This is a genomic window from Bacillus sp. SB49 (assembly GCF_000469135.2).
Taxonomy (GTDB): Bacteria; Bacillota; Bacilli; order Bacillales; family Halobacillaceae; genus Halobacillus.
On the sequence record NZ_CP048117.1, the window covers coordinates 540,343 to 598,013 of the forward strand.

51 protein-coding genes and 1 riboswitch (1 of these 52 running past the window's edge) are annotated in these 57,671 nt (G+C 47.4%); of the genes, 44 read left to right on the forward strand and 7 right to left on the reverse strand.

Going from position 1 to position 57,671, the window contains the following annotated elements; all coding sequences use genetic code 11:
- Positions 1 to 17 precede the first annotated feature (17 nt).
- The 3 genes from M662_RS02820 to M662_RS02830 all read left to right on the forward strand — a co-directional run bounded on the left by M662_RS02820 (position 18) and on the right by M662_RS02830 (position 3,402).
- On the forward strand, positions 18 to 1,064 hold the full coding sequence (locus M662_RS02820; protein WP_026578776.1) for an ArsR/SmtB family transcription factor: 1,047 nt from the start codon (positions 18 to 20) through the stop codon (positions 1,062 to 1,064).
- Positions 1,061 to 2,296: an MFS transporter gene (locus M662_RS02825; RefSeq protein ID WP_026578775.1), complete on the forward strand. Its 1,236-nt coding sequence runs from the start codon at positions 1,061 to 1,063 to the stop codon at positions 2,294 to 2,296. Before M662_RS02820 ends, M662_RS02825 begins: the two co-directional genes overlap by 4 nt.
- Positions 2,297 to 2,451: 155 nt before the next feature.
- Complete coding sequence (locus M662_RS02830) at positions 2,452 to 3,402, forward strand: ribose-phosphate diphosphokinase (protein ID WP_008636400.1); 951 nt, start codon at positions 2,452 to 2,454, stop codon at positions 3,400 to 3,402.
- 40 nt (positions 3,403 to 3,442) lie between these two features.
- Here the strand turns inward: M662_RS02830 and M662_RS02835 are convergent, their stop codons facing one another.
- Positions 3,443 to 4,216, reverse strand: a complete 774-nt coding sequence (locus tag M662_RS02835) for an alpha/beta hydrolase (RefSeq protein WP_008636401.1) — start codon at positions 4,214 to 4,216, stop codon at positions 3,443 to 3,445.
- Positions 4,217 to 4,438: 222 nt separating this feature from the next.
- Here M662_RS02835 and M662_RS02840 point away from each other — a divergent pair, with 222 nt between their 5' ends.
- The 17 genes from M662_RS02840 (at position 4,439) to M662_RS02920 (ending at position 25,923) form a co-directional block, all read left to right on the forward strand.
- Positions 4,439 to 4,795, forward strand: a complete 357-nt coding sequence (locus M662_RS02840) for a hypothetical protein (RefSeq protein WP_008636402.1) — start codon at positions 4,439 to 4,441, stop codon at positions 4,793 to 4,795.
- Positions 4,796 to 5,000: 205 nt separating this feature from the next.
- A complete protein-coding gene (locus M662_RS02845) occupies positions 5,001 to 6,542 on the forward strand; it encodes a response regulator transcription factor (protein WP_008636403.1) in 1,542 nt (513 codons plus the stop codon).
- A gap of 9 nt (positions 6,543 to 6,551) precedes the next feature.
- Positions 6,552 to 8,357: a cache domain-containing sensor histidine kinase gene (locus M662_RS02850; protein WP_008636404.1), complete on the forward strand. Its 1,806-nt coding sequence runs from the start codon at positions 6,552 to 6,554 to the stop codon at positions 8,355 to 8,357.
- 123 nt (positions 8,358 to 8,480) lie between these two features.
- Positions 8,481 to 9,776, forward strand: a complete 1,296-nt coding sequence (locus M662_RS02855) for an ABC transporter substrate-binding protein (RefSeq protein ID WP_008636405.1) — start codon at positions 8,481 to 8,483, stop codon at positions 9,774 to 9,776.
- A 125-nt stretch (positions 9,777 to 9,901) separates the two neighbouring features.
- The gene (locus tag M662_RS02860; protein ID WP_008636406.1) at positions 9,902 to 10,834 is read left to right on the forward strand and encodes a carbohydrate ABC transporter permease; all 933 of its coding nucleotides are present in this window, start codon (positions 9,902 to 9,904) and stop codon (positions 10,832 to 10,834) included.
- The gene (locus M662_RS02865; protein WP_008636407.1) at positions 10,831 to 11,658 is read left to right on the forward strand and encodes a carbohydrate ABC transporter permease; all 828 of its coding nucleotides are present in this window, start codon (positions 10,831 to 10,833) and stop codon (positions 11,656 to 11,658) included. The genes M662_RS02860 and M662_RS02865 overlap by 4 nt, the downstream gene beginning before the upstream one ends.
- 30 nt (positions 11,659 to 11,688) lie before the next feature.
- Positions 11,689 to 14,790, forward strand: a complete 3,102-nt coding sequence (locus M662_RS02870; protein WP_026578774.1) for a beta-galactosidase, LacZ type — start codon at positions 11,689 to 11,691, stop codon at positions 14,788 to 14,790.
- Positions 14,791 to 14,864: 74 nt separating this feature from the next.
- Complete coding sequence (locus tag M662_RS02875) at positions 14,865 to 16,604, forward strand: glycoside hydrolase family 35 protein (RefSeq protein ID WP_008636409.1); 1,740 nt, start codon at positions 14,865 to 14,867, stop codon at positions 16,602 to 16,604.
- A 130-nt stretch (positions 16,605 to 16,734) separates the two neighbouring features.
- Positions 16,735 to 17,109 carry a nuclear transport factor 2 family protein gene (locus tag M662_RS02880; RefSeq protein ID WP_008636410.1) on the forward strand — a complete coding sequence of 125 codons (375 nt, stop codon included), beginning with the start codon at positions 16,735 to 16,737 and terminating at the stop codon, positions 17,107 to 17,109.
- A gap of 184 nt (positions 17,110 to 17,293) precedes the next feature.
- The gene (locus M662_RS02885; RefSeq protein ID WP_026578773.1) at positions 17,294 to 18,028 is read left to right on the forward strand and encodes a tryptophan-rich sensory protein; all 735 of its coding nucleotides are present in this window, start codon (positions 17,294 to 17,296) and stop codon (positions 18,026 to 18,028) included.
- A gap of 193 nt (positions 18,029 to 18,221) precedes the next feature.
- The gene (locus M662_RS02890; protein WP_026578772.1) at positions 18,222 to 19,340 is read left to right on the forward strand and encodes a D-alanyl-D-alanine carboxypeptidase family protein; all 1,119 of its coding nucleotides are present in this window, start codon (positions 18,222 to 18,224) and stop codon (positions 19,338 to 19,340) included.
- 153 nt (positions 19,341 to 19,493) lie between these two features.
- Complete coding sequence (locus M662_RS02895; RefSeq protein WP_026578771.1) at positions 19,494 to 20,819, forward strand: hypothetical protein; 1,326 nt, start codon at positions 19,494 to 19,496, stop codon at positions 20,817 to 20,819.
- Between the two features lie 180 nt (positions 20,820 to 20,999).
- Positions 21,000 to 21,749, forward strand: a complete 750-nt coding sequence (locus M662_RS02900) for an IclR family transcriptional regulator (RefSeq protein ID WP_008636414.1) — start codon at positions 21,000 to 21,002, stop codon at positions 21,747 to 21,749.
- A gap of 12 nt (positions 21,750 to 21,761) precedes the next feature.
- Entirely contained in the window at positions 21,762 to 22,715 is a 954-nt protein-coding gene (locus tag M662_RS02905) for a sugar kinase (RefSeq protein ID WP_008636415.1), read from the forward strand.
- A 14-nt stretch (positions 22,716 to 22,729) separates the two neighbouring features.
- Positions 22,730 to 23,374, forward strand: a complete 645-nt coding sequence (locus M662_RS02910; protein WP_026578770.1) for a bifunctional 4-hydroxy-2-oxoglutarate aldolase/2-dehydro-3-deoxy-phosphogluconate aldolase — start codon at positions 22,730 to 22,732, stop codon at positions 23,372 to 23,374.
- On the forward strand, positions 23,371 to 24,519 hold the full coding sequence (gene dgoD / locus M662_RS02915) for a galactonate dehydratase (RefSeq protein WP_026578769.1): 1,149 nt from the start codon (positions 23,371 to 23,373) through the stop codon (positions 24,517 to 24,519). The genes M662_RS02910 and dgoD overlap by 4 nt, the downstream gene beginning before the upstream one ends.
- 42 nt (positions 24,520 to 24,561) lie before the next feature.
- Positions 24,562 to 25,923 carry a GntP family permease gene (locus M662_RS02920; RefSeq protein ID WP_008636418.1) on the forward strand — a complete coding sequence of 454 codons (1,362 nt, stop codon included), beginning with the start codon at positions 24,562 to 24,564 and terminating at the stop codon, positions 25,921 to 25,923.
- Between the two features lie 37 nt (positions 25,924 to 25,960).
- On the opposite strand, the gene M662_RS02925 is transcribed toward M662_RS02920, so the two are convergent.
- A complete protein-coding gene (locus M662_RS02925) occupies positions 25,961 to 26,467 on the reverse strand; it encodes a hypothetical protein (RefSeq protein WP_008636419.1) in 507 nt (168 codons plus the stop codon).
- Between the two features lie 457 nt (positions 26,468 to 26,924).
- Between M662_RS02925 and M662_RS02930 the strand changes: the two genes are divergently transcribed.
- The 4 genes from M662_RS02930 (at position 26,925) to M662_RS02945 (ending at position 30,859) form a co-directional block, all read left to right on the forward strand.
- Positions 26,925 to 28,388, forward strand: a complete 1,464-nt coding sequence (locus tag M662_RS02930; RefSeq protein WP_026578768.1) for a CDP-glycerol glycerophosphotransferase family protein — start codon at positions 26,925 to 26,927, stop codon at positions 28,386 to 28,388.
- Positions 28,381 to 29,781, forward strand: a complete 1,401-nt coding sequence (locus M662_RS02935; RefSeq protein WP_026578767.1) for a glycosyltransferase family protein — start codon at positions 28,381 to 28,383, stop codon at positions 29,779 to 29,781. Before M662_RS02930 ends, M662_RS02935 begins: the two co-directional genes overlap by 8 nt.
- A gap of 102 nt (positions 29,782 to 29,883) precedes the next feature.
- The gene (locus M662_RS02940) at positions 29,884 to 30,474 is read left to right on the forward strand and encodes a class I SAM-dependent methyltransferase (RefSeq protein WP_026578766.1); all 591 of its coding nucleotides are present in this window, start codon (positions 29,884 to 29,886) and stop codon (positions 30,472 to 30,474) included.
- Positions 30,475 to 30,574: 100 nt separating this feature from the next.
- The gene (locus M662_RS02945) at positions 30,575 to 30,859 is read left to right on the forward strand and encodes a hypothetical protein (RefSeq protein WP_152522243.1); all 285 of its coding nucleotides are present in this window, start codon (positions 30,575 to 30,577) and stop codon (positions 30,857 to 30,859) included.
- 46 nt (positions 30,860 to 30,905) lie between these two features.
- Here M662_RS02945 and M662_RS02950 read toward each other — a convergent pair whose 3' ends face one another.
- The 3 genes from M662_RS02950 to M662_RS02960 all read right to left on the reverse strand — a co-directional run bounded on the left by M662_RS02950 (position 30,906) and on the right by M662_RS02960 (position 33,336).
- The gene (locus M662_RS02950; RefSeq protein ID WP_026578764.1) at positions 30,906 to 31,373 is read right to left on the reverse strand and encodes a GNAT family N-acetyltransferase; all 468 of its coding nucleotides are present in this window, start codon (positions 31,371 to 31,373) and stop codon (positions 30,906 to 30,908) included.
- An 86-nt stretch (positions 31,374 to 31,459) separates the two neighbouring features.
- Positions 31,460 to 32,752, reverse strand: a complete 1,293-nt coding sequence (locus tag M662_RS02955; RefSeq protein WP_008636428.1) for a nucleobase:cation symporter-2 family protein — start codon at positions 32,750 to 32,752, stop codon at positions 31,460 to 31,462.
- Positions 32,749 to 33,336: a xanthine phosphoribosyltransferase gene (locus M662_RS02960; protein ID WP_026578763.1), complete on the reverse strand. Its 588-nt coding sequence runs from the start codon at positions 33,334 to 33,336 to the stop codon at positions 32,749 to 32,751. Before M662_RS02960 ends, M662_RS02955 begins: the two co-directional genes overlap by 4 nt.
- A 120-nt stretch (positions 33,337 to 33,456) precedes the next feature.
- A riboswitch (purine riboswitch) is annotated at positions 33,457 to 33,558 on the reverse strand.
- Positions 33,559 to 33,839: 281 nt separating this feature from the next.
- Between M662_RS02960 and M662_RS02965 the strand changes: the two genes are divergently transcribed.
- The 3 genes from M662_RS02965 (at position 33,840) to M662_RS02975 (ending at position 36,978) form a co-directional block, all read left to right on the forward strand.
- The gene (locus M662_RS02965) at positions 33,840 to 35,246 is read left to right on the forward strand and encodes a glycosyltransferase family protein (RefSeq protein ID WP_152522242.1); all 1,407 of its coding nucleotides are present in this window, start codon (positions 33,840 to 33,842) and stop codon (positions 35,244 to 35,246) included.
- A gap of 125 nt (positions 35,247 to 35,371) precedes the next feature.
- Positions 35,372 to 35,824: a DUF6376 family protein gene (locus M662_RS02970; protein ID WP_008636432.1), complete on the forward strand. Its 453-nt coding sequence runs from the start codon at positions 35,372 to 35,374 to the stop codon at positions 35,822 to 35,824.
- A gap of 422 nt (positions 35,825 to 36,246) precedes the next feature.
- On the forward strand, positions 36,247 to 36,978 hold the full coding sequence (locus M662_RS02975) for a ZIP family metal transporter (RefSeq protein WP_026578761.1): 732 nt from the start codon (positions 36,247 to 36,249) through the stop codon (positions 36,976 to 36,978).
- A gap of 1 nt (position 36,979) precedes the next feature.
- Here the strand turns inward: M662_RS02975 and M662_RS02980 are convergent, their stop codons facing one another.
- Positions 36,980 to 37,660, reverse strand: coding sequence for an alpha/beta fold hydrolase (locus M662_RS02980; protein WP_008636437.1), 681 nt, complete (start codon positions 37,658 to 37,660; stop codon positions 36,980 to 36,982).
- A gap of 119 nt (positions 37,661 to 37,779) precedes the next feature.
- Between M662_RS02980 and M662_RS02985 the strand changes: the two genes are divergently transcribed.
- The 5 genes from M662_RS02985 to M662_RS03005 all read left to right on the forward strand — a co-directional run bounded on the left by M662_RS02985 (position 37,780) and on the right by M662_RS03005 (position 42,759).
- Complete coding sequence (locus M662_RS02985; RefSeq protein ID WP_008636440.1) at positions 37,780 to 38,151, forward strand: VOC family protein; 372 nt, start codon at positions 37,780 to 37,782, stop codon at positions 38,149 to 38,151.
- A gap of 137 nt (positions 38,152 to 38,288) precedes the next feature.
- The gene (locus M662_RS02990; RefSeq protein ID WP_051348993.1) at positions 38,289 to 40,310 is read left to right on the forward strand and encodes a penicillin-binding transpeptidase domain-containing protein; all 2,022 of its coding nucleotides are present in this window, start codon (positions 38,289 to 38,291) and stop codon (positions 40,308 to 40,310) included.
- Between the two features lie 75 nt (positions 40,311 to 40,385).
- A complete protein-coding gene (locus tag M662_RS02995; RefSeq protein WP_026578759.1) occupies positions 40,386 to 40,898 on the forward strand; it encodes a GrpB family protein in 513 nt (170 codons plus the stop codon).
- Positions 40,899 to 41,128: 230 nt separating this feature from the next.
- Positions 41,129 to 41,554: a helical membrane plugin domain-containing protein gene (locus tag M662_RS03000; protein ID WP_008640429.1), complete on the forward strand. Its 426-nt coding sequence runs from the start codon at positions 41,129 to 41,131 to the stop codon at positions 41,552 to 41,554.
- Positions 41,555 to 41,577: 23 nt separating this feature from the next.
- Positions 41,578 to 42,759 carry an NAD(P)/FAD-dependent oxidoreductase gene (locus M662_RS03005; protein WP_008640430.1) on the forward strand — a complete coding sequence of 394 codons (1,182 nt, stop codon included), beginning with the start codon at positions 41,578 to 41,580 and terminating at the stop codon, positions 42,757 to 42,759.
- Positions 42,760 to 43,124: 365 nt separating this feature from the next.
- On the opposite strand, the gene M662_RS03010 is transcribed toward M662_RS03005, so the two are convergent.
- On the reverse strand, positions 43,125 to 44,519 hold the full coding sequence (locus M662_RS03010; protein ID WP_026578758.1) for an L-cystine transporter: 1,395 nt from the start codon (positions 44,517 to 44,519) through the stop codon (positions 43,125 to 43,127).
- A 236-nt stretch (positions 44,520 to 44,755) separates the two neighbouring features.
- Here M662_RS03010 and M662_RS03015 point away from each other — a divergent pair, with 236 nt between their 5' ends.
- From M662_RS03015 to M662_RS03070, 12 genes are all read left to right on the forward strand, one after another.
- Positions 44,756 to 45,739, forward strand: a complete 984-nt coding sequence (locus M662_RS03015; RefSeq protein WP_026578757.1) for a ring-cleaving dioxygenase — start codon at positions 44,756 to 44,758, stop codon at positions 45,737 to 45,739.
- An 87-nt stretch (positions 45,740 to 45,826) separates the two neighbouring features.
- Positions 45,827 to 47,065 (forward strand): surface carbohydrate biosynthesis protein, encoded by a 1,239-nt coding sequence (locus M662_RS03020; protein WP_026578756.1) that lies wholly within the window; start codon positions 45,827 to 45,829, stop codon positions 47,063 to 47,065.
- A 179-nt stretch (positions 47,066 to 47,244) separates the two neighbouring features.
- A complete protein-coding gene (locus tag M662_RS03025; RefSeq protein WP_008633596.1) occupies positions 47,245 to 48,249 on the forward strand; it encodes a UDP-N-acetylglucosamine 4,6-dehydratase family protein in 1,005 nt (334 codons plus the stop codon).
- Positions 48,250 to 48,271: 22 nt separating this feature from the next.
- Entirely contained in the window at positions 48,272 to 49,747 is a 1,476-nt protein-coding gene (locus M662_RS03030) for a hypothetical protein (RefSeq protein WP_026578755.1), read from the forward strand.
- A gap of 72 nt (positions 49,748 to 49,819) precedes the next feature.
- Entirely contained in the window at positions 49,820 to 50,764 is a 945-nt protein-coding gene (locus tag M662_RS03035) for a dTDP-glucose 4,6-dehydratase (protein ID WP_008633594.1), read from the forward strand.
- A gap of 59 nt (positions 50,765 to 50,823) precedes the next feature.
- On the forward strand, positions 50,824 to 51,981 hold the full coding sequence (gene pseC / locus M662_RS03040; RefSeq protein WP_152522248.1) for a UDP-4-amino-4,6-dideoxy-N-acetyl-beta-L-altrosamine transaminase: 1,158 nt from the start codon (positions 50,824 to 50,826) through the stop codon (positions 51,979 to 51,981).
- On the forward strand, positions 51,978 to 53,024 hold the full coding sequence (gene pseG / locus M662_RS03045; RefSeq protein WP_051348992.1) for a UDP-2,4-diacetamido-2,4,6-trideoxy-beta-L-altropyranose hydrolase: 1,047 nt from the start codon (positions 51,978 to 51,980) through the stop codon (positions 53,022 to 53,024). Before pseC ends, pseG begins: the two co-directional genes overlap by 4 nt.
- Entirely contained in the window at positions 53,017 to 53,535 is a 519-nt protein-coding gene (gene pseH, locus M662_RS03050; RefSeq protein ID WP_008633591.1) for a UDP-4-amino-4,6-dideoxy-N-acetyl-beta-L-altrosamine N-acetyltransferase, read from the forward strand. The genes pseG and pseH overlap by 8 nt, the downstream gene beginning before the upstream one ends.
- On the forward strand, positions 53,526 to 54,575 hold the full coding sequence (gene pseI / locus M662_RS03055) for a pseudaminic acid synthase (RefSeq protein WP_026578753.1): 1,050 nt from the start codon (positions 53,526 to 53,528) through the stop codon (positions 54,573 to 54,575). Before pseH ends, pseI begins: the two co-directional genes overlap by 10 nt.
- A 13-nt stretch (positions 54,576 to 54,588) precedes the next feature.
- Complete coding sequence (locus tag M662_RS03060) at positions 54,589 to 55,329, forward strand: cytidylyltransferase domain-containing protein (RefSeq protein ID WP_026578752.1); 741 nt, start codon at positions 54,589 to 54,591, stop codon at positions 55,327 to 55,329.
- A 316-nt stretch (positions 55,330 to 55,645) separates the two neighbouring features.
- Positions 55,646 to 56,611 carry an AAA family ATPase gene (locus M662_RS03065; RefSeq protein ID WP_008633584.1) on the forward strand — a complete coding sequence of 322 codons (966 nt, stop codon included), beginning with the start codon at positions 55,646 to 55,648 and terminating at the stop codon, positions 56,609 to 56,611.
- Positions 56,608 to 57,671, forward strand: partial view of a DUF58 domain-containing protein gene (locus M662_RS03070; RefSeq protein ID WP_026578751.1) — the 5' portion only. Its footprint extends 202 nt past the window's final position; 1,064 of the gene's 1,266 nt are visible here — the first part of the coding sequence; it begins with the start codon at positions 56,608 to 56,610; its stop codon lies off the right edge, out of view. The genes M662_RS03065 and M662_RS03070 overlap by 4 nt, the downstream gene beginning before the upstream one ends.

Consider the following 57,671-nt stretch of genomic DNA (forward strand, 5'->3'; position numbering starts at 1 on the left):
TAGATAGGAGGGATAATATGGAATTATTTTCTGCAGGGACGAAGCTGAACAGAGAGACGTATGAGGTGGAGGTGAAGTCTTCTTTATTATGGGAAGCGGCTCTTGGCATTGCAGCCATTACCAACGATTCCTTATTGGACACGCTGGAATGGAAGGAGAAAGATCGGGAATTGATTCTTGCCTCTTTCTCAAGCGATATGATCGACCACCTATCCTATGTGAAAGAACATAATACATGGAAGACGCTTTTGCAGCTGCTTCATCAAGGGAACTTTACACAGATGAGTGAATTTCAGTCCTTTATCGAAGGGCTGTCGAATGAGGAATTGAAATCCTATGCTGTTCCTTATCTTGGGAGGAAGTATGAAGCCAGAAAACAAGAGCTTTTGGAAGGTTCTGAGGAAGCGCTGCATGTGCTCCAGAAAGAATTAAAGAATCATCCTTTCCTGCCCGGCTACTTGGCATTTATTATGCATGTTTCCGGCACACAGTTGAAGGAGCACTTGGGGAAGGTGATGGAAGGCTGGTTTGAGACCGTGATACGTCCGGATAAGGAAAAGCTTTCTTCCATTTTAACGAGAGATCATATTTCTAAACAGAAGAGGCAGAAGCAGATGAATGCGGAACAGCTTGTGGAGTGGGCAACAGATGGAGTGAAGTATCTCCCGGAGCCGGGAGTCCATAAAGTTATCCTTATCCCTCACTATGTTTATCGTCCGTGGAATGTGGAGGCCGACTTGGAAGGCGTGAAGGTGTTTTACTATGCAGCAGCGAATGGAAGCATCTATCCGGAAGCGGATGTTCCGAACAAACAGCTGGTGCAAAGATACAAAGCGCTGGGGGATGAAACACGTTTGAGGGTATTGAAGCGGCTGATGGAGGAACCGCATTCGCTCCAATCGTTGACGACAGAGCTGGGGATGGGAAAGACGACCATTCACCATCATTTGAAACTGTTGAAATCTGCGCGACTTGTTAAGCAGGAAGGGAATGTTTATGAGGGAAATCCGGAAGTAATTGAATCTATGGGAACAGATATGAAAGCTTATTTGGGATGTAAATGAGGAGGGGAGCCGTTCCGGACGTTGTCGAAGATAAGAGACGATACACCTTTCGTCATCCGGCTTTCCGGTTCATTGGAGGGAATCTTGTATCTTTCTTCGGAGATCAAATCTACTTGATTGCTCTGCCACTGATTGTCTTATCCATCACAGGTTCTCCTTTAAGTATGGGAATCGTTGCGGCATTGGAAAGGCTGCCTGTTCTCCTTCAGCCGTTGGCTGGTGTGTGGACGGACCGTTTCAACCGGAAGTTCCTTCTTTTGGGAAGTGACCTGTCCCGATTTTCAGCTATTGGACTTTTAGGGATTCTATACATAACGGGTCAGCTGGAAATCTGGCATCTGTATGCAGCAGCACTGTTTGTGGGCGTGTGTACCCAACTCTATCAAACATCTCAGTTTGCTATTCTTCCTGAATTAGTAAAAGAGGAAGAGCTGCCGGCTATGAATGCTGTCAACAGTGGAACTTTTCAGGCTGCTGTGTTTCTGTCCCCGGGGCTTGGAGGGATTCTTCTGAGTATTTGGAACCCCGGAGTTGGATTGATCCTGAATAGTTTCTCGTTTCTGATCGGGGCTTTGGTCGTTTGGAGCCTTCCTATACAACCGCCGGCATGGAGTGGAAAGAACAAAGACGGAATGATATCCGGGTTGAAAGAAGGGTTTCGTTATGTTTGGTCTGTCAAAGCGATTCTTCACACGAACCTTGCTATGCTGTTTTCTGTTTTCGGAACGACCATGTTTCTTACCATGTACATTGTGCATTTGAATTCCACCATTAACATGGCCACCGTCCCCATTGGTTTTCTTCTTTCTGTTGGGGGCATTACAGCTGTGGCAGGATCCTTCGCGTCCAGCTGGCTCAGTAAACGAATGACATACCGGACGCTTCTCTTCTGCACAGGCGTTCTCGGTGGGGCGTCTATTGTAGGTTTCGCGGCAGGGGGGTCTTTCTGGTGGCTGGCTGTGATGAATGCCGTCGGTACAGGAACAGCTTCCATCAGCAGTCCATGTATCCTTACTATCCGTCAGCAGGGGAGTCCGGCGCATCTGCTCGGGAGAGTGCAGGCGACAAGCCGCTTCATGACGTGGTCCCTCATGCCGGTTTCCGCTTTATTTGCAGGATGGCTGGCGGAAGTGTACGGGACAACTGTTCCTATTCTGACAGGAGGATTACTTGTCCTGTCGGCCTCCTTTTTTTATCTTCATCCTGCCTTGGATAAGAGAAGGAGGATCTGAGGGAATAAATGGAACAGGAGTCTGATTTAAGCATAGGGGATTTTGATGCTATAATAAGAAGGTGTACTTTCCATTTATAGGGGCGGAAAACGCTGCTGTATTTTTTTCATAAACCTTAATCCGGTTTTCACTTTTTTTGTACGGGAGAGATCTATATGAGTTCAGAATCAAAGATGAAGCTGTTCAGCATGAATTCCAATGAGCCGTTGGCGGAGGAAATAGCGGACATTCTGGAAGTACCTTTAGGAAAGAGTTCCGTCATCCGTTTCAGTGATGGAGAAATTACGATCAACATTGAAGAAAGCGTCCGCGGGGATGATGTGTATATCGTCCAACCGACGTCCCAGCCTGTCAACGAGAACTTGATGGAGCTGCTTATTATGATTGATGCGATGAAACGTGCTTCGGCGAAGACGATCAACGTGGTCATTCCTTACTTCGGTTATGCACGTCAAGACCGAAAGGCACGTCCTCGTGAGCCGATCACTGCGAAATTGATTGCAAACCTTCTGGAAACAGCGGGCATATCACGTGTGATCACTCTCGACCTGCATGCGCCTCAAATCCAAGGCTTCTTCAATACGCCGGTGGATCAGCTGCTTGGTATTCCGATTCTTGCACAGTATTACAAAGAAAATTATAAGAATCTGCAGGATACAGTCATCGTTGCACCGGATACGAGTGGTTTAAGCCGCGCAAGAAGAATGGCCAACATTCTGGATCTGCCGATTGCTTTCGTAGATAAGCGCAGGCAGGGGCCGGGAGAACCAGGTCAGGTTAATGTCATCGGTGACATAGAAGGCAAACACGTAATTATCGTGGATGATATGATTGATACCGCCGATACAGTTACAATTGCTGCGGAAGCGCTCCTCAAGCATGATGTGAAAGATATCTATGCCTGTGGAACTCATGCCGTACTTTCGGATCCATCTGTGAAGAAAATCGATCAATCGCCGATCAAAGAGCTGCTTGTAACCAATTCTATTTTCCTTCCGGAGGAAAAGCGGATCTCTAAAATCAAGTCGCTGTCTGTGGCACCATTGCTTGCAGATGCACTCCTTCGTGTCCAACACGAGCACTCCGTCAGTGTTCTGTTCGATTAATAGAAGACAAAAAAGCTGCCATTGCCTGGCAGCTTTTTTGTTAGAGATCGACTTTTGGTAAGGCGTAGTGCAGGTGGTTCTGAATGAAAGCATGGGTGTGCTCAATGATCGTTTCCTGATCATTATCCATCGATGCGACATGGTAAGAGTCCTCAAGCACCACTTTGGACTTCTGCTTCGAACCAACACGTTGAAGGATGAAGTCGGTGTTTGCCGGTGGAACGACATGATCGATCCTGGATTGGAAACAGCTGATCGGACAGGATACGGCGGGAAGCCGTTTCTGGACCACTTCCATGTATTGAAGCAGCTGTCGATATGCAAATCGCGGGGTTCTGGTATAGGTGATTTCTTCCACGTCGTTTTTCTTGATGTCCGGACGTCCTTCTTCGATCCACATCGGACAATCATTCCTGTTATAAGTAGAGAAAGAGGGGATGGACATAGCTGGATTAATCAACAGGATACCGTCTATTGCCTTATGCCGGCTGGCAAGGTCGAGCGTCAACGTGCCGCCCATCGATTGACCGACAACATAAACCCGGCCGCACTGGGCGCTTAACTCGCTGTAGGCTTCTTCCAAGCATAAGAACCAGTCGGAGAAAGAACAGTGCTTCAGATCTTCCCCATGTGTTCCATGGCCTGCAAGCCTTGGTGCTTTAACGGTGTAGCCTTTGGATGCAAACGCCGTCCCAAGGTCCTTCATGCTTTGTGGTGTACCTAAAAAACCATGACACAAAAGGATCCCGACGCCGTTACTGCCTTCGTACGTAAACGATTCTGCTCCATTGATTACCGGATATGATTCGTACATCCTTCCACTCCTTTGTCCTCTTGAGGATCGAATTTGCTATTATTGGTATTAAACTACAATAATTCCTATCAGTCAACTAGGTATTAAAAATAATTTAATTCTTCGGTTGTCTTCTGGGAATTTCAGCTTTACATACGTAGCGCATATTGTATAATTTTAAATAGTAATCGTTACTCTTTAATTATGTTATGTATATTCAGCAAAAGAATCGAGGGAAAAGGCGTGAGTCATTATCTGCGCAACATACTAAAAAAGAATGTCCTGCTTCAGATGAATCCTGACAAAAGAGAATTATATACCTATGTCATTCAAATGGAGGATGAACTTGCAGAAACAGTGTCGACCCCGGACGATTTCATTCGATTGATAAGCAGCGATCAACCACACCGGAAGGCCGCCCGAAGGTTTGGTATGACGTTGTTTGAACTTCTTCAAACCATGAAAGATCTGGAGAGAGACATCCATCAGCATACGCTTGAGATGGAAGCAGCTGTCAGATGGATAGACTATACAGAAAAGATGGGAAGGGAAGACGGTTTCCGCTGCTTCCTTGTCTATATTCCTTCTCCCCGCTTATGAAAAGGACCAGGATGCTGGTCCTTTTTTTTTTTTTTCTGTCAGAGACCTCGCATGGATTGCTGTTTACGGTTTAAAAAAATGACATTAGAATATAGGTATAAAGAATTTTCTGCAAAAACCCTGGTTTCCTGGTGAAGATGGGTTCAGCTGACAGAGAAAGGCAAACAGGATCAAGCCTTGGGAATGAAAGCGGGGAGGGGTTCGTATGGAAGATTTATATCGAGTGGTCATTGTAGATGATGAAATGCTGATCAGGCAGGGGATCATCAATTATATCGACTGGGAGAGTCAGGGATTCCGTATTGTGGGAGAAGCATCAAACGGGAAAGAGGCGCTGCAGCTTGTCGATGAGCTTCATCCACATCTGCTTATTACGGATATCGTTATGCCGGGCATGAACGGAATTGAATTAGTGAAGGCCGTCAAGGAACGGCATCCGTCCGTTGAAATTATCGTACTGAGCAGTTTTGAGAACTTCGACTATGTGCGTTCCGCCTTTCAATTCGGTATTGCCGATTATATATTAAAGCCGAAATTGAACGGGGAAGAGCTGATTCGGACGTTAAATCGGATTTCGCCGAATACAGCAGACAACCCGGTTGAATATGAAAAAGATATCTCCTTGGAAGATCTTTTGCGTAAGAAATTGGAGGGACAGGAGTGGACGGCGGAAGAAGAAGAGAAGTTACAGGCATTCCCGCAGGGAGCCTACACGCTCCTTGGATTGACCGAGACCCGACGGAATGGCGGCAATTCGTCACTTATATCTCTGCATCAAAAATTATCCGAAGAGGGAGCGATTAAAGGAATTGAGTGGATCGCTGACGTTGAAAGCGATTTCAATGTGGCTCTGCTCATTTATGACTCCCTTCATACAGCTGCTGTCCAAGAAAGGCTGGTACGTTTCTCCGATGAATATGAAGGAGTCGGAGACCGCGCTCCGTGGGTCGTCAGTGCACCGTTTTTCTCTCTTAAGGAAGTCGGTGAAGTCTATCGCGACCAGGTTATTCGCTTGAAAGAATACGCCTTTTATATGCCGGAAGCTCCTATTCTTATGGAAGGGCTGCTGCCGGACTTGGAGCGGAAGGAGCGCCCATTCGATTTAAGTGGTTTCATTGATCGCTTCAAGCAGCGGAAATTCGATACGGCCATACAAAATTTAAGAAGGCACCTCGATGCCTTGACGAGTGATTATACTCTCGATATCTTTGAGTTTAAATCTTGGATGGAGAACGTCATTTTTAACAGCATTGTTCTCCTCGGCAATATGAAATATCCGGTGGATGACCTGGAAACGTTAAAGTATGAATACTTTGCAGTCATCAACGAGGCTGGGAATGTAAATGATGCGGTCGCACCTTTTTATGATTTTTTGGAGAAGGTTCAAGTGGTCGTTCAAGAGGATACCCAGAGGGAATGCCCGACCGATGTCCAGCGTCTGCTGCAATATATAGAAGAACACTATGCGGAACCGCTGTCCTTGACGACGCTTGCCAACTATTTTCACTTTAACGCATCTTATTTATCTACGTATTTCAGTACGCACCTTCATATCGGTTTCAGCGATTATTTGAACAAGGTGAGGATTGAGAAAGCGAAACGGCTGCTGGAATCGACGAATACGCCTGTAAGCGAAGTGAGTGAGCAGGTCGGTTATTCTGATCCAAGCTACTTTGGTAAAGTATTCAAGCGGCTGGTCGGTTCCTCTCCGGGAAAGTATCGTAAAAAAGCTATGGCAGCGAATTGAGGAAACCAGATGAAAAGACTGCGAGAATTTATTCGGAACAATCGGTTGTTCATGAAGATGTTTTTGGTCATGGTGATCAGTATTGTCGCTGTTTCGGTCTTAATTGCCTTCAGTACGATTCGAATGTCCAATAATTTATTCATGGAAACCTTCAGTATTACCAATACGAAAGTGTTGAATCAGATCAAGCAGGAATTCGAATCTTTCAGTAATGCAGTCGCATCTACTACCATGAATGTCCAGGATAACGGGACGATCAAGCGACTGCTGACGAGAGAGGATATGAATTCGGTAGAAGAATCGAAGTCGTACTACGGGATTACAGAACAGCTGGACCGTATTTATACAGATAGTCTGAATCAGGCTAATATGATCGTACTTGGCAACAATGGCCGTCTGTTCAATATGAAATATAACCATTGGCCTGTCACTGCAGATGCTCTGATCAACCATCCAATTACAGAAAATCTGCAGAAGAACCCGGACGAAATTCTGTACCAATTCATTCCTGCCAGTGAAATTTCAAATGGCAGAGATATGGTCGTTGCTTCTAAAGCCTTGACGGAAAGGTCGACTGGCAATATCTATGGATATGTATATATTCCCATCCGGGAAAGGGACGTTCACGCCTTTTATGAAGGGTTTACGAGTGAAGGGAATAGTGTGCTTGTCATGAACGGCCAGGGGGAGATCGTTTCCAGTAATAGGTCTGAATGGATCGGACGCCGTACCCCGCACCTTCTTTCCGTTGCAGAAGCTTCCGATGTAAACCGTAAGGAATATAGAGATGCGGAGGCGTTCGATAAGGACTATTTAATGATGTCAGAATCTCTGCCGGCTTTGGACATGTATGTCATTAATTTGATCGATCAGGAGGTCGTCGTCAATAACTTGATTGATACGAAGGAACTGGTGATGATCAGCGTAGGAATCGTCATCTTGGCCGTAGGAATCGTATTCATTATATCGAGGAGGATGACCAATTCCTTGAGCAGGCTGGTCGGACAGATTTCCAATATGTCAAAATACGATTTCCGAAAGCCGGTAGACGAAGAGGGTGGATACGAAGCCAGAAAGCTCGGCGAGGCTTTCAATTATATGTTGAACGAGCTTCAGGATCATGTGGATATTCTGCTGAAAACGCAGCGGCAGGCGAGAAAAGCGGAACTTGAGGCCCTTCAACACCAGATCAATCCCCATTTCTTATACAATACGTTGACTTCTGTTAAATTCATGGTGAAAGAAGGGAAGAAAGAAGAAGCATTCGATACGATCGATGCGCTTATTCCTTTGCTGCAGAATGCACTCGGAAACGTGGATGAAACCATTACCGTAGAGCAGGAAGCTGCGAACATCGAGCACTATATCCTTATTAATCGGATGCGTTATGGAAACAAAATTAAGGTGAATACGCTTATTTCCCCTGACTGTCTTCATTATCATTTACCTAAGCTGGTGATCCAGCCTTTCCTGGAAAATGCTTTCTTTCATGCATTTACGGACAAAAAGGAAGGCTTCATTCAAATTCTCATTGCCCAGCGGGAGGACAAACTGGTCTGTGAAGTTGTGGATACAGGAGACGGCATGCGGATGGAAACGTTCCGAAATCAGAAGGAGAAACGAAAGTTGTTCAGCGGTATAGGGATTCGGAACGTACATGATCGAATCCAGATGTTGTTCGGAGAACATTACGGAGTAGAAATAGCCAGTGAGTGGAAAAAGGGCACGAAAGTGAAAATAGTTCTACCATTACTCGAAGGAAATCCTAAAGATATGACCATACCTATAAATAATACCAAAATAGGTCCATCGTAATCATAGAAACTCCAAAGATAGTTAAATAATTTTCTAAAGATCGTTCTAACGGTCTTTTTTTTTATCCGTTATGATAAATATAGGCGTAATGATAACGCTTACAAATAAAAGGGGGTTTTCGTTGTGAAAGGTTTTCTTTTTAAGAAAAGTTGGGTGTTCGCTTTAGCTCTGATCGCTATTTTCACACTTGCTGCTTGTTCTTCGGATGAATCGAGCGGTAGTGATGGAGGTGGGGAAGATTCCAATAAAGTCACAGCATGGGCGTGGGATCCGAAGTTCAATATAGCAGCATTGGAAATTGCTAAAGATGCCTACGAAGGCGATGCAGAAATCGAAATTATTGAAAATGCTCAAGATGATATCGTACAGAAATTGAATACAGGACTCAGTTCCGGAACAATGAAAGGTATGCCGAACATCGTTCTGATTGAAGACCAGCGTGCTCAAAGTTTCTTGAAATCTTATCCTGATGCTTTTTATCCAATTGATGATTATATGAATCCAGATGATTTCGCATCCTATAAGATCGCTCCGACGAGCTTGGATGGAAAGCAGTACGGACTTCCTTTTGATACAGGCGTTATGGGGCTTTACTTCCGTACGGACTACTTGGAAGAAGCCGGTTATACGAAAGAAGATCTGACAGACATCACGTGGGATGAATTCATTGCCATCGGTAAAGACGTGAAAGAGAAAACAGGAAAAGACATGGTTTCCATGGATCCTAATGATCTTGGAATCGTCCGTGCCATGATCCAGTCTGCTGGTAAATGGTATGTCGAGGAAGATGGAGAAACATTGAACATTGAAGGTAACGAAGCACTGAAGAAAGCGTTCGAAACTTACAAGTCCATGATGGAAGCGGATATTGTGAAAGCGAATTCAGACTGGAGTCAATATGTCGCTGCCTTTAACAGTGGAGACATTGCGACAGTTCCGACTGGTAACTGGATCGGTGCAAGCATCATGGCGGAAGAATCCCAGTCCGGTAAATGGGCGGTCGCTCCAATTCCAAAACTTGATGTAGAGGGTGCCGTCAACGCATCGAACCTTGGAGGAAGCTCCTTCTATGTGTTGAACATCGATGGGAAAGAGAAAGCAGCTGAATTCCTGGGTGAAACTTTCGGAAGCAATACTGATTTCTATCAGGATCTAATTACGGAAGTAGGAGCTGTCGCTACGTACTCTCCAGCAGCAGAGGGAGAAGCTTATCAGCAGGAAAGCGAATTCTTCGGCGGACAGAAATTGGTCTCTGACTTGTCTGAATGGACAAACGAGATCCCGGCTGTCGATTACGGAACGCACACGTACGCCATTGAAGATATCCTTGTAGCGGAAATGCAGAACTACTTGAACGGAAAAGAATTGGATGCTGTGCTCGCAGATGCTCAAGCTCAGGCAGAAGCGCAGTTGAAATAATTCCGTTAGAAATCAGTCAGGACTGATTCACTAAAAAAGGGGTTCTTGGGAAGTGTTCATGCTTTCGAAGAATCCCTTTCTTTACAAAAAAGTGTGGATCAGGCGGAAAGAGGAGGAAGTACAAAATGAGCAATTCCATGGAAAGTACCAGTTCTACTTATGTGGAGAAAAGTAAGAAGAACGGAACGAAACGGTGGTTTAAAAAGAATTATGTCGGTTGGTTGTTCATCATCATTGCCATTCTTGGAATCGCAGTGTTCTATTTCTATCCAATGTTACGAGCTTTGCTGCTGTCCTTCCAATCCGGTATGGGAGCCAATCTTGAATATGTAGGGCTGGATAACTATATTCGCCTCTTCAGTGATCCCACCTTCATAGCAGCTCTGACAAACACGTTCATTTATCTTCTTGTGCAAGTGCCTGTCATGATCATTCTGGCTCTGGTCTTTTCGGTCATCCTGAATGATTCGACGTTGAAATTCAAAGGATTTTTCCGGACGGCAATTTTCCTTCCGTGTGTCACTTCATTGGTCGCCTATGCAGTTATCTTTAAATACTTATTCGGTGTCGATGGTTTAATCAACACGTTCCTGTTGGATCTTTCTCTCATTTCGGAACCGTTGAACTGGCTGGCGGATCCACTGCTTGCCAAGATCACGATCATTCTTGCCATCACATGGCGCTGGACGGGTTACAATATGATTTTCTATCTATCGGCCTTGCAGAACGTAGATAAGTCCATGTATGAGGCGGCAAAAATAGACGGTGCGTCAAGCATTCAACGTTTCTTCTATATTACTGTCCCTATGTTAAAGCCGATCATCTTGTTCACTTCCATCATGTCTACGATCGGAACACTTCAGATCTTTGATGAAATCATGAACATCACAGGTGGTGGACCGGGTAACGCAACCCTATCTATCTCCATGTACATCTATAATCTATCATTCAAGTACAGCCCTGATTTTGGTTATGCAGCGACTGTATCTTACGTAATCGTTATCCTTGTGGTTATCTTCTCGCTAATTCAATTTAAAGTGGCAGGTGAAGAAAAATGAAGAAAGCAAAACGAATCGGTGTCTATGTGTTTTTGAGTGTCGCGGCGTTGTTCTCTATCTTCCCGTTTTTGTGGATGATTGTGAGCATGACCAACAAGTCGGTGGACGTTACTCAAGGGCGCTTGCTGCCGGGTACCCATCTATTTGAAAACATCCGTGTGTTGTTCGAGTCAGTGGATGTCGTCACGGCGCTCGTAAACTCTACGATCATTGCCGTCATCACGACATTTTTGACTTTGTTGATCGGTTCCCTTGCTGGTTATGGGTTTGAAATTTACCGCTCACCGGGCAAGGACCGCATATTTAATGTTCTTCTTCTTTCTATGATGATTCCGTTTGCAGCCATCATGATTCCGCTTTACCGTTTGTTCGGAGGCGTATCTTCCACCATCCCGTTTCTTGGAATCGATACCCTCGCGGCTGCCATCCTGCCGACCGTCATTACGGCATTCTTTATCTTCTTCTTCCGTCAGAATACGAAGATGTTCGCGAAGGAATTAGTGGAAGCCGGGCGTATGGACGGGTTGAGTGAGCTGGGTATCTTCTTCCGTATCTACCTGCCTACAATGAAAACGACGTATGCAGCTGCAGCGATCATTGCATTTATGAACAGCTGGAACAACTATCTATGGCCGTTGGTCATTTTGCAGTCGCCTGAAAACCAGACGATCCCGTTGTTAATTTCCAATCTTGGTGCAGGATATTCTCCGGATTACGGAGTAATCATGACTGCCATTGTTATCGCGACACTGCCGACAGCGCTTGTATTCTTCATTATGCAGAAGCATTTCGTAGCTGGAATGATGGGTTCTGTCAAAGGTTAAGAGAAACAGCTGATATAAGGAGGTTCATCCATGGAATTAAAGCCGCATGATTATGAAAATATCAAGGTGTTGGAACGGAATCGTAGAAGAGAGCGGGCACACTTCTTTCCTTATAAAAAGGAACAGGCAGCATGGACGTTTGAGAGGGAGTGTTCGCCTTCCTTCCAATCTCTCAACGGAAATTGGAAGTTCCATTATGCTGAAAATCCGCTTGATGCCCCGGAACGTTTCTATGAAACGAATTATGATGTCATGGATTGGGAGGAGCTTCCGGTCCCCTCGTCCTGGCAGATGCACGGCTATGGGAAACCGGCTTATACGAACGTTGTCTATCCATTCCCTGTCGATCCACCCTATGTACCGGATGAGAATCCGACAGGGTCCTATGTACGGGAATTCTATGTTCCTGAGGAGTGGCTGGAGGAGAAAGTATTCGTCAAATTCGAAGGAGTAGACAGTGCTTTCCATTTATGGGTGAACGGAAAAGAGGCAGGATACAGCCAGGGAAGCCGTATCCCCTCTGAGTTCGACCTTACTCCGTTTCTTAAAGCAGGTACGAACAGAATCGCCGTTCGGGTATATCAATGGTCGGACGGTTCGTATATAGAAGATCAGGATATGTGGTGGTTGAGCGGCATCTTTCGGGATGTCTATTTGCTTGTCGTTCCAAAAGTACATATCGACGATATCTTCGTGAAGACGGTATGGAAACAATCGTCCGATGTCGCAGAGTTGGTCGTGGAAACCAAGGTGGAGAACGGAACAGGAAAAGACATATCCGGTTATTCGCTTGACTATCAATTCTTTGATAAAGAGAAGCAGCCTGTATTCTCCGAAATCCATGATCCGTTGGAAGACCTGGCACCTGTCCGTGAATTCTCTGTAATGAAGCCACGGCTTTGGTCTTCAGAAGATCCTTACTTATATACGTTACTCCTTACCTTGAAAGACGGGGAAGGAAAGACCGTAGAGATTATCCCTTTGAAAGTCGGGTTCCGTTCCATTGAGCTTGTAGATGGACAATTCCTTGTCAACGGCGCTGCTGTGAAACTGAAAGGCGTCAACCGCCATGATCACCATCCGGAACTAGGCCGTGCCGTTCCTTTCGAGTGGATGAAACAAGATGTTCTTTTGATGAAGCAGCATAACATCAACGCCGTCCGTACGGCCCACTATCCTAACGATCCAAGATTCTATGACTTGTGTGATCAATACGGCTTGTACGTCATTGATGAAGCGGATTTGGAATGCCATGGTTTCGAAGTCATCGGGGACTGGAATGCACTGAGTGATGACCCTGAATGGAAAGATGCTTATGTAGACCGAATGAAGCGGATGGTTGCCCGGGATAAGAACCGCCCGTCCATCATCATGTGGTCGCTTGGGAATGAGTCCGGTTTCGGAAGCAACCATCAGGAGATGGCCCGCTGGGTGAAAGAATATGATGACACGCGTCTGGTTCATTATGAAGGGGAGAGTCGCGCCCTTGCTTCCTCGGAACGCTTCTATGATCCGAAAATAGATCCGGAAGCTTCCGATGTATTTACAACGATGTACACGTCTGTAGAAGAAATGGAGGCATTAGGGAAGCGTAAGGATTTGAAGAAGCCGCACATATTGTGTGAATATGCCCATGCCATGGGGAACGGACCTGGAGGATTGCAGGAGTACTGGGATACCTTTTATCGATACGACCGTCTGCAGGGAGGATTCGTATGGGAATGGCTGGACCACGGAATCTTACAGACGAACGAAGACGGTGAGGAGTATTATGCCTACGGAGGGGACTTCGGTGAACGTCCTCACGATTCCAATTTCGTTATCGACGGTTTGGTCATGCCGGACCGCACCCCGTCTCCGGCGCTTGCAGAATACAAAAAGGTGATAGAACCTGTACGTATGGAAGCGGCAGACCTTGCAAAAGGGACAATCGACGTAACCAACCGCTATGATTTCCTTTCTCTTGACCACCTGCACGCTTCCTGGAAAGTGATGGAAGGAGAACGCTGTCTGGATAGTGGAGTGGTTTCATTAGAAGGGATCATGCCGGGCGAATCGAAAACGGTGGACATTCCTTTTCTATCTCTGAAGGATAAAGCGTTCGAAGAGGAAGTATGGCTGACAGTAGAATGCAGGCTCGCTCACGAAACAGACTGGGCGGAGACTGGGCACGAGATTGCCTGGGCGCAGTTTGAGCTTCCGGCACAGCGATTGGCGGTTAATAATCAAGCAGAGACCCATTCGCCGATTACACGGGTAGAGGACGAGCGACACCTTCGCTTGGACGGAGATTCTTTCACCGCCATATGGTCGAAGAAGGACGGCATGCTGACGGAATGGACGTATCAAGGGATATCCATGCTCGAGAAAGGCCCTGCTCTTCATCTGTGGAGGGCGCCTATTGACAATGACCTATGGGGACAGGATCAATGGAAGGAAACCCCTTCGATAAAAGAGTGGAGAGACGCCGGGCTTTCGGATATGCGTCATCGCCTGCGATCGCTTCATTATCAAGCACATGCTGATAACTGGATGGAGGTTACGGTAGAAACACGTGTGGCTCCACCGTCCCTGAACTGGGGCTTGGACGTGACCTATCGTTACCTTGTACAGGAAGATGGCATTATCGACCTTCAGGTGGAAGGGGAACCTTACGGAAAACCCCCGGAAACTTTCCCGAGGATTGGTTTGAAAATGGAACTCCCAGCCGGACTGGATCACGTAAAATGGTTCGGACGTGGACCGGGTGAAGCTTATATCGACAGCAGGCAGGCGGCCCGTATCGGAGTATGGTCCAAGCACGTAGAGGAGCTTCGTACTCCTTATGTCTTCCCTCAGGAGAACGGGAATCGTCATGAAGTCCGCTGGATGAAGCTTCATCGTTTAGATGGGATAGGTTTGCAGGTGAAGAGTGCTTCTTTGTTCGACTTCAACGCCCACTATTACACTGTCGAAAACTTGGAAGCTGCCAAACATACGTATGACCTGAAAAAAGAAGACTTCCTGACGCTTTTGATAGACCATCGCCAGCATGGGTTGGGGTCTGCAAGCTGTGGACCGGATGTATTGGAGAAGTATCAGCTGAAGAGCGGGCCATTCCAGTTCAGGGTGTCCATGGTGCCCACCATCTGATAGCGGTCCGCCTCGCTTGTATTCAGGAAGAAGTGTGACATTTAAGATCGTCCAAATGAAGAAGGAGGAGCGCCATGCTTACAGCTGAAAACGGTCAATTTCTTTTAAATGATAAGCCCTTTCAAATCCTTTCCGGTGCCATTCACTATTTCCGTACCGTCCCGGAGCACTGGGAAGACAGACTGGAAAAATTGAAGGCTCTCGGATTGAATACGGTAGAAACGTATGTCCCTTGGAACCTGCATGAACCGCGCAGAGGGGAGTTCGAATTCTCGGGCTTAGCCGATATCGAAGGTTTCATACAGACAGCGGCCGATCTGGGACTCTATGTGATCGTCCGTCCAGCCCCGTATATTTGTGCCGAATGGGAGATGGGAGGGCTTCCCTCCTGGCTGCTGAAGGACAAGGATGTTGTCATGAGAAGCAGTGATCCCGTTTATCTGTCGTACGTAGAAAGTTATTACAAAGAGCTACTTCCTAAGTTCGTCCCGCACCTATACCAGAACGGCGGTCCGATCATCGCGATGCAGATTGAGAATGAGTACGGCGCCTACGGCAATGATCAGAAATATTTGACGTTCCTTAAGAAACAATACGAGCAGCATGGTCTGGATACCTTCCTCTTCACATCAGACGGTCCAGACTTTATCGAACAGGGATCACTCCCGGACGTGACGACAACGTTGAACTTCGGTTCCAAGGTGGAGCAGGCGTTTGAACGTCTGGATGCATTCAAGACGGGTTCACCGAAGATGGTTGCAGAATTTTGGATCGGCTGGTTCGATTATTGGACAGGGGAGCATCACACCCGTGACGCAGGAGATGCTGCGGCTGTCTTCAGAGAATTGATGGAACGAAAAGCATCGGTCAACTTCTACATGTTCCATGGCGGCACGAACTTCGGGTTCATGAACGGAGCCAACCACTATGATGTCTACTACCCTACGATTACAAGCTATGATTATGACAGCTTGTTGACAGAGAGTGGAGCGATCACAGAGAAATACAATGCAGTGAAATCCATCCTTGCCGACTACCAAACCGTCCCGGCCGACTATGAGTCTGTGCTTTCATCCGAAGCTTACGGCAGGGTGGAAGTGGAGGAGGGCGTAAGTCTGTTCGATACCCTTGCCGAAATCGGGAAGCGGACGGCACACATAAAGCCGCTCTCTATGGAGGAAATTGACCAGGCTTATGGCTACACCCTTTATAAGACGACCGTCAACCGCTCCGGAGAGCTGAGTATGGGGATCGAAGCCGTTCATGACCGTGCTTTTATTTACGTTAATGGTACGTATCAGAAAACCATTTATATCAATGACGAACAGAAGAAAACGACACTCGTTTTCCCGGAAAAGATCAATACGCTGGAAATCCTCGTCGAGAATATGGGAAGAGCCAACTACGGTGAGCATCTGGAGGATCGTAAAGGCTTGACGAAGAATATTTGGCTCGGGGAGCAGTATTTCTTTGAATGGGAGATGTACGCCGTTGAATTGGATATCCTTCCTGAAAGCTACGCAAAGCAGGAGGACTCCCGTTATCCGAAATTCTTCCGCGGTACGTTCGATGCGCCGGGGAGACACGACACTTACATCGACAGTGAAGGGTTCACGAAGGGGAATCTCTTCGTAAACGGGTTCAATCTGGGGAGATATTGGAACACAGCCGGTCCTCAAAAGCGGATCTACGTCCCAGGCCCGCTGTTGAAGGAGCAAGGAAATGAACTGGTCATACTGGAATTAGAGCACTCTTCTGTTTCAGAAGTGCAGTTGGTGGATCAGCCTGAACTTGCCGCCGTTGTGAAATCATAAATGGAAAAGTCACCGCCTTACAGCGGTGACTTTTTTTGAGGAAGCACGATGCTGGATTTTTCTCATATAGCGGTGTAAAGTACCTACTAGTGGAAAAAAGACAGCGAGATTTGCAGGAGGAATAATAAGCATGAATTTAGATAAATATTTCGATCTTTTTGATCGTTCCCGAACAAGTGAAGAGGCGATGGAAGAGTTAAATGGTTTGTTCACGGATGACATGGTCTTCGTATTAAATGGCAGCAGGAAGCAGGGGCTGGATCAATGGAAGCTGTTCATGAAGCAGGTATTCACCAATAATACAGACATTAAGCATATGTATGAAGGTTGGGAAAAAGTCGAAGGAACCGATGCATATGAAACGCGGTGGGCCGTGTGCGGAAAGCTTGCAAATGGAAAGGTGTACACGCAGACAGGGAAGGACATTGCCCGTCTGGACGAAGCGGGCCGGATCAGCTATTTGGAAAACGTCCCGGATCAACAGGATTTGTTCCAAGGTTATTAAAGATAAAAAAAGCGCAGCTTATTCGTTAAGCTGCGCTTTTTTTATGGAGGAAGGATGGAGAGAGTACAATCAGGATCAAAATCATCTACAGCGGCCAAAGGACCGATATTTCATGATTATGTTTTAACCCGGCGAGGAGAGGAATACTATGTAACAGAAAAGGAAAAGGAAAGGGAGTGTCTTCATGGGTAAATTCATCTTGAATCTCCTGGCGTTTATCCTTGTCGTCGTCGTTAACGGACTTGCGAACGCGCTGCCGCTGAATGGACAAACGACTGGTGAAATTTCCAACCGCCTCGATGTTCTATTTACACCGGCAGGGTATGTCTTCAGTATTTGGGGACTAATTTATCTTCTGCTTGGAATCTGGGTGCTGCGTCAGTTCCCGGCAAGCCGCAGAGATCTGCCGCTTTATCAAAATACGAGTGGACTTTTCGTCCTGAGCAGCCTGCTCAATAGTTTATGGATCTTCCTTTGGCATTATAATTACTTCGGTTTGACCGTGATCGTCATGCTGCTGCTATTGCTTACCCTGATCCGGCTGTATACGACAGTGAAAGCAAGCGGGGCATCGTTTTTCGATCTTCTGCCATTCTCCATCTATTTAGGGTGGATCAGTGTAGCGACGATCGCTAACATCAGCTATTATCTAACAGATATTGGATGGGACGGCTTTGGTCTTTCTGATACCGTCTGGACGATTATTCTGCTGGTTGTCGCCACGGTATTAGCCGTATTTTTCCTTGTAAGCGAAGAGGATTGGGTATATCCGCTCGTCTTCGTCTGGGCGTTCATAGGCATTGGTGTGCGCAACCAGGGTTCCGATGAGACGGTTGTCGTCTATACCGCTTACCTTTTGGCTGCGTTGATTTTCATCCTGACGATTGTATTCGGATTTAAACAAAAGAGAACATCATAAGTTTCGACACCTTGAAGAAATTCCGCTCTATAAGAGTTGGAATTTCTTTTTTTTGGATTGAAAATTACAATGGAATTAATTTTATGTTACAAAGAGTCGGAACATGTCGAAACACCAGGGATTTGCTATTATAATAGGTTCTAGTTTTTGTAATCGGAAGTACGAATTTTTGAAAAATAAGGGGTCAGGGAATGTGAGAATATTTATAGCCATAATCGCTGCATTCATTATCGCACCATTTATCTTAACCTCTCCTGCTGCCGCAGAAGCCGGGGATACTCCACAGATCGATAGTGAGTCAGGCATTGTCATGGAAGCGAATACAGGACGGATATTGTATGAAAAAAATGCAGAAGAGCGTTTGTACCCAGCCAGCTTGACGAAAATTGCGACCGCTATCTACGCTATCGAGCATGGGGATTTGGATGATACGGTAACAGTGAGTAAGCAGGCAAGTGAAACAGGCGGATCCAGTGTCTTCCTCAAAGAAGGCGATCAGATGAGGCTCGGTCAGCTCATTCAAGGATTGCTGCTTAATTCAGGAAACGATGCAGGGGTAGCGATTGCGGAGCACCTCAGCGGAAGCTCGGGGCAGTTTGCTAAAGATTTGAACGTATACCTGAAAGAGGAAGTGGGGGTGGAGAATACAACCTTCTTCAATCCACACGGCTTGTTTGATCCACGGCATATGACGACAGCGGAGGATTTGGCACGGATAACCGCTTATGCGATGAAGAATGATACCTTTAAAGAAATGTTCGGAAAGAAGCAGATAGACTGGGACAGTGAGTCTTGGGATACGACGTTATACACGCACCATAAGCTGATGCGGGAAATGCCGTATGACGGTGTGACTGGAGGCAAGACGGGGTATGTCGGACAGGCTGGCTTCACATTGGCAACGAGTGCCGAACGGGACGGTACCAGTCTTGTTGCCATCACGATGAAGAATAGTACGCAGCTCGGCGCTTACCATGATACGGAGAAACTGCTGGATTATGGGTTTGATAACTTTGAGACGACAACGGTATCTCCGGACGATGTCTATGACTTCATGGGTGAGCCTTATGCCGTCGAAGAGCCGTTGACATACACCCATTCCACTAATCATCCAATAGATCAGAACGTAATCCTGCCTGGTGTCTTGATTATTTCCAACCAAATGGGTGACGTCCTGACATCCGGTATGCTTCGGCAGGTAGACAGGAAGCATACCACAGCAGGCGCTCTATCCGCTGCTGTGAAAGTGGATGACATATGGGACTATACGGGTCATCCGCTCGATCAGGATCTTACCGCATTTAAATATTGATCTAACAAGCCTTTCCTTAGACAGGAGAGGCTTTTTTTATTTGCTTTTCCCTCTATTGTTCAGACAAATTATGATTTTTTTCTAAAAAAGTGATCCAATTCTTTTCCTCTTCCGATAGCTGAGTAGAAACTATTTAATAAAGGAGAGTGTCAGATGAAACACTTGAAGAAAATCACGATCATGATGTTGGCGTTGGTCCTCCTCGTACCCTCCCTCGCCATGGCATCAAACAGTCCTACGGTGAAAACACCGGCAGCAGATTTACGATCGACACTGGATCAGCTTTTATCGGAGCACTTCGTCCTTGCGACTACTTATATGATGAAGTCGTATGACGATGCACCTGATGCGGAACAGGTATGGGAGAAGCTTGATCAAAACGCAGCGGATATGACACCTGCCATTGCCTCCGTCTATGGAGAGGAAGCGGCAGCGCAATTCGAAGAAATTTTCCGCGGCCACAATGATTATTCAGACGCGTTTGTGGAAGCAGCTAAGAATGATGATGCGGATGCACGTGAAATGGCGGAAGCGGAAGTAGATGAGTTCGTAAATGAATTCGGCAGTTTCCTGGCAGCCGCTACGGACGGAAATCTTCCGGAAGATGCAGCGAAGGAAGCATTGAAAGCGCATGAGCAGGATGTAGTCAATGTCTTCGATCACTATGTAAATGGAGACTACCAAGAAGCATATACGGCGTTCCGCGAAGGTTTTCAACGGATGTTCACGGTCAGTGAAGCGCTATCTACTGCGATTGTGACTCAAATGCCGGATCAATTCGAAGGTAGCAAGGCCGATACGAAGGCAGCAGATCTTCGTTCTAATCTGAATGCACTGGCAGCCGAGCACTTTGCATTAGCCGTCCTGGAAATGCAGAAGGGCTATGACCAGGCGGAGGATTATGATTTCGTGACATGGGCAGAAAATGAACATACGAAAGACTTCACAGCAGCCATTGCCTCAATTTACGGAGAAGATGGTGCGGCACAGTTTGAGCAGGTATGGCAGCAGGATCACATCAATGCACAAGCAGATGTCGTATCTGCCGCGCTGGAAGGGGACGAGGAAGCGAAGCAGATGGCTGAAGACAGTCTGCAGTTGTTTGCTAAAGACTTCGGTGCATTCCTGGATGCGGCGACAGAAGGAAATCTTCCAGCAGATGCAGCAACAGAAGCTGTTTGGTCTCATGAAGAAGACGTCCTGCAAACATTCGAAAGCTATGCTGGAGAGGATTATGAAGCAGCATACGATTCGTTCCGCGAAGGGTATGCATTCATGTTCGGTATCGGGGAAACATTAGGCGATGCGATCGTGATGCAGATGCCGGAACAATTCGGTACAGAAATGCCTGATGCAATGCCTGACACAGGTTTGGGCGGTATGAGTGATCAAGGCCAGTACATTTGGATGTGGATCGCATTCGGAGTGCTTGCTGCAGCAGGAGCAGGCTTCGTCTATCGTAAGAAGGCAACAGAATAAATGGGAAAACTGCCAGTATATTACTGGCAGTTTTTTTATTTGGTATAAACGAAGAGATGAAACTTTCATTTGAAAAAATTCTGTCAATCTATTGATGAAAGCGGTTCATTGTGATAGTGTTGTGTATGAAATTTACATATGAGAAGCCGATTTACATATGTGAATGGGAAGGTGAGGAAAATGACGGTCAAATCAGCAGATCGTGTCATTTCTATATTGGATCACTTGAAGGATTATCCCAACGGTCTTTCCCTTAAAGAAATCGCCGCCCAGTTGGCTCTGCCGCAAAGCAGTACATTCCAACTGCTGCAGACGATGCAGAAACGGCATTTCCTTACGGTGGCTGAAGGGAAAGTATATAAACTCGGTCCGAAGCTCGTACAGATTGGAACGAGAGCTTTAGAGACACTCGATGTCTATGCCGATGCACGTCCTTATCTCCGTGAATTGATGGAGAAGGTCGAGGAGACGGTATTCATGGCAATGATGATTGAAGAAGAACTTGTCTATGTGGCGAAATTCGATAATTATCGGTCTATACGGACGACTGCACAGATCGGGATGCGGAAACCGTTGTACTGTACGGGTCTTGGAAAAGCCTTCTTAGCTTTTATGCCGGAACCTGTCAGTGACCATCTTCTTTCGAACATGAAATTGGAACCGATTACAAGTAAGACCCTTACAGATCCTCAAGCATTGAAAGAGCAGTTCGCGGGCTTTCGTGAACAGGGTTTCGCGATTGATGATGAAGAGAATGAAGTGGGATTGTATTGCTTGGCAGCTCCTATCTATAATGCTGCCGGCGAAATGGTTGCGGCAATCAGCACAGCCGGTCCCAAAACAAGGGTCCTCGGGCGTTACGAATTCGTTTCTGAATCTTTATTGACAGTTTCGAAAGCGATTTCAGAAAGGAATGGATACGTTTTATAAGGAGGGTACGAAATGGATGTAGTCACACTGGGAGAGACGATGGTTACTTTCACGTCCAAATCTTCAGGACTGATGCGTTACGCTTCAGACTTTGCAATGAAAGTGGCTGGTGCAGAATCGAACGTTGCCATCGCCCTTGCACGATTAGGACATGATGTTGGATTTATCAGCAAAGTAGGAGACGATGAATTCGGTGAGAAGGTTCGCAGCTTCATCCGAGGAGAAGGAGTGGACGTCAACAAAGTTACTTCGTACGGAGGAGCTCCTACAGGTATCATGTTCAAAGAGAAGCTGACACCGAACGAGATGCGGGTCCAGTATTACCGTAAAGGATCTGCAGCGAGTGCGATGACTCCGGACGATCTGGACGAATCCTATATCGCCGGCGCCCGGTTCCTGCATATTACAGGTATTACACCAGCGCTCAGTTCAAGTTGTCTTGAAAGCGTTTTAACTGCTGTTCATTATGCCAAGCGTAACGGCGTAACAGTGGTTTTCGATCCGAATCTGCGGAAGAAGTTGTGGGGAGAAGAAGAAGCACGATCGGCTCTGTTGGAAATTGCCTCCATGGCGGACATTGTGCTGCCCGGTATCGATGAAGCAGAATTCCTTTTTGGACCATCTTCTACGGAGCAGCTGGCTGATAGATTTCATGAACTTGGAGCTTCTGTCGTCATCATGAAGCTCGGCAAAAGGGGAGCTTACGTGAAAGACCATTCATTCACAGGCTATGTCGATGGTTATCCCATCGATGATGTGGTCGATCCGGTCGGTGCGGGCGATGCATTCGCAGCCGGCTGTCTCTCAGGCCTGCTGGACGGTTTGCCGGTAGAAGAGGCTTGCAGACGCGGAAATGCTGCAGGGGCCATGGTCACGTTAGTCGAGGGTGACGTAGAAGGTCTGCCAACGAAGGAACGTGTCGAAGCGTTTCAAAATCAGGATGTCAAAGAGGATGTAGAGCGATAAGGAGGAATGGACAAATGGGAACAGTCTTTCAACGAATGTTAGAGCATAAGCTTGTAGCGATTCTTCGTGGGAAACAAGAAGAAGATATAGTGAACATCGCCCAGTCGCTGCATGACGGTGGGGTGCACATGATGGAAATCACGGTGGATACTCCACGATTCGACGAGCATATCCGTCAAGTCAAGGAAGCTTTCGGTGAGCGCATGATTGTCGGAGCCGGAACGGTACTGGATCCGGAAACAGCACGGACAGCCATTCTTGCCGGAGCGCAGTTCATCTTCTCGCCGACGGTCGACAAAGAAACGATCACGATGGCGAAACGGTACGGCGTTGTAAGTATTCCGGGAGCAATGACTCCGACTGAGATTTTGACAGCCTATGAGCAGGGTGCAGACATGATTAAAGTCTTTCCGGCAGGAGCGATGGGACCTGGGTATATCAAAGATGTACACGGACCGCTGCCACACATCCCGTTAATGCCTACAGGTGGAGTCGACCTGTCCAACGTCCGCGAATACTTTGATAAAGGAGCAGTAGCCGCAGGGCTTGGCAGCTCGCTTGTCCCTTCCAATAAGACGATGGATGAAACGGCACTCAGGGAATTGACAGAAACGGCAAGACAATTCAGTGAAGCGATAAAGGATGTGGAGAGAGTATGAAAATCATAGATTTCAAACTGTATCAGCTGCCACCACGTTGGTTGTTCTTGAAAATAGAAACTGATATAGGCGTCTGCGGATGGGGAGAGCCTGTTGTGGAAGGACGTACGCATACCGTTGCTGCCTGTGTTACAGAATTGATGGACTATCTGATTGGTAAAGATCCGCGTCACATTGAAGACCACTTCCAGGTATTGTACCGAGGCGGTTTCTATCGTGGAGGACCAATCCTGATGAGTGCCATTTCCGGTATCGAACAAGCGCTGTGGGACATCAAAGGGAAGTATTACCACATGCCTGTCCATGAAATGCTCGGCGGATCTGTCCGTGACAATATCCAAGTTTACTCTTGGATCGGAGGCGACCGGCCCAGCGATGTAGGAGCTGCTGCCAAGGAAAAAGCGGAGGCAGGCTTCACCGCAATTAAGATGAATGGTACAGAAGAAATGAATTACATAGACAGCTATACCAAAGTCGATGCAGCAGTAGCAAGGGTAGCGGGAATTCGTGAAGCTGTCGGACAGGATTTTGGAATTGGAATCGATTTCCACGGGCGCGTCCATAAAGCGATGGCGAAAATACTCGTCAAAGAGCTGGAGCAGTATCGTCCGATGTTCATTGAAGAGCCGGTTCTGACAGAAAATGCAGAGTCCTTTAGAGAGATTGCACAGCACACGACGACTCCGATTGCAACAGGCGAACGGAACTACACCCGCTGGGGATTCAAGCAATTATTGAGGGATGGAGTAGTGGACATCATTCAGCCGGACTTGTCACACGCTGGTGGGATTCTGGAAACGAAAAAAATCGCCGCTATGGCAGAAGCCTTTGATGTAGCAGTCGCGCCGCACGCGCCACTCGGACCGATCAATCTCGCAGCGTCCCTGCAGGTCGACGCCTGTACGCCTAACTGCATCATCCAGGAACAGAGTCTAGGTATTCACTATAACAAGGGAAGCGATCTGCTTGATTACCTTGTGGATCCGACCGTCTTTGAATATGAGAATGGTTCGGTGAAAATCCCGAAAGGACCAGGGCTTGGAATCGATATCAACGAAGAGAAAGTCAAGGAAATGTCGGAACAGGCGGAGCTTTGGAAGAATCCGATCTGGCGGCATGCGGACGGTACCGTCGCTGAATGGTAAAGAAAATTCACTCGTATTTACAACTATGAAGGAGAGATAATTATGTCTACAACAGGATTGATCCTGCTTGCAGTATTCGGAGTCGCTCTGCTGTTATTCCTCGTCATGAAGACGAAGCTGCAGGCGTTCATCGCGTTGATTCTTGTGAGTTACATTGTCGGACTCTTGTCCGGAATGAATCCGATGGAAGTTTTGGAAGCGGTTCAGGCAGGGATGGGAGGTACCGTCGCTGAGGTCGCGGTCATCATCGGTATCGGAGCTATGTTCGGAGAAATTCTTAAAGCATCCGGCGGAGCGGAACGTCTTGCTCTGACCTTGATGAACAAATTCGGTGAAAAACGCGTCAACTGGGCGCTGGTGCTTACCGGTTTCATTATTTCCATTCCCGTTTTTCTAGATGTAGCCTTTGTCATTCTCGTTCCTATTTTATATAGTCTTGCACAGAAAACAGGGAAATCATTGCTGCACTTCGGTATTCCGTTGCTTGCAGGTCTTGCCGTTACACACAGCTTCATCCCGCCTACTCCGGGACCGATCGCTGTAGCATCCTTGATCGGTGCCAACATCGGCTGGGTTATCCTCTTCGGATTCATTGCCGGAATTCCGGCAGCGATCCTTGCAGGGCCGGTATTCGGAACGTACATCGGTAAGAAAATCCATGTCAAAGTGCCTGCAGAAATGCTGAAGAACATGGCAGAAGAAGCAAAAGGAAAAGAATACGATAAGGAGCTTCCAAGCTTCGGTATGATCGCTTTTCTTATCCTGCTTCCACTATTCTTGATTCTACTTAATACGTTCGGCAGTGCCGCTTTACCAGAAGGAAGCACGTGGGTAACGGTCTTCTCCTTCATCGGTGATCCCGGTGTTGCTTTAACAATGACCGCTTTAGTTACGTTCTATCTACTTGGAACACGCCGTGGTTATACGAAAGAGGAAATCCAGAAGATTGCCACGAAGTCTCTGGAACCTGCAGGTGTCATTATCTTGATCACCGGTGCCGGTGGAGTCTTCGGTGAGGTACTTGTACAAACAGGAATCGGCGATGTCCTTGCCGATACGATGAGTAACATGAATATGCCGATCATCGTCTTCGCCTTCCTTGTAGCTGCTGCTGTCCGTATCGCTCAAGGTTCGGCAACGGTAGCGATGGTTACTGCAGCAAGCTTGATTTCTCCTGTCATCAACACGATGGGAATCGAAGGTCCGATGCTTGCGCTGCTGGTTATTACCATTGCGTCTGGTGCTACTATTGCTTCTCACGTCAACGATTCAGGATTCTGGATGGTTAACCGATTCTTCGGATTGTCTGAGAAGGATACGTTGAAGTCGTGGACGGTGATGGAAACGATCATCGCGCTTGTCGGTTTCGGTGTTTCGCTCATCCTCAGCTTGTTTGTAGCATAAGGAAGAAAAACCAGCCCTTTGCAAAGGGCTGGTTTTGTTATTTCAGCGAGTGACGCTGGATATTCGGAGCTTCTTCCTCGAATTCGTTTTGGAACGGAAGGTTTTCTTCGTTCTTATGGAATTCGGGAGGCGCTTGTGTGCCGGTTGATTTATAACGAATGTGGAATTCCTCCTGGAACTCCGGGACATCTTTCGGTTTGGCAGTAGGAAGCCTCATGCCTGTAATCCACATTTCGAATTTGTAAATACCACGATCGAGGATGACACACAACTCTTCGAGAGACTGGGTCAGTTCATTCAAACAGTCCAACCCGTTTCTTAAAATAATTCCCCGTTCTTTCGCCTTTTCGATCGAATGCTCCAGGCGGTAAGGTTCGCCTTGGTATGCAAATTCGATAAAACAGCTGTTGCGGTCCCAGTTAAAGTGATAGTCGTCAATCTTCAGACGTTTCATGACTTTCTCAAGTTTTTTCTCACATATATTTTGTTCCTTGTGCGGCATCCATTTGAATAGAACGTTCTTAAATACTGGATTTTTGAACATACTAGTCACCTTCCTTTTAGTATAAGCCTGAACCTGTGAAGCGTGAACTGTACTATTATGTATAGTTCTACAAAAGGTGGAGAACCCCTCCCTGATATCCCTTTTAATTGCAAAAAATCCCAGAATACATCAGACATCCATCGAGGCTTACTACCATTTTAATCCCTTTGACGGCAGAAAGGGAATGGGCGCAGGGAACTATTAGGTGCATGGGATTACTCTTTTTCTATTGCAGGGGCTGAGCTATTTTGTCTATTGAAAAGGCTTCCTGTCGAAGGTGACGTTCCTATTGTGGAAAAGGAAGCCGGAAAGAAACAGGAAGAGTGCATACGTGTTACTTTTCGCTCATTTTTAATAGATAACCGTTCGTAGGATAGGTAGATAACTTCACATGATTGATAGAGTCTTCATATATATAGTTAGGAGTAATCTCACTAAAAAAGAAAGGAGTGTGGACATGAACGACGCCTCAAGAAATTACTGGTCCTTATATGCAGAGTTTTTATCTGCTTTCCAGTCGATCAGGTATAAAGGGTTTTCTATTCCTTACCTGTGCCATTTCAGAAGTTTGAACCATGAGAATACGTATATATGGGAGAATCTACCGAATGCAGCCTTCCGTAAACATTTATCCAAGGATGTGAAGGATAGAAAGGCTCTGCAGGCACTATTCGATCAATACAAGCAGTCCCATGTGAAAAAGAAAAAGAGTAAACTATTTCCAAGGATGAAGGCTCCAAAGGGTAAAATCGTCTTGTACAATGCGGCCAATCTCCTTCGCTTCCCAAAGGAGACGATGGATCGGCATTTCCGGCCTGACCAGACCGTACTGCTTCAGGATTTTCCTGCAAAGAAGAAGCCGAAAATCGTTAAAGGGATTCCGGTCCAAGGTGTTCCGTCCAACTATTTGAGTTCCTATCGTGTCCCTGTAGAAGCAAGCGTTCAGGTGCTGCAAAAGCAAGCGGATAAAATCATTCAAACATACTCAGGTCATCCTATGTTTAACCATGCATCGTTTCGAGTGAACTTCCACAAACAATTGTCAGGGATTGTCCAGAGAATTGAAGAGACGAATCGTTTCTTCCGGAAAAACCCTGTATCCTGTATCGTTTTTGCATCCACCCATTATTATCAGAGCAGGACGATAGCTATGGTAGCGGCAGAAGCGGGTATCCCGACGGTCTGCATGCAGCATGGAATTATCGGGGATGAAATAGGGTACATGCCCCAAATTGCTGACGTGGAAGGGGTGTACGGGCATTTTGAATCGGAATGGTTTCAGAAGATCGGTGTAAAGAAGACGGCTGTTGAAATCATTGGGCATCCGCGGTTTGATAACCTCTTTCGCCGTTCGTCCCTGATGAAATCAGAGCTTGTCAATCAGCTGAAAATAAATCCGGGTAAAAAAACGATTCTTGTCATTGTAAGAGAAGATAAACAAGTCGATAAGTGGAAGACGCTGGTCCAGAACTTAAGTAAAGAAGGAAACTATAATATCATCATCAAAGACTTCCTCTACCGCGGCACCCCTCATCCGCTCACGAAACTTTCTCCTCATATCTATTCATCCGCAGCGATTCCATTATATGATTTGATCCACCACAGCGATATCGTCTTAACCTATTTATCAACCGTAGGTCTGGAAGCGATGATCGCGGATAAACCAGTGTTCGTACTATCCACCCCATTTCCAACCTATACAGGTTATTTTGACAAACTGACTCCGTTAGTAGACCCGCGTCCGCTGAAAGTAGCCCGTATGGTAGGGAAATACCTCAGCGACGATCAGTGGAAGCAGCAGGTGAAAGAAACACGACAGTCGTTTCTGAATCATGCGTATCCAACGGCCAAGCCGTCCGGTACCAGACTGATGGATCTCCTGCGGCGTCTCTCGAAGCAAGGGGGGATTCCGTTTGAATGATTATGAAAGAGACTATTGGAGTTCGTATTTTGATTTTCTTGATAAATTTAAAGCATTGAAGTTTATGGGTATTCCTGTGGCGCTTGTGCTTCCTTATTACGTCCTTATCATGGATCGCGGGTTGCATAAGTTGGGAACTCCGGCTGCAGGGGGAAGGTGGTCTGTCCCATTAGCGAAGGAAGAAGAGCTGCAGTCACGCTTTGAACAAGTATTAAAGCCATATAAGAAAAGAAATACGAAAAGAAAAGGGAAAATCGTTTTTTATGAGGCGGTATTAAGAATCCCCCAATACCTCTTACGGTCTACCTTCTCTCCGGCCGAGACATTGATTCTCCGTCAGAAGCAGTCGGTCAATCCCTATACAGCTTATAAGACGAAGTACTTCTACTCGCTTCAGCATGTGGATAAGGAAACGAAGAAATCGTTTATCAAAGAATGGAATAGTACGATGGATCAGTATGTCGACCATCCGATTTATGGAAATGTTCATTTTCGGAAGAAGGTCCGGATGCTGCTGCCTTCTGCGCTTATGCAAATCGCGGCAGCTGCCAAGTTCTTTGAAACGACAGAAGTTTCCTGTCTGATCGTCGGTACGACAAACAGCAGCGACAGCCGCAGTCTCGTACTTGCTGCCTCGCAGCGGGGCATTCCTACTATCTGTCTGCAGCATGGTATTCCTATGCTGGAGTTCGGTTATCTTCCTAAAGTGGCCACGTTCCAGGCCGTTTATGGGGAAAGAGACAAGCGATGGTATGAGAGCCGGGGGGTTCCGTCCGTGACCCTGCGGATGATCGGCCACCCGCGCATGGATGATATTTATAAGAGGAAAGGAATGAGCAGAGAAGCCTTCTGTCATCGATTATCGTTGAATAAAAAGAGGAAGACTATCCTTTTGGTGCTTCATCATGAAGAGATGGAGATGGTGGATTCCATTCTTTCTGAGCTGCAAAAGAATGCGGTGTACAACATAGTAGTCAAGCGACGAAACGGCAGACAACGCCAATCGGAGGCAACGCTTGCACTTGCCAAGAAATATAAAAAACTCACTTATGTCGATGATCTGCCTTTGCATGACGTTCTCCGTCATGTGGATGCGGTGATCAGTTATGACTCTACGATCGTTCTTGAGGCGATGCTTGCTGGAAAGGTTGTCCTGCTTTGGTCGCTGAACAGCCTGTCCCGCAGTTCTACCAATTATTACAATTCATTGGAATACTATCGATTTGAGAAGCCGGAAGAGCTCGTTGAAGCCCTCTGTCTTTTACTTGAGGATGGGTCGTATAAACAGGGGTATCATGCTGTAAGGGAAAAGACGATTGCATCCCTTTACCAGAACCGCAGTGGAACCTCTACAAAGGTTCTGGCAGAGCTTGTTCGATCTTTAATTCTGTAACGAACGATAAAAAGATAGAGTATCTTAGTCATCTACCAATACGCTTTTCCATAACTTTCATAGAATAACGTATGCTTGAAAATAGAAGGGGGGATAAAGAGAATGGAAGAAGAGAAAAAAACGATGGAAGAGCTTCATGACCACTGGAAGAGCAGCAGTACACCAGATTTGTATGCTCCGAGAGTAGAGAGAAGTGAGTTCCTGACCAAATATATCCGCAAATGCATTGTCCGAAATGGACAAATTCTGGAGGTCGGCTGCAACGTCGGTCGAAACTTGAACTATTTAAGAGAGCAGGGCTACCAGAACCTGAGTGGAATTGAGATCAGCGAGGAAGCGGTAATGGCGATGAAGGAGACGTTTCCGGAATTAGCCGAAGCGGCGCACATCATGAATGCACCCGTGGAACAAATCATCAAACGCCTGCCGTCCAATTCCTATGATCTCGTGTTTTCCATGGCCGTGCTCCTTCATATACACCCGGACAGCGACTGGGTTTTCGAAGAGATGGCAAGGATATCCCGGGATTACATCATCACGGTTGAGGCAGAACAAGCATCAGGTTGGCACATTTTCCCTCGTAATTACAAAGCTATCTTTGAAGATCTCGGTTTTAAACAAGTGACGGAAAGCAATGCAAAAGCTGCCGGATTGAAGGCGTATACGCTTCGGGTCTTTAAAAAATTGAAATAACAGCAGAAAGCGACTCTTGTTGGGATATTCCCAGGAAGAGTTTTTCTGATTGAAGGAAGGGAATAAAAGGAACATTCTGCTTAAGTCTGGAGAGGATATCATGATAGAGAAGTCTGCCGGTGTCTTCTTGTTCGCAGCTTTGGTTCTGTTTCTATGGGGATGGATCACGGGGGATGCCCTTATCTTCTTCCCTTTTCTCTGTCTTTTCGCCGCTGTGTTCTTATTCACCGTCTATGCTGTAAGGATTAATAAAGAGACCGCCATTCGCTGCCGGGTCGGCTGGCACAGTTTCGTTCATATCGGTTGGGATGAGCAAATGGCGTCGGAAGCAATCTATGAATGCAGGAGGTGCGGGAAGAGGAAGAAGGTGATGAGGGCCTTTTGACAAAAAAACAGGTAAGGTCGGGACCTGTGCCTGACCTTACCTGTTATCAGGGATTTTGTATAGTTGCGGCTTCGTCCAGGGGAAGACTGTAGTGGAAGAAATCAGCTTCCTTGCTGTACCCTTTTTTCTCGTACAGCTTTTGCGCCGTATAATTATCAAAAGCAGTCGACAGGCTGAGGCTGACGGCTCCGGTATCTTTGGCAAAGTCTTTGGCTTTGTTCAACAGACGTTCTCCGATGCCTTTGCCGCGGGCTGCTGGTATGACATACAAATCATTCAATATCCAAGCGTTCCTCATGGAAATGGAAGAATAGGTCGGATAGAGCTGGGTGAAGCCGACGTAGTTATCCTTTTCTTTTACGAGAAAGATGACAGAGTCCTTCCGCGTCATTCGTTGTTCTATGTAGGCTTTCGCTCCTTCTAAATCCGGATCTTGCTTGTAGAATTGGCGGTATTGATCGAATAAAACAGCGGCTGCTTCCACTTCTTCCATGGTAGCCTGGTGGATGTTCATGGTCATCTCTCCCTGGTTGTTTTTTTAATAAGTATATACATTCTATGGAAATAAACAAGGGGAGCATTTACGCTCCCCTTGTTTATTCAAGCTCCTCGTTCGCTTAGTACCGTAACCTTCTTAGAGGCTTTGGAAGGGAGCATATGGAATAGGATATTTAGAACGATCGCTGTTACGCTTCCAGCGACGATGCCGTTGCTCGTGAGGATTTGGAAGCTTTGAGGGAGCTTGGCGAACAGCTCGGGCACGACCGTTACGCCGAGCCCCATCCCTACAGAACAGGCGACGATCATGGAATTCTCGTGTGATTCCGCGATGACAGCGCTGAGCATCTTGATTCCCTGTGCAATGACCATGCCGAACATCGCAACCATCGCGCCCCCTAACACAGGTTCCGGGATGATTGTGGTCAGGGCTGCAATTTTAGGAATGAATCCGAGGGTGATGAGCATGGCGCCTGTGACGAAAATGACTTTGCGTGATTTTACGCCTGTCATATGCATCAAACCGACGTTCTGGGAGAAAGCCGTATAAGGAAAAGCGTTGAACACTCCTCCAAGCAGAATGGCGATCCCTTCTGCTCGATAGCCGTTGGCTAAATCCTTCTCTTCGATCTTTTTTTTCGTCAAGTCACTCAAAGCGAAATAGACACCCGTCGATTCAACGAGAGACACCATGGCAACGAGGATCATCGTCAGGATGGCAGACCAATGGAAGGTGGGCGTACCGAAATAGAAGGGCTCGACCATATGGAAATAGGAAGCTTCCATGACGGAAGTGACATCGACTTTCCCCATGAAGGATGCTGCCGCGGTGCCGGCGATGATGCCGATCAGAATAGCGACAGATCTGGTGAAGCCTGTCGTGAAACGGTATAAGAGCACGATGAATAAGAGCGTACCGAAAGAAAGGGCAATATTTGAAACGGATCCGAAGTCGCTTGCTCCTTCGCCGCCTCCCATATTGTTGATAGCAACAGGGATCAGGGTAATCCCGATGATCGTAACGACCGTACCCGTGACGACAGGAGGGAAGAAGCGGACCAATTTACTGAAAAACCAGCTGATGAGGATGACGAACAAACCGGATACTAGAATTGCCCCGTATATCGCAGATACCCCGTATTCGCCGCCGATGGCGATCATCGGCCCGACGGCTGTGAACGTACATCCGAGAACGACCGGGAGACCAATCCCGAAGAAGCGGTTCCTCAGTACCTGGAGGATCGTCGCCACGCCGCACATAAGGATGTCTATGGCAACGAGGTAAGTGAGCTGCTCGGAATTCAGACCAAGAGAAGCACCGACGATCAGTGGGACGAGAATGGCTCCCGCATACATAGCAAGGAGGTGTTGGACAGCCAGTGCACCTGTTTTCATACGGACGCCTCCTCTTCAGCGAAGCGTACTTCTCCATTCTCAAGGGAAGATAGAATGGCTAACGACTCCACCCGGATGCCTTTGTCCAAAAGCTGCTTCCTGCCGTCTTGGAATCCCTTCTCTATGACAATTCCGACACCCGCAAGCGCTGCCCCGGATTGTTCAACAATATCAACAAGCCCGAGTGCTGCCTGTCCATTGGCGAGGAAATCATCCAGTATGAGGACGGTATCTTCGGCAGTCAGGTAGTCTTTCGAAACAGATATCTCATTCGTCTGCTGTTTCGTGAACGAATAGACTTCGGCAGAATAGAGATGGTCATTCAGCGTCAGGGATTTCCGCTTCCTTGCGAATATGGCGGGTACTCCAAGGCTGAGTCCGGTCATTTGGGCCGGTGCGATGCCGGAGGATTCCAGCGTCAGGATTTTGGTAATGCCGGCCTGTTGGAATCGTTCGGCGAAGCCTTCACCGATTTCCTTCATCAACTGTGGATCGATCTGATGATTGAGAAAGGAATCGACCTTGATAACCGTGTCGGAAAGGACGCGGCCTTCTTTTTTTATCTTTTCTTCTAGTAGATGCATAGAATGGATCACTCCTTATGGAAAGTAAAAAATGCGCAGCAGCTTCATTCCCTGACTATGAAGGGAGCAAAGCTGCTGCGCATGTAACATAGAGAACGACCATGACAAACACGATCATCCATCTTCTTTTCTTCCTTTCATAGTCGGTTCATTTACGGTGAACCGGTAGAAACTCGCAGGCCGTATCCCTGCTATTATATGAAATCGGTTATTCAGTTAATATCCACAGTATAGCACGCGAAAACTGGAAGACAATACCGAATTCGTCATTTTGTACAACCGGATGAATAGAGGGAATATTCAGTCTGTAATAAAGGAGGAAAATCAAAGAGGTGTATGTAACAACCAAACATTCATCCCAAGCTCCTTCGTGATTAAATTTTTCTCCCTTCTGCAACCATAGTCACACAACCATACAGAATCAGCATCCCGGCATAAGATAGTTAAGGACTCATAAATGGTAGGGACCTATGGCTGCACGGGTCCTTCAGAAAGGAGGTTCTTTGACTACCATGAATCAATTCGAACGAAGGTATTGGTCATCCTATTGTGATTTCATTAATGACTTTAAAGCATTGAATTACCTTGGGATTTCCCTGCCTCTCGTCATGCCATATTATGTCCTTATTCATGAAAATGCCATCCATAAATTAAAAGGCGGAGGAGCGGAGAAAATACTTCGCACAAAAATCGTCAAAGAAAAAAGCATTCAGGCTCATTTTGAAAAACATCTGGCCCCTTACCGGAAGAAAGTAGTGAAGAGGAAAGGGAGGGTCGTCTTCTATGACAATGTCCTTCGCATCCCTTCTTCGTTGATCGCTGAACAATTCAAGCCTGGTAAAGCTCTCCTGCTCATGCACCGGCCGTCCCAGGTAAAATCATCTATTCCGTCTATTGCATTAAGCAAATATGAAACGATTCCTAAGAAGATGATAGATAATTTCAAAAAGAAAGCAAATCGTATTCTTCTCTCCAAACGATCACATCTTATTTACGGGAATAAACATTTCAAGAAACGATTGCTGAGACAGATTCCGGTCGTCATGAAGCAGATCTTCGCTGCCAATAAGTTCTTCGCGAGCTACCCGGCTTCCTGTCTCGTGCTTGGTACGACGAACAGCAGTGACACGAGGATACTGGCATTGACAGCTGCGAGTAAAGGGATCCCCTCCATTTGTCTTCAGCACGGCATTCCACTGCTTGAATTCGGATACCTCCCGCGTGCCGCTACCTATCTCGGTGTGTACGGGACGAAAGATGTAGCCTGGTACACCAGTAAAGGTGTCCCTCCGGCAGTCATCAAAGTGGTCGGCCATCCTAGGTTCGACGAAATGGTGAAGAGAAAACCGATGTCTCCCAAAGTCTTTCAGGCGAAGTTCAAACTTGTACCGACTAAGAAGACCATTCTGCTGGTTCTGCATCATCAGGAGACGGAAATTCCACAAATCATCATTGATAAGCTCTTGAAAACAGGGAAATACAACATTCTGATCAAGCCGAGGAATGGCAAACAGAGTAGAACGTCCCAAACGCTTGCCCTCCAGCAAAAATATAAAACGGTCAAGTTCGCAAATGGTGTGCACTTATATGATCTGCTGCAAAATGTGGATGCGGTCGTCAGTTACGAATCGACGATCGTGATGGAAGCACTGCTTGCTGGTAAACCAGCATTCATCTGGAAGTTGAAAGCATTAGCGTCGAGCACTACGAATTACTACAGCGACCTGAGCGAATACATTTTTCAGGATCCGAATCTCTTGATTGGGAAGATGATGGCCGTTCTTGATGGAAAGGTCGGTCCGGAGGCTTGGAATAAGAAGAAGGATGCTTTTATCCAGAAGCATTATCCTGTCGCACCACCGCTGTCGATTACGAAACTGAAAGCTTTGATCACCCAAATCACACTATGAATACCGGAAATTTCTGCTTCCTGGCAACCGCCAGGGAGTCTATTGATAATAGCAGGAAGGCCCTCGGATGGAGGGTCTATTTTTATGGGGTTCGTGCTATACTAAAAGAAAAAAGTAGGGATGACATGAAGAAATTATCGGCAGCTTTAGTAGGAGCAATCGGCGTGCTCGGCGGTTGTTCGATGCTGGAGGGAGTGAATAATTCCCTGTCGTACGTCAATGAAGCGACGGAATATGCCAATGAAGCCAGTTCTTTTGCACAAGAAGCACCGTCTCTTGCGGAACAGGCAGTTCAAGATCCGGATGCCGCTGGTGAGCTGGAGACAAAGCTGGAAGAAATGAAGGCGGATATAGAAGAATTCAATGAGCTGGATGCGCCTTCTGTTGCGGAAGATCTGCATCAACAGGTCGTTTCACAGAATGACAAGGCATTGGAGGGTATCCAAGTTTACTTGGATAACGTGGAGAACGGAACCCTCGACCCGTCCGTCATTGAAAACACAGAACTGTTTCAGACAATGAGTGAGCTGTCGCAGATCGTTGATCAAATCGAAGAAATTCAGCAGCTGGGTGAATGACGATGAGGCTTCCTTACAGGGAGCCTTTTTTCAACTTGTAGAAGAAGTACTTTTCAGAGGGAGAAATCGGGCTCCGGGGAATAGAGCGCTGTTCGTGGGGTGGCCGGCGAGCCTGCTCATCGCTGCGCTCTTCCGGGGTCTCACCTGTGCCACTATTCCCACAGGAGTCTGCTTTATTCCCCTCCACCCTTTGTTATACATGTCTATCTTTCGTTTCATTCCTGTATTCTATAGTTATCGATGGTTGCTTTGAAATTTTCATGAGAGGAAGGTTTTTCTCCCTTTGATCCCTTTCTCGGAGTTTCTAGACAGTCTGCGAAAAAGGCTCCCTTAAAGGGGGCTTTTTTGTGTGAAAGAAAAGAGCTTCTATCCGGACATGCTGTTACGTATAGTGGAAGCAGGACGAATGTGGGGGGAGCGGCATGGATTGGAATATCGGAGTTATGTTGATATCTGCTTTCGCAACGGCGGCCGGGGCACTGCCGGTTCTTGCCATCAGGCAGATTTCCCACAGGGGTATGGATACAATTCTTGCTTACACAGCTGGGGTCATGGTAGCTGCTTCTACATACGGACTGATCCCGGCATCGCTTAAACTGACGAATTTATATGTCCTCTGTTTCGGAGTCCTGCTGGGGGCGCTTCTATTAAATGCCTTGGAATACGTCCTTCCCCACATCGATGCAGACCATGAAAGGCATGGGCGGATGCTTCCGTTTCAGGGGATGATGCTGGTCGTTGCCATGACGCTTCATAATATTCCGGAGGGACTGTCAGTCGGAGCCAGCCTTGCCAGTGATGTCGACAATCTCGGGCTTGTGGTCGCTTTGTCGATGGCTTTACAGAACGCTCCGGAAGGTTTTCTTGTCGCGCTCTTTCTTATGAATCAGGAAGTGTCCAAGCTGCGGGCATTTTTATTTGCGACACTTACCGGCTGTATTGAGTTCTTTGCGGGCGTCTTCGGTTTCTTCGCCGTTGGTGCAGCGCTATGGATCGTTCCATACGGGCTCGCGTTCGCCGCCGGTGCCATGTTGTTCATCGTATATAAAGAATTAATTCCGGAAACACACGGTCATGGATACGAGCGCCTGGCGACCTTTTCCTTTCTTATTGGACTGTTAAGTATGATCGGCCTTGTCGAATGGTTTCGCTAGTCTACAAGCCTTGCAGGAAGGACGATGCCAATTTACTGCATGCTTCCGGTTGGTCCATATTTGCAGTATGGCCGGCGTTCGGAAGCAGACCGATCTGGATGGCAGCGTTACGTGCTTTCATATGTATGGCAGCTTCCCGTTCGTGCTTCTCTGTGCTTCCGTTTAATACGAGCGTCGGAGCGGTTAATTGCTCGATTGCTTCATCATCTAATGCAGGGTAGTGGAAGGTCATCCCGTGAAGTACGTTTCTCAATGTGGATTTCCATCTGTCCCCATGCAGGGCTTTGAACTGGTCGGCGAGGCTTCTCTCGTGTTCTTCGATGTGAAGGAAGTAGTCATATTGCTTGTTCATCACCTCTGTCAGCGACTCGGGGACCCTGGGAGTGTAGCCTGTCAGGATGATTCCTTCTACATATTGTGGAAGTTTGATCGCGGTATGAACAGCAAGCGAAGCTCCGAGGGACAATCCCCATAGGAAGCCCTTTCCTTCTTCCTGTATCCGTTCGATTACCCATTGGAGGGCTGACGGGAAGTATGGATCACCGGCATCTGTTGAGCAGGATCCATGTCCTGGTAAATCGAGGGGAACAAGTTCAAACTCTTCTTTTAAATGAATAAGCTGGCTTTGGAAGTGCGTTTCTGCTGTCCCCATGAACCCGTGCAGGAAATATAGTCGTTTCATTCGGTTCCTCCTCCTTCATCCATTCCATTATTTAGTATAGCAAATATCTAAAAGGGATTTAGTATGGATATATGGAATGTAAAAAGGGTAGACGTAAGAGAAAGAAGGAGTGTTTGGAAATGTATGAAGGGATTCATCATGTATCTATATTAATAACGGATCTGGATAGGGCGAAACATTTTTACGGGGAAGTATTGGGATTTCAAGAAAGTAAGGAACGCCCGGACTTCGGCTTCCCCGGTGCCTGGTATCAATTAGGAGAGACCCAAATCCATTTGATTCAGCACGAGGCAGGACAAGCGAGGAGAGATACGACGGAAATTGACTCCCGCGATGCCCACTTTGCTGTACGTGTACATAATGTGGAAGCATTCATAGAGAAGATGGAAGCGAATGATGTGGCCATGCTGAATAAGCCGCACAACAAAACAGAGTGGCATCAAGTGTTTATCTCCGACCCCGACGGCAATCTTATTGAATTCAATCGATAAACAGAAAGCACGTGGACCAGGAAAAAGGGCCGCGTGCTTTTTTACGAGCTGGATTCTTTTTGATACAGAATATTTTGATATACTATGTAAGAGATACTAGAGTTTTGTCAGAAGATGACAGAAGAAGGGGAGAGTTTATGAGGAGTTGGAAGCTATGGGCTGCAGTCTTGGTGTTTTTAAGCCTTGTTGCCTGCAGTCAGCAGCCGAAGCCTGAAGATACGTTCACGGCCTATATGGATGCCTGGGAAAACGGAGAGTACGACAAAATGTACGGATTGTTAAGTGAAAGTTCCCAGGGTTTGATGACAGAAGAAGAGTTTGTGGATCGCTATGAAACCATCTATGACGGAATCTCCATGGAGGACTTGGCGGTTACATATGATCTGCCCGAGGAGTCGGAAGACTATGGAGAGGGAGAGGAACCTTCCTTCGATTTTGGAGTGAAGATGGGATCGATCGGTGGAGAGATTGATTTCACTCATGCAGCAAATCTCGTGTTTGAAGAAGGCGAAGAAGAACGCTGGGCAATCGATTGGGACTCTTCCATGATCTTTCCTGGAATGAAGGAAGGCTATACAGTCTATGCCGATTCGCTTTCTTCCGAGCGTGGGGAAATCTTTGATGCGGATGGTCAGGGACTTGCCGTTAACGGAGAAGTCCAACGCGTCGGTTTGGTACCGGAGCAGATCGAAGAAGGACAGGAAGAAGCATTGAAGGAAGGGCTTTCGGAAGAGCTTGGAATGACGGTCGAGGCGATTGACGCGAAACTCGATCAGTCTTGGGTCGAGCCTAGTTCCTTCGTGCCGATTGGAGCAGTTGCAGCGGATGACGAAGCGAAAATCGAGGCGTTGAAAAAACTTCCGAAAGGGTTCATATTCAAGGCAGAAGGAGCAAGAGTCTATCCACTGAAAGAAGCTGCCGCCCATTTGACGGGGTACGTAGGAGCGATTACCGCGGAGCAGCTGGAGGATAGAAAAGGCGAAGGGTACTCCAGTACGAGCAGAATCGGTCAGGCAGGACTGGAAGCTGTTTTCGAAGATCGACTGCGCGGGACACCGGGAGGAAAGGTCGCCATCAGAGACGAGAAAGGCAACGAAGAAGAGGTATTGGCTGAAACAGAACCGGTAGCTGGAGAAGATGTTACGTTGACCATCTCATCCGATGTCCAGAAGAATGTCTATAACCAAATGAAGGATGACTCCGGCTCCGCTTCTGCCGTCAACCCTACGACAGGGGAAGTGCTGGCAATGGTCAGCGCACCTGCCTATGACCCCAACCAATTCATACTCGGCATGGGGGCTGAAGAGCGTCAGAAGCTTCAGGAGGCACCGGGAAGTCCATTGCTGAACAAGTTCACGCGGACCTATTCACCAGGATCTACGTTCAAACCAATTACCGCAGCAATCGGTCTTGAAACGGGAGCCATTGATCCGGCAGAAGAGCTTTCCATTCCTGATCGCACATACACACAGGACGGCTGGGGAGGATACTCTGTCACCCGGGTTCCTGGAGCCGCCGTCGATACACAAGTGAATCTGCGTGATGCACTCGTCCGCTCCGACAATATTTATTTTGCCCGGTCCATCCTGGAAATCGGAGGCGAAGCGTTCCTTAAAGGGGCAGAACCGTTCGGCTTCGGAGAAGATATTCCTTTCCCTTATCCAGTCGAGTCCTCTCAGATTCTGAATGCTGATGCATTCAAGGAGCAGGAGCCGCTGCTTGCCGATACCGGCTATGGGCAGGGGCAGGTTCAGATGAGCACGCTGCATCTGGCGATGACCTACACGCCGTTTATAACGGACGGTACGCTTCTGAAACCGACGTTGATAAAAGACGAAGGAGCAGGAGAACCGTGGCATGAGAACGTGCTATCGGAAGAGACGGCAGCAACCATTAAAGAAGACCTGCGTGCGGTTGTCGCTGATGAAGAAGGGACTGCCCATAAACCTGTGACAGAGGGCTTGTCGCTTGCCGGTAAGACAGGTACAGCCGAGTTGAAACAGTCACTGGAAGATGAGAATGGTCAAGAAAACGGTTGGTTTGTCGCTTGGGATACGGAATCCCGGGATCTCCTCGTTTCGATGATGATCGAGGATGTTGATAAAGGAAGTGCGGAAGTCGTTCCCAAAGTGAAAAAAGTATTCGAGCAGTCCTCTTAGAAGCAGTTACGTCCGCATGTGGTTATCCATATGCGGGCTTTTTTGCGGAACATATTAAAAAAGGGGGGAAAGACGTTGAAAGTGCGTCTGACCGATTATCAGAAAGAGTGGCAAACAAGATTTGAGGCAGAGGCCCGGCTGTTAACGCGGATATTCGGTAAAGAGATCATCTCCATCGAGCATTTCGGGAGTACCGCCGTTCCTGGCATGAAAGCTAAACCGGTCATCGATATGATGGGGCTTGTACGCAGGATAGAAACGGTCGATGGCTATGCATCGTTGTTGGAAGCAGAGGGATATGAAGCAGCAGGGGAATGGGGGATTGAAGGAAGAAGGCTGTTCCGGAAGGGCGGCGATCAGCGAACCCATCACCTTCATTTCTACCAGCAGGATAATTCCCAGATTGACAGACATTTAATTCTAAGAGATTACCTGCTTCAACACCCGGAGGAAGTGGAGGCGTACAGCCGGTTCAAGGAAAAACTGGCTGCCATTCATGAAAGCACGAGCGGATACAGTCCCGCAAAAAAGAATTACGTTGCGCAATTGGAAAGAAGGGCGCTTGCATGGAGGCGTGACAGGGAATAGAAGTACAAGGAGAACCGGTGCAGCCGTACAGAAAAGAACTAAAAAGTAAAAAAAATACATTTATAACATTTTGTTAACCCAGCATTCTAACATAAAATGACTTATTTTGCTTGTATGTGTTGTAATTCACATAATTATATTTTACTCTATTATAGTCGGAGAAAATATTTTAAGAGATATAAATTATCTAATTATAAATTAGCTATATGCTAAAAAAAGGAGAAGTGGATATGTCAGAATTGACTAGAGAACAAGGCGAACAGAAAGCCGTCACTCAAGATGAACGTGAACTGTTGGATCAACTTTCCAATCCAGAGGTCCAGGAATCTTTGACCACTTTGGTGAAAGAACTTCCTAAGCTTACAGAATTGGTAACGATCCTTTCAGCTTCTTATGACACGGTGCAGTCTTTTGCGACAGATGAAGTGTTGAAAGAAGATACGGCAGGATTCCTTTCTGAAATCGTAGAACCTGTGAAAACTTCTGTGAAAGATGTAGCTGCTACAGCCATCGAAGCGAAGGATCAGGCAGAGAAGAGCAACGAAGTCATCGGACTATTCGGTCTTCTTAAGATGCTGAAGGATCCACAGGCTCAGAAGCTTTTCCGTTTCGTTAATGCGTACTTGAAAGTTTCAGCAGAACGTAACCACAAATAAATTCTGGAAATGGGGGAACCAACATGTCAAAAAACATAGTCATTCTAGGCGGCGGATACGGCGGATTGCTGGCTGCTCAAAATGTCCGCAAATATATGAGTGAATCAGAAGCGTCCATCACGCTGATCAACAAATTCTCTACTCACCAAATCATTACGGAACTGCACCGTCTTGCAGCGGGTAACATCTCTGAAAAAGCAGCAGCTCTTCCACTTGAGAAACTGCTTAAAGATAAGTCTGTTGATATCAAGATCGCTACAGTAGAGTCCTTCTCTGTAGATAACAAGCAAATCAAACTGGATGATGGCTCCGAGCTTACTTACGATGCACTTGTTGTAGCACTTGGAAGTAAGACAGCTTACTTCGGTATTCCTGGTCTGGAAGAGAACAGCATGGTATTGAAGTCTGCGGAAGAAGCCAACCGTATTCGTAACCACGTAGAAGATCGTATTCGTACGTATGCGCAAACGAAGGACGAAGCTGATGCAACGATCCTTATCGGCGGCGGCGGACTTACAGGTGTTGAGCTTGTTGGTGAACTTGCTGACGAAACTCCGAAACTTGCCCGTAAATACGGTGTGAACCCGTCTGACATCAAGCTTAAGCTTGTTGAAGCTATGCCTAAGATCCTTCCGATGCTTCCGGACAACTTGATCCAGCGTGCAACGGAAAGCCTTGAGAAGCGCGGCGTGGAATTCCTGACGAACCTTCCTGTCACGAACGTAGAAGGAAACGTTGTCGAATTGAAAGATGGTCAGAAGATCGTTACAAACACATTCGTATGGACTGGTGGAGTCCAAGGGAATCCGCTTGTCGGAGAATCAGGCTTGGAAGTCAACCGCGGCCGTGCAACGGTCAACAACTACCTTCAGTCTACTTCTCACGAAGACGTATTCGTTGCCGGAGACAGCGCTGTTTACTTCAAACCGGGTGAGGAGCGTCCTCAACCGCCAACTGCCCAAATCGCTTGGCAGATGGGTGAGCTGATCGGCTACAACCTATACGCTTACTTGAACAAGAAAGACTTCGAAGAGTTCAGCCCTGTTAACTCAGGTACGCTTGCAAGTCTTGGCCGTAAAGATGCGGTAGCTTCTGTAGGTGGCAACGCAACACCACTGAAAGGACTTCCTGCTTCTGTTATGAAAGAAGCGAGTAACGTCCGCTATCTTTCCCACATCAAAGGTCTTTTCGGACTTGCTTATTAAGAAATAAGGAAAGTATAAAAACCGCAGTGCTTGTATGCACTGCGGTTTTATTTTAAGGGTGGAGGAGAGATCGGGCTCCGGGGAATGGGACGCTTTCCACGGGGCGGCCGGTGAGCCCTTCGAAGTCTGCCCATTTCCCACCACCCTCTACCGAAATTGACCTCCTTTACTTAGTTACAGGTAAGGTGAGTTTACACTTGAGGAAGAAAAGGTCGTATTGAATTCCATATAGATTCTTAAACGCTTAAGTTTGTAGACAACTAGAGACCCGCAGGGCTTGTATGCACGGCGGTTTTATTTTTGAGTGTTATTGTGTAAATAGAAAAGAAGCACGGTTCCTTATAGGGGACCGTGCTTCTTTGGTGTTAGACTGCAATATCTTTTTCAACGGCGTTCTTATCGTTAAACCGTTCGGTGTTCAGTTTTTTCAATACGCGGGAAGTAAGGGTCCCTGACGTCATGGATCCATTGACGTTAAGTGCTGTACGTCCCATGTCGATCAGCGGCTCCACGGAAATCAATAGTCCGGCAAGCGCGACCGGCAGGTTCATGGAAGAAAGGACAATCAAGGCTGCAAATGTTGCCCCGCCGCCGACACCTGCGACACCGAAGGAGCTGATGGCGACAATCAGTACCAGCTGGATCAGGAATCCGGGGCTGAGTGGATCGATACCGACGCTCGGTGCGATCATGACAGCGAGCATGGCCGGATAAATCCCTGCACAGCCGTTCTGGCCGATCGTGGCACCGAAGGAAGCAGACATATTGGCGACTCCTTCATCTACACCGAGGCTGTTCTTCTGGGCAGAGATGTTAAGCGGAATCGTTCCGGCACTGGAGCGGGAAGTAAAGGCGAACCCGAGTACAGGGATGACTTTCTTCAAATAGGTCATCGGATTTAATCCGAATGCTCCGATCAAGATCAGGTGGATAACAAACATGACACCTAATGCAACGTAAGAAGCTAACACGAATTTACCTAATTCCAATATTCCGGCGACATCCGTCTGTGCAACGGTCGTTGCCATAAGACCGAGAATACCAATCGGCGTCAGACGAAGGACGAGGGTAACGATACGCATGACCACTGCGTAAACAGCGTTGATCCCTTTGATAAAGATTGCTGCCTGTTCCGGCTGTTTCCGACGGACGCCGAGGACGGCGATCCCGACGATAGCAGAGAAGATAACCACTGCAATCGTAGATGTTGCACGGTCTCCCGTCATATCAAGGAACGGGTTCGCAGGAAGGAATTCCAAAATTTTCTGCGGCGTGCTCAAGTCAGCAACTTCTGTTAGCGTGTCTTCTAAGTAAAGACCGCGATCCTGTTCGGCTTGACCGGCTTCGATTTCGCCTGCATCCAGACCGAAGAGTAGAGAGCTTCCGATACCGACGAGTGCTGCGACTGCTGTCGTACCTACCAGGATCCCGATGATCCACAAGGAAATCTTGCCGAGTTCCGAAGATTTTTCCAAGTTAATGATCGATTGGATGATCGAAACCATAACGAGTGGGATGACGATCATCATTAAGAGGCGGACATACCCGCGTCCCGCGATGTTATACCAATCAGATGTTTGGGAAACGACGTTGGAGTCAGCTCCGAAGACGAGCTGCAGGTACACGCCGAGCAGTACTCCTAATCCTAAACCTGTAAACACGCGTTTACTGAACGACACGTGTTTTTGCTGCATACGGATAAGTACGAAAATAAAACCTAATAAAATGGCTATATTCAATAGAAGAAAAAATGTATCCATATTTTTGACCTCCTTTTATTTTTTAAAACCTTTAATCCTTATCAACTTTGTAAGGATTTAAACTTACAGGATGAACCAGTCCTTGTCAACCATGTATTCAGCATATCTGTATAAAAAGATATGTTACGGTAAATCAGGGTATGAAAGACGTTTGATTGACATGAGCGGGCACATGTAATATATTTATCTTGAAACTGAGATAAATAAGTACGTTTTATGATATAGGAGGGAATGAAATGAACGAATTAAAAGGGATTCACCATGTAACTGCGATCACGAGTAGTGCAGAAAAGAATTATGAGTTCTTCACGTACGTACTTGGTATGCGTCTTGTGAAGAAAACGGTGAACCAGGACGATATTGAGACGTATCATTTGTTCTTTGCCGACGATGAAGGGAATCCCGGAACGGATATGACCTTCTTTGACTTTCCGGGCATACCGAAAGGAACACATGGAACGAATGAAATAGCGAGGACTTCCTTCCGTGTGCCTGATGATGAGGCGCTGGAATACTGGGTGAAACGATTCGATCGTCTGGATGTGAAACACAGCGGCATTAAAGAGAGATTCGGGCGCAGGGTGCTCCCGTTCGTAGATTTCGATGATCAGTCGTATGAGCTTGTGTCCGACGAGAAGGATAACGGCGTCGCTCCGGGGCAGCCTTGGAAGAAAGGACCGATTCCACTGGAATATGCCATCCGCGGCCTTGGCCCTCTGCACGTGCGGGTAGATAATGTTACCTATTTCAAAGAAATGCTGGAGAAGGTACTGCTGTTCCGCGAAGTCGATCAAGAAGGATCTTTCCACTTGTTTGAAGTTGGAGAGGGTGGGAACGGCGCTGCCGTGATCGTTGAGTACAATACGATTCTCCCTCCGGCGAGACAAGGCTTCGGTACGGTTCACCATGCCGCTTTCCGTGTCGAGGACAGAGAGGCGCTGCAGGAATGGATCGACCGTCTGCCGAGGTTCGGATTCCGCACCTCCGGATTTGTGGACCGCCATTACTTCGGATCGCTGTACGCTAATGTTGCACCGCAGATTCTGTTTGAATTCGCGACGGACGGTCCTGGGTTCATGGGGGACGAGCCGTATGAAACGCTTGGCGAGAAGCTTTCTCTGCCACCGAAGCTGGAGCCGAAGCGGGAAGAAATAGAAAATTATGTCCGACCGATCGATACGGTCCGCAGTACCAAGGTATTGGAAAAAGAACAGGAATAAGAAGATATCCCTGATGCATCCCGCATCAGGGATATTTTTATTCCCAATCTCATACGGTTGGAGTAAACGGTCGGGGAGGGAAGGCATGTGGTACGCACACATTGGTTGTATCTGCCTGTAGAAATGAAAGCCCGGGAACTGCACGCCAAGCTTCTATTAGGCTATCATGCCTTGAAGGAAGGGTACTCCGTGCTGATCGGTGAACATAGAAAAGTGGAAGAAGCGTCCATGCAGCTTCCGCCGGGCGTTTTTCTTGCAAAAGGATGTACTCCGGGTTACCGGAAGAAAGTGTTGACTTCTGCAAAGGCCAATGGTCACGGTGTTATGGAACTGGATGAAGAAGGTTTGATTTTCTCTGATGCTTCCAGGTATATAAGGCAGCGGATGAGTGCCGGGCAGTTGAAAAACCTTGATTATATCTGCTGTTGGGGTCCGTATCAAAAACATACCATTGAACGGGCTTATCCGAATCTTTCTGTTCCCTGCACCATCACGGGCAATCCCCGCTTCGATCTTCTTAGTCCGGGATATCGGGGTATTTATCAGGAAGAGGCTGATTTGCTGAAGAAGACACACGGAAACTATCTATTAATAAACACTAGATTCCCCTTATATAACGGAAATAAAGGAATAAAAGAAGGAGATCTCTCGGCGGAGACTGCCTATATGAAGGACTTATTTCATGCCTTTGTTTCCTTGGTCAGGCAGATGAGCAAAGAATGCAGCGACCGAACGGTTATTGTCCGACCTCACCCTGGAGAGAACAGCACGACATATGAGCGGCTTTTCAACCATCTGCCCAACGTGCGAGTCATCAGTGATGGTAATGTGATTCATTGGCTGCTCGGGGCGGAGGCTGTTATTCATAATGGATGTACGACGGGAATAGAGGCTTTCCTGCTCGACAAATTGGTGCTGGCATATGTTCCTTTTTCTTCCCCATTCGATGTTGACTTCCCGAATGATATCAGTACGCGTACAGCAACGATCAAAGAGCTGCAGAAGTGTCTGGATGAGAAACCACCTCCTTCGAAAGAAGCAGAACGAATCTTTTCCCGGTATTACGGGCTGACGAAAGGGGATGTATCCTGGCCGTATGTGCTCGATATCATAAAGCGTATATCTCCTCCCAAGGCTGCAGTGCCTAATATACGCCGTCTTCGCTTCGTGCCGGATAACCGAGAGAAAATTCGGCATGTTTTTCCTTCATTGACGAAGCGTGAGCTGGATGCGTTTCTTTACAAAATCAGTTTTCAGGAAGGTGATCCGATTCCTGTAAAGACACAGATGCTTGCCGATCGCCTCTTTCTTCTGTCACCATCCTGAAGTTGAAAGCGTTGAACCTCAAGGGTTGAGCGCTTTTTCTAATTCTTTGGTAGGCTGCAATCTATTATTTTCACCGAGTCCTTCCTTTGGAATATATATAGTAGTCAAGAGATATAAAAGTATGCCTTATTTCCCGAATGATTCACTAGTTTGATTTGATGGAAGGAAGAAGGGATGGAATGTTTTTTAAAGGAAAGAAGATTTTAATCATTGGAGGTACCGGAACAATTGGTTCCAGTATCGTGCGGCAGTTGCTGCAGGAGTCTCCTGCTGTCATCCGGGTATTCAGCCGTGATGAACATAAACAGCATGAGCTGCATAATGAACTGGGTCCAAGGCAGAATCTCCGGTTTCTTATCGGGGATGTAAGAAATTATGACCGAGTTCATACCGCTATGCATGATGTCGATTATGTGTTTCACCTGGCAGCGATGAAGCATGTTCCTGCCTGTGAATACAATCCATATGAAGCGGTGCTTACGAATGTGGAAGGGACTCATAATGTCATTAAGGCAGCACTGGCAAAGGATGTAGAGAAAGTCGTATTTACAAGTACAGATAAGGCGATTTCCCCGACGAATACGTATGGGGCGACCAAGCTGACCGCAGAACGTCTGATCACATCGGCGGAATACAGCAAAGGGAGCAGCCGTACGGTTTTTGCCAGTGTACGCTTCGGGAATGTCATGGGTTCCAGAGGATCCGTCATTCCGCTGTTTAAGAAACAAGTAGTCGATAAGAAGAAAATTACGGTGACGGATCGGCGGATGACCCGGTTTATGATGACGCTCGATCAAGCGACAAATTTGACGATACAGGCGTTGAAGGAAGCGAAGGGCGGCGAAGTGTTTGTGCTCAAGATGCCGATCATTGCCCTGGAAGATCTCTACACGCTCGTTATTAAGGAAATGTGTCGGAAGTATCAATGGAAGACTACAGACATTCAAATTGAGGAAATCGGACTTCGTCCGGGCGAGAAAATGTATGAAGAGCTGATGACAGAGGAAGAGTCGGTGACGGCATGGGAGCTCCCGGGGATGTATGTCATCCCGCACCCGATCAAGAAAGAACAAGCATATCGCAGCGCCAGGAAGGCGAAGCCGGGTACGTACAGCTCCTCCGGTCTTCCTCCCATTACCATAGAGGAATTATATCGCTTATTAAAAGAAGAGGGATTACTGTAAACAGGAAAGAGAGGAGGTTCGTATGAACATATTTGAAAGCAATTATTGGTCTGCTTATCTAGATTTTTTGGAAGATTTTCAAAGTCTTCAATATAAAGGGTACACCATTGCCCATCTTTGTCACTTCCGGAGTCTCATCGGCAAGAATGCTAAAGTGCTGGCGGCTCTTGAGAAAGCAACATTCAGGAAAGTGCTGCGTAATAGAGTGACAGACTCTACGCAGGTGCAGGCAGTTTTCAACCACTTTAAAGCGAGTCATCAAGTACCTGTGAATAAGAAACCGAATGGCAAGATCATCTTTCATGACGTGTACAACTTGATGAGAATTCCGAATGAAACGTACACGAAATATTTCCAAAAGCATCGAACGCTTATAGTAAAAGAGAAGGCAAGCAAATTAAAAGAAGAGAAGCTGAAACAGAAGAGCGCCATGAAAAAAGGTGCGCGGATGAAGAAGAAAGCACCTTCGAAGACGGTGAAGAGTGCTTCGCCACCGGTTCAATATTTCGATGCGTACCAGAAGCATCCCCGGACATCTGCGATCAGTCAGGCGAAACTGCATGCGACGAAATTGCTGAAGAAATTTCCAAACCACCCAATATATCAAGATGCCAATTTCAGAAAAGTACTTTGGATTCAAATCAGTAAAATCATTTTACGTGTGGAAGAAGCGACTCAGCTGTTCCGCTCTTTATCTGTATCCGCCATCGTCGTTCCTTCTACGCACTATCCGGAAAGCAGAACGTTCGTTATGGTCGCTGCCAAACATGGAGTGCCGACCATTTGTATGCAGCACGGCATCATTTCCGGTGAATTCGGATACCTTCCGAAAATTGCAGATGTGGATGCTGTTTACGGCAGATTCGAAGTGGATTGGTATATATCGAAAGGGGTGAAACCGAAGGGCGTTGCCATTATCGGTCATCCTCGCTTCGATTTGATTCATAAGCCGGCAAAAAGCTCCAAAGCGAAGCTGGTCCGTCAGCTGGGGCTGGATCCGAAGAAGAAGACGGTACTTGTTATCGTACGCGGCGGTTCCCAGGTGAAAAGCTGGCGGAAGTTCCTCGATCGTCTGCACGGGAAGAGTAAAGTGAATATCGTCGTGAAGGACTATCCGAGTTCCAAGTCCCAGCGTCTCGTCAAATCCAATCCCTATATATTCTCCGCGCAAGGTCTTCAACTTTATGACCTCCTTCATTTATCCGATGTTGTTGTGTCCTACTCCTCGACGGTCGGATTGGAAGCGATGCTTGCAAAGAAACCGGTATTCATTCTGAATGAACCATTTCCCGGCTATTCGGGATACTATACGATTCTTGGGAAATTAGTCCAAAGCAACCCGGTGCGGCTGGCGGATCTCGTCACGTCCTACTTTCATACGAACGATATGAAAGTATATGTTCGTAACAAAGAGAAAGCGTTTCTTGACCGTTCTTATAATCAAAAACACCCTGCCGGCAAGCGGCTGGCTGGTCTCATTCATCATATGACTAATTAAGATGCTTCTTTCTATGAATAAAGCCCTTTTCTTAGAAATATGTATGGACAATATAAGGGAGGGGTGTGCATTTTGAACATTCTTGTGACAGGCGGCGCCGGTTTCATCGGCAGATGGGTCGTCCGAAAACTGCTGGAAGACGGGCACCAAGTATGGGTGCTGGATGATTTATCAAATGGACGTATTGAGAATATGGAAGAATTATTGTCCCATAAGAACTTTCGAGCGTTCATCCATGGCGATATCAAAGACGAAGCAACCGTGCAAGCCTTGTTTTATCCGGGGATCGACCTTTGTTATCATCTGGCTGCAAGCATCAATGTCCAGGATAGCATCGATGATCCGGTGACGACGTTCCATAACGATACTATCGGTACATTCTATCTGCTTGAAGAATGCCGTAAACGTAACGTGAAAATGGTATTCATGAGTACCTGTATGGTTTATGACAGGGCTGTGGACGACAAAGGGATTGCTGAAAGCGATCCGATCAAGCCGGCATCCCCGTACGCAGGCGCTAAGATTGCAGCGGAAAATATGGTGTTGTCGTATTATTACGCTTACGATCTCCCTGTGACAGTCGTCCGGCCGTTCAACACGTATGGGCCTTTTCAGAAGACGGGAGGAGAAGGCGGCGTAGTGGCCATCTTCATTAAGAACAAACTCCATGGTCTGCCGCTGCAAATTTATGGAGATGGACGTCAGACACGCGATTTATTGTATGTAGAAGACTGTGCCGGTTTCGTCGTGGAGGCGGGGTACCAGAGTGAAGTGGACGGCGAAATTGTCAATGCCGGTTTAGGAAGGGACATTTCCGTTAATGATCTGGCCGCATTGATCGTAGAAGATGAATCGCGTATTGAACATATCGAGCATATCCATCCACAAAGCGAGATTCCGAAACTTCTCTGTGATTACAGGAAGGCGAAGAGACTTCTGGATTGGGAGCCTGCCGTTACATTAGAGGAAGGCATCCGTCGTACGGAAGAGTGGATCAAGACGACTAAACTCATTTAAAGGGGAACGGTCCATTGGGAAAGTTAGCGATAGTAGGGGGGAAGCCTGTCCGTGATTCGATGCTTGCCTACGGCAGGCAGTTTATTGATGATGACGATATCGACGCTGTCGTGAACGTCTTGAAAAGTGATTATTTAACGACTGGGCCGACCATCGAGCGCTTCGAAAAGGAACTCTCGGAATATGTCGGCTCTTCGTATGCCGTTACTTTCTCAAGCGGAACGGCTGCCCTGCACGCCGCATGCTTCGCTGCCGGTGTGACAGAGGGGGCGGAGGTGATCACGACGCCGATCACTTTTGTCGCAAGTGCCAACTGTGTCCTTTACAGCGGTGGGACACCTGTATTTGCGGACGTCGATCCGATTCATTACAATATCGATCCGGTATCCGTGGAAAAGCTGGTGACGGAGAAAACGAAAGCCATCATACCTGTCGACTTTACGGGACAGCCGGCAGACTATAAAGAGCTTCGAAGAATCGCCGACGAGAACGAGCTGGTGATCATCGAGGATGGTGCCCATGCTCTCGGTGCGGAATACGAAGGGAAGAAAGTCGGTTCGTTCAGTGATATGACGATGTTCAGCTTCCATCCTGTCAAACATATTACGACGGGAGAAGGTGGTGTGATCACGACGGATAACCCGGTTTTCTATGAGAAATTGAAGTTGTTCCGGACCCATGGCATCACTCGTGACACACATCAGCTCGAACAAAATCGGAAGTCCTGGGAATATGAAATGCAGTTCCTCGGCTATCACTACCGCATGACGGATATCCAGGCAGCTTTAGGAAGCAGTCAGCTGAATAAATTGGAACGCTTCCTTACTTTGCGAAGGGCTTATGCGGCGAAATATGACGAGGCTTTCCGCAACTTGGAAGGAGTCGAAATCCCATGCCAGCTGAAAGATACGAAATCAAGCTGGCATTTATATGTTCTTCGTTTAAGTGGGAAGCTTGCTCCGTTGAGGACGGAAGTGTTCGAATCCCTGCGGGCGGAAAATATCGGAGTGAATGTCCACTACATGCCTGTCCATCTTCAACCTCATTACCAACGACTTGGATATGGGCCGAACCAGTGCCCTGTTGCGGAGGAATTGTACGAACACATTCTCACACTGCCTCTATTTCCTGGAATGTCAGACGAGGACGTGAAGGATGTCATTACAGCCGTCCGAAAAGTCGCCGGTCACTTCAGCGGGAAAGCAGGGAAACCATGAGAATCGGTTTCCGGGCTGATGCGTCCCGTTCCTTGGGGACCGGGCATGTGATGCGTTGTGCCACGCTCGCCGAACAGTTGAAGAAGCAGGGGGTGGATGTTTTTTTTATGTGCAGAAAACGTCCCGGGGACCTTGTGGATTGGCTGATGGAAGCCGGTATGGATGTTCATATGATCACAGGTGCAGACCCGGTGTCCTGGGAGGAGGACGCGGCTAGATGCGTGCAGGTTTTGGATAATATAGGAACGGTGGATTGGCTCGTTGTCGATCATTATCTGCTGGATGCCCGGTGGGAGGAAGTCTTGTCTGCCCGTGTCGGCGGGGTGATGGTCATCGATGATTTGGCTGACAGGCCTCATAGGTGTGGTGTGCTGCTCGATCAGAATTTGCACAAGGCTGGGGAAGCGGGGTATGCCAATCTCCTTCCACAAGGCGCCACCTGCCTTTTCGGTCCTGCGTATGCCTTGCTTCGTGAAGAATTCTATCATTATGACAAGAAGCGTAAAGAACGCTTGGGACGTCTTGATCGAGTGCTTGTTTCCTTCGGTGGCAGTGATCCGAATAACGATACTTGGAAAGTTGTGCAGGCGTTAAAGCGGCTTGCGGATACACCGAAAGTCGATGTCGTGGTAGGAGGCGCTTATCCTTATAAACAGGAGCTCCGCAAATTCTGCCAACAGGAGAAAATGTCCCTGCACGTCCAGACGAAACGGATGGCTCGGCTGATGCAGCAGGCAGATGTAGCTTTCGGTGCAGGTGGGAGTTCTGTGTGGGAGCGGTGTTATATGAAACTCCCGACTGTTGTCATCGAAGCTGCTGATAATCAGACGGGTGTACTATCGGCCCTTAAAGAGAGGGGAGCGGTTTTATACTTAGGGAGGAGTGAGCAGGTGACGACCGATCAAATCTATGAACAGCTTGCCCTGTTGAAGAACGATCCGTCCCTTCTCGTGAATCTGTCAAGAGCGGCGGGGGCTTTAATGGAGAAGCATCGACCGCATGCCGTTGCAGACTTTTTGACAGGAAGGTCTCCTGATGACTGAGTACACGCTTAGAGATGTGGAAGAGAAGGACTGGAGGCAGATTTGGACGTGGCGGAACAGAGAGGAAATCCGCCGACATATGTATAACAATCAACCCATTGAGTGGGATAGTCATCTCGAATGGATGAAGAAAGAGCAGAAAAATACCCAGGCTCATGCGAAGATCTTCGTCTCCGGCAAACGTCCGCTTGGCTTTGTTCGATTTTCCGATATCGATCGTGTGCATAAGCGGTGTCTTTGGGGGTTCTATATCGGAGACCCGGCCGCGCCTAAAGGAGCAGGGACAGAGATGGGGAAGCTTGCCCTTGATTACATTTTTAAGCAGGAACCCGTCCAAAAAGTATGTGCAGAGGTTCTGTCTTCGAATACAGGCAGCGTTCGTTACCATGAGAAGCTTGGTTTCGTGCAGGAAGGAAGACTTTGCAGCCATTGGAACAGAGGGGGAGTGTTTCTTGACGTGATACTTCTGGCACTATTCAAGGAAGATTGGGAGGGGAAGGAATGGAGATGAAAGTGGGCGATCGGTATATCGGTGAAGCCCATCGGCCGTTCATCATCGCAGAAATGTCCGGGAACCACAATCAATCGTTGACGCGTGCCCTTGAAATCGTTGATCGCGCGGCGGACAGCGGTGCTGATGCATTGAAAATCCAGACATACACGGCAGATACGATGACGCTGGATCATAAAGGGGCAGACTTTGAAATTAACCAGCAGGACAGTTTGTGGAAGGGCAAGCGCTTGTATGATCTTTATAAGGAAGCTTATACACCGTGGGAGTGGCATGAAAAGATATTCGAGCGCTGCAGAGAACGAGGTATCATTGGGTTCAGTACCCCGTTCGACGCCTCATCGGTCGATTTCCTCGAATCGCTTCATGTCCCTATGTATAAGATTGCATCCTTTGAAAATACGGATCTGCCATTGATCGAGAAGGTCGCTGCCACAGGGAAACCGGTCATCATATCGACGGGGCTTGCGACAGTCGCCGAAATAGCAGAAATGACGGCTGCTGCGCGGGGAGCCGGCTGTCGGGATTTAGTGCTTCTGAAGTGCACCAGCAGCTACCCGGCAACTCCGGAGAATTCCAATATCCGAACCATACCTAATATGAAAGAAGTGTTCCGTTGTCAAGTCGGTCTATCGGACCACACCCTCGGTACAGGGGCGGCGGTTGCAAGTGTCGCTTTAGGTGCGTCCGTCATCGAAAAGCATTTCACCTTAAATCGTAAGGACGGAGGCGTGGATTCTCAATTCTCCCTGGAACCGGAGGAGATGAAAGCACTCGTCACGGAAACGGAACGGGCATGGGAAGCGCTCGGATCTGTTCGTTACGGACCGACAGACAGCGAAAAAGGGTCGGGCAAATACCGGCGCTCTCTCTATATTACAGAAGATATGAAAGCCGGTGATGTGTTGACAGAGTCGAATCTCCGGGCTATCCGCCCAGGATTCGGCATGCCGGTGAAATATATGGAAGTGCTGCTCGGGAAGAAAATCAATGCCGATCTGGTAAAAGGGACACCGATGTCCTGGAAGTGGATTGGATGAAGGGAGGAGTCACGTGAAAGTCGTCGCCATCGTGCAGGCGCGGATGGGATCGACTCGTCTGCCCGGTAAAGTATTAAAGCCGATTCTGGGAAAACCAATGCTTGTCTATCAAATCGAGCGGATGCAGCGTTCGAAGCTGATCGATCAACTGGTCATCGCTACGACCGAGCATGTCAGGGATGACCCGATCGTCGAGCTGTGCCGATCTGTAGGAGTGGCTTGTTACAGAGGGTCGGAGGATGATGTGCTGGAGAGATACTATGAAACGGCAGCGGCTTTCGATGCAGACGCTGTCGTCAGGCTGACAGCGGACTGCCCGCTGATCGATCCCAACGTGATAGACGATGTCGTCGCTGCTTACGTCCGCCGCGCACCTGCGTTTCAGTATGGTTCGAACACGGAGGTGCGGACTTATCCGCGGGGGATGGATACAAGCGTGTTCTCTTTCCAAGCGCTGGAGGAAGCATACAAGGAAGCGGTGCAGCCGGCGGAACGGGAACATGTCACGCCGTTCATCATCCGCCATTCTGAACGGTACTCGAGTTTCCACGTGACATATAAGCGGAATGCCAGTTCTCATCGGTGGACGGTGGATACAAGCGAAGATTTCGAGCTTGTGAAAAGAATTATCGAACACCTTTACCCAAGCAACCCGGGGTTTTCAATGGAAGATGTCCTTAAAGTCATCGCTGATCACCCGGATTGGGAGGATATCAACCGTCATATCGAGCAGAAGGACCCAGGATCGTCCTGACTATACAGACAGCCCCGGCCATTTTGGCCGGGGCTGTTTTGCCACCTTATTTATATGTCTATAACCTTCGTCTCTTATTTCTGCGGCGTACTTTTTTATTTCTATTTGCGATGGCTTGAATCAAAGATACCATATTGGGTAAATAATGTTAATAGATTTAATAAATTTTACCAATGAAGCATAGGACGGCTGGGGCGACCTTTTTGTCGATAATATCCAGATGTTCGCATCTTTTGTCCATTAAGAATCAATATAGTATAGTTAAAGATAAGCGTGATAATTCAGAAAAATAGTTCGTTTGAAAGGGGTACACCGAATGACGCAGCAGACATTTCTGTATCAACCGAAAATATCGGAAGTACTTAAAAATATGAGACGGGTCATGATTGGGAAAGAAGAGGCGGCACTGTTGAGTGTTGTAGCTCTGCTTGCCAGAGGCCATGTGCTTCTGGAGGACGTTCCCGGTGTAGGGAAAACGATGCTTGTAAAGACGTTGGCGAAGTCGCTCGACTGCCAGTTCAAAAGGATCCAGTTCACTCCGGATCTTCTGCCGAGCGATGTGACGGGTGTATCCATTTATAATCCGAAAACATTAGAGTTCGAATTCCGTCCCGGTCCGATTCTCGGTAATATCGTCCTGGCAGATGAAATCAACCGGACATCCCCGAAGACACAGTCCGCCTTATTGGAAGGTATGGAAGAAACGAGTATTACGGTGGATGGCAATACGGTGCCGCTCAGCGATCCGTTTTTTGTCATGGCAACACAGAACCCGATCGAATATGAAGGGACCTATCCGCTGCCGGAAGCACAGCTTGACCGCTTCCTGCTCAAGATGAAAATGGGGTATCCATCTGCCAAACAGGAGATGGAAATGCTGGCAAGGACATCGGAAGGACATCCGATCGAGGAGATTACTTCTGTACTCAACCGCGAGGAGCTCGTTATGCTTCAGGAAGATGTCGACCGTGTTTATGTCGATCGGACAGTCAACCGATATATCGTAGATTTGGTGACAGGGACGAGAAGCCATGAAGGGGTGTATCTCGGGGTAAGTCCGCGTGGTTCGATCGCCCTTATGCGGGCGGCGAAGGCCTATGCATTCATCCATGACCGGGATTATGTCATTCCGGACGATATACAGTACCTGGCTCCGTATGTCCTTTCCCATCGGATGATCCTTACTTCCGAAGCACAATTCGAAGGAGCGAGCGCCGAGTCGATCATTGATCAGCTGTTGACGGCTACATCCATTCCAGTGAACAGGAACGTAGGTGAATGAGACAAACGGTGTCCTTCACTGTAAAACTCGCGATCGTCCTCCTGCTCTTTGGTGTCCTGTTTTCCTATGCAATGTTTCAAGGCGGCTTTGTCAGCTGGTTTCTCTTCTATGCCTTTCTTCCTTTTCTTCTTTATATGCTGGGCGTCCTGCTTTATCCGATTAACAACTGGAAGATCGACCGCCGCCTGTCCAAACGAACGGCGATGGGAGGAGAAACGGTGGAAGTAGAAGTGACGATGACGCGTCGGTTTGCTTATCCGATCTATTACTGCGTCATCGAGGAATACCTGCCGGAATCTTTGAAACGAATGGATCAGCATCTTGATAAGTTCAAAGATTTGGAGCGGGATGAGGCACTTCTGGAAGACAGAAAGGTAAAGCGTGTCGTTTTTCCCTGGTTTAGAAGGAAAATCAGCTATCGATATGAATTGGACAAGCTTCCCCGGGGCGAGCATCAATGGAAAGCCGTCCGGATTAAAACCGGGGACTTCTTTGGTTTTGTCACAAAAGAACACGTGTACAGGGAAGCGAGCGCTCTTTTGGTCTTTCCTTTTATTCGTCCGGTCAAAATGAAGGAGCGCGTGTACAGCTTTGAACAAGGAGCAAGTCCCTCTTTCAAATTGAATGAGAAGCATACGAACATGGTAACAGGAGTAAGGGAATACATGCCCGGAGACAGATTTGCCTGGGTCGATTGGAAGACGACAGCCAGAAAAAATGAAATGATGACAAAAGAATTTGAACAGGAGAAGAGCGTCGACATGGTGCTCATTCTGAATACGGTCCGGGAAGAAGGAATGAACGAGTTGAGCTTTGAAGGAGCTGTAGAGTTTACAGCATCTCTGTTGAATACCTTCCACAAAAAAGCCGCTCCCCTCGCTTTTATGACTCTCGGGGGAGAGAGGAAGTACTTTCCGTTTCACCAGGACCATTCCCATCACAGCCAGATACAGGCACATTTGGCGAAAGTCCGTCCGATGGAGAGTGCTTCTTTTGCTGAACAACTGGAGCGGGGACAGAAACAGGTGCCGGCTGGAATTATGATGATGATTATCAGCCA

Bases quoted from the DNA above. Each gene is read 5' to 3' on its own strand.
- M662_RS02925 (WP_008636419.1), bottom strand. From the start codon at position 26,467: ATGTTCAAAAATCCAGTATTTAAGAACGTTCTATTCAAATGGATGCCG.
- M662_RS02860 (WP_008636406.1), top strand. From the start codon at position 9,902: ATGAGCAATTCCATGGAAAGTACCAGTTCTACTTATGTGGAGAAAAGT.
- M662_RS03030 (WP_026578755.1), top strand. From the start codon at position 48,272: ATGAACATATTTGAAAGCAATTATTGGTCTGCTTATCTAGATTTTTTG.
- M662_RS02880 (WP_008636410.1), top strand. From the start codon at position 16,735: ATGAATTTAGATAAATATTTCGATCTTTTTGATCGTTCCCGAACAAGT.
- M662_RS02985 (WP_008636440.1), top strand. From the start codon at position 37,780: ATGTATGAAGGGATTCATCATGTATCTATATTAATAACGGATCTGGAT.
- M662_RS02975 (WP_026578761.1), top strand. From the start codon at position 36,247: ATGGATTGGAATATCGGAGTTATGTTGATATCTGCTTTCGCAACGGCG.
- M662_RS02940 (WP_026578766.1), top strand. From the start codon at position 29,884: ATGGAAGAAGAGAAAAAAACGATGGAAGAGCTTCATGACCACTGGAAG.
- M662_RS03010 (WP_026578758.1), bottom strand. From the start codon at position 44,519: ATGGATACATTTTTTCTTCTATTGAATATAGCCATTTTATTAGGTTTT.
- M662_RS03000 (WP_008640429.1), top strand. From the start codon at position 41,129: ATGTCAGAATTGACTAGAGAACAAGGCGAACAGAAAGCCGTCACTCAA.
- pseH (WP_008633591.1), top strand. From the start codon at position 53,017: ATGACTGAGTACACGCTTAGAGATGTGGAAGAGAAGGACTGGAGGCAG.
- M662_RS02875 (WP_008636409.1), top strand. From the start codon at position 14,865: ATGCTTACAGCTGAAAACGGTCAATTTCTTTTAAATGATAAGCCCTTT.
- M662_RS02910 (WP_026578770.1), top strand. From the start codon at position 22,730: ATGGGAACAGTCTTTCAACGAATGTTAGAGCATAAGCTTGTAGCGATT.
- pseI (WP_026578753.1), top strand. From the start codon at position 53,526: ATGGAGATGAAAGTGGGCGATCGGTATATCGGTGAAGCCCATCGGCCG.
- M662_RS02955 (WP_008636428.1), bottom strand. From the start codon at position 32,752: ATGAAAACAGGTGCACTGGCTGTCCAACACCTCCTTGCTATGTATGCG.
- M662_RS02990 (WP_051348993.1), top strand. From the start codon at position 38,289: ATGAGGAGTTGGAAGCTATGGGCTGCAGTCTTGGTGTTTTTAAGCCTT.
- M662_RS02920 (WP_008636418.1), top strand. From the start codon at position 24,562: ATGTCTACAACAGGATTGATCCTGCTTGCAGTATTCGGAGTCGCTCTG.
- M662_RS02830 (WP_008636400.1), top strand. From the start codon at position 2,452: ATGAGTTCAGAATCAAAGATGAAGCTGTTCAGCATGAATTCCAATGAG.
- M662_RS03025 (WP_008633596.1), top strand. From the start codon at position 47,245: ATGTTTTTTAAAGGAAAGAAGATTTTAATCATTGGAGGTACCGGAACA.
- M662_RS02905 (WP_008636415.1), top strand. From the start codon at position 21,762: ATGGATGTAGTCACACTGGGAGAGACGATGGTTACTTTCACGTCCAAA.
- M662_RS03015 (WP_026578757.1), top strand. From the start codon at position 44,756: ATGAACGAATTAAAAGGGATTCACCATGTAACTGCGATCACGAGTAGT.
- M662_RS02865 (WP_008636407.1), top strand. From the start codon at position 10,831: ATGAAGAAAGCAAAACGAATCGGTGTCTATGTGTTTTTGAGTGTCGCG.
- M662_RS02885 (WP_026578773.1), top strand. From the start codon at position 17,294: ATGGGTAAATTCATCTTGAATCTCCTGGCGTTTATCCTTGTCGTCGTC.
- M662_RS02820 (WP_026578776.1), top strand. From the start codon at position 18: ATGGAATTATTTTCTGCAGGGACGAAGCTGAACAGAGAGACGTATGAG.
- M662_RS02945 (WP_152522243.1), top strand. From the start codon at position 30,575: ATGATAGAGAAGTCTGCCGGTGTCTTCTTGTTCGCAGCTTTGGTTCTG.
- M662_RS02930 (WP_026578768.1), top strand. From the start codon at position 26,925: ATGAACGACGCCTCAAGAAATTACTGGTCCTTATATGCAGAGTTTTTA.
- M662_RS02845 (WP_008636403.1), top strand. From the start codon at position 5,001: ATGGAAGATTTATATCGAGTGGTCATTGTAGATGATGAAATGCTGATC.
- M662_RS03065 (WP_008633584.1), top strand. From the start codon at position 55,646: ATGACGCAGCAGACATTTCTGTATCAACCGAAAATATCGGAAGTACTT.
- M662_RS02970 (WP_008636432.1), top strand. From the start codon at position 35,372: ATGAAGAAATTATCGGCAGCTTTAGTAGGAGCAATCGGCGTGCTCGGC.
- M662_RS03005 (WP_008640430.1), top strand. From the start codon at position 41,578: ATGTCAAAAAACATAGTCATTCTAGGCGGCGGATACGGCGGATTGCTG.
- M662_RS02900 (WP_008636414.1), top strand. From the start codon at position 21,000: ATGACGGTCAAATCAGCAGATCGTGTCATTTCTATATTGGATCACTTG.
- M662_RS02850 (WP_008636404.1), top strand. From the start codon at position 6,552: ATGAAAAGACTGCGAGAATTTATTCGGAACAATCGGTTGTTCATGAAG.
- M662_RS02870 (WP_026578774.1), top strand. From the start codon at position 11,689: ATGGAATTAAAGCCGCATGATTATGAAAATATCAAGGTGTTGGAACGG.
- pseG (WP_051348992.1), top strand. From the start codon at position 51,978: ATGAGAATCGGTTTCCGGGCTGATGCGTCCCGTTCCTTGGGGACCGGG.
- pseC (WP_152522248.1), top strand. From the start codon at position 50,824: ATGCTTGCCTACGGCAGGCAGTTTATTGATGATGACGATATCGACGCT.
- M662_RS02835 (WP_008636401.1), bottom strand. From the start codon at position 4,216: ATGTACGAATCATATCCGGTAATCAATGGAGCAGAATCGTTTACGTAC.
- M662_RS02950 (WP_026578764.1), bottom strand. From the start codon at position 31,373: ATGAACATCCACCAGGCTACCATGGAAGAAGTGGAAGCAGCCGCTGTT.
- dgoD (WP_026578769.1), top strand. From the start codon at position 23,371: ATGAAAATCATAGATTTCAAACTGTATCAGCTGCCACCACGTTGGTTG.
- M662_RS02980 (WP_008636437.1), bottom strand. From the start codon at position 37,660: ATGAAACGACTATATTTCCTGCACGGGTTCATGGGGACAGCAGAAACG.
- M662_RS02825 (WP_026578775.1), top strand. From the start codon at position 1,061: ATGAGGAGGGGAGCCGTTCCGGACGTTGTCGAAGATAAGAGACGATAC.
- M662_RS02960 (WP_026578763.1), bottom strand. From the start codon at position 33,336: ATGCATCTACTAGAAGAAAAGATAAAAAAAGAAGGCCGCGTCCTTTCC.
- M662_RS02895 (WP_026578771.1), top strand. From the start codon at position 19,494: ATGAAACACTTGAAGAAAATCACGATCATGATGTTGGCGTTGGTCCTC.